39 protein-coding genes (1 of these 39 cut by a window edge) are annotated in these 48,594 nt (G+C 57.0%); 29 read left to right on the forward strand and 10 right to left on the reverse strand.

Annotated elements, in window-relative coordinates:
• The 8 genes from ACI5FR_RS24910 to ACI5FR_RS24945 form a co-directional block, all read left to right on the forward strand.
• Positions 1–116, forward strand: the end of a protein-coding gene (locus ACI5FR_RS24910; protein WP_405459426.1) for a tagaturonate reductase. It extends 1,396 nt beyond the left edge of the window; only the last 116 of its 1,512 coding nucleotides appear in the window; its start codon lies beyond the left edge, outside the window; it ends in the stop codon at positions 114–116.
• Between the two features lie 23 nt (positions 117–139).
• Complete coding sequence (locus ACI5FR_RS24915; RefSeq protein WP_405459427.1) at positions 140–1,648, forward strand: UxaA family hydrolase; 1,509 nt, start codon at positions 140–142, stop codon at positions 1,646–1,648.
• Between the two features lie 31 nt (positions 1,649–1,679).
• Complete coding sequence (locus tag ACI5FR_RS24920; RefSeq protein ID WP_405459428.1) at positions 1,680–2,699, forward strand: zinc-binding alcohol dehydrogenase family protein; 1,020 nt, start codon at positions 1,680–1,682, stop codon at positions 2,697–2,699.
• 149 nt (positions 2,700–2,848) lie between these two features.
• Complete coding sequence (locus ACI5FR_RS24925) at positions 2,849–5,149, forward strand: helix-turn-helix domain-containing protein (RefSeq protein ID WP_405459430.1); 2,301 nt, start codon at positions 2,849–2,851, stop codon at positions 5,147–5,149.
• Between the two features lie 171 nt (positions 5,150–5,320).
• Positions 5,321–7,840 carry a hypothetical protein gene (locus ACI5FR_RS24930; RefSeq protein ID WP_405459432.1) on the forward strand — a complete coding sequence of 840 codons (2,520 nt, stop codon included), beginning with the start codon at positions 5,321–5,323 and terminating at the stop codon, positions 7,838–7,840.
• 128 nt (positions 7,841–7,968) lie between these two features.
• Positions 7,969–9,540, forward strand: a complete 1,572-nt coding sequence (locus ACI5FR_RS24935; RefSeq protein WP_405459434.1) for a type 2 periplasmic-binding domain-containing protein — start codon at positions 7,969–7,971, stop codon at positions 9,538–9,540.
• Positions 9,541–9,627: 87 nt separating this feature from the next.
• The gene (locus ACI5FR_RS24940) at positions 9,628–10,527 is read left to right on the forward strand and encodes an ABC transporter permease (protein WP_405459436.1); all 900 of its coding nucleotides are present in this window, start codon (positions 9,628–9,630) and stop codon (positions 10,525–10,527) included.
• A 30-nt stretch (positions 10,528–10,557) separates the two neighbouring features.
• On the forward strand, positions 10,558–11,427 hold the full coding sequence (locus tag ACI5FR_RS24945) for a carbohydrate ABC transporter permease (RefSeq protein WP_405459438.1): 870 nt from the start codon (positions 10,558–10,560) through the stop codon (positions 11,425–11,427).
• 271 nt (positions 11,428–11,698) lie between these two features.
• Here ACI5FR_RS24945 and ACI5FR_RS24950 read toward each other — a convergent pair whose 3' ends face one another.
• Positions 11,699–13,174 carry a sensor histidine kinase gene (locus ACI5FR_RS24950; RefSeq protein ID WP_405459440.1) on the reverse strand — a complete coding sequence of 492 codons (1,476 nt, stop codon included), beginning with the start codon at positions 13,172–13,174 and terminating at the stop codon, positions 11,699–11,701.
• The gene (locus tag ACI5FR_RS24955; RefSeq protein ID WP_405459442.1) at positions 13,171–13,851 is read right to left on the reverse strand and encodes a response regulator transcription factor; all 681 of its coding nucleotides are present in this window, start codon (positions 13,849–13,851) and stop codon (positions 13,171–13,173) included. Before ACI5FR_RS24955 ends, ACI5FR_RS24950 begins: the two co-directional genes overlap by 4 nt.
• A gap of 243 nt (positions 13,852–14,094) precedes the next feature.
• Between ACI5FR_RS24955 and ACI5FR_RS24960 the strand changes: the two genes are divergently transcribed.
• The 4 genes from ACI5FR_RS24960 to ACI5FR_RS24975 are packed head-to-tail and all read left to right on the forward strand — an operon-like array spanning position 14,095 to position 19,899.
• A complete protein-coding gene (locus ACI5FR_RS24960; RefSeq protein WP_405459444.1) occupies positions 14,095–15,873 on the forward strand; it encodes an efflux RND transporter periplasmic adaptor subunit in 1,779 nt (592 codons plus the stop codon).
• 5 nt (positions 15,874–15,878) lie between these two features.
• Entirely contained in the window at positions 15,879–16,598 is a 720-nt protein-coding gene (locus tag ACI5FR_RS24965) for an ABC transporter ATP-binding protein (protein WP_405459445.1), read from the forward strand.
• Positions 16,595–17,776, forward strand: a complete 1,182-nt coding sequence (locus tag ACI5FR_RS24970; protein WP_405459448.1) for an ABC transporter permease — start codon at positions 16,595–16,597, stop codon at positions 17,774–17,776. The genes ACI5FR_RS24965 and ACI5FR_RS24970 overlap by 4 nt, the downstream gene beginning before the upstream one ends.
• A gap of 32 nt (positions 17,777–17,808) precedes the next feature.
• Entirely contained in the window at positions 17,809–19,899 is a 2,091-nt protein-coding gene (locus tag ACI5FR_RS24975) for a hypothetical protein (protein WP_405459450.1), read from the forward strand.
• Between the two features lie 93 nt (positions 19,900–19,992).
• Here ACI5FR_RS24975 and ACI5FR_RS24980 read toward each other — a convergent pair whose 3' ends face one another.
• Genes ACI5FR_RS24980 through ACI5FR_RS24995 form a run of 4 tightly spaced genes read right to left on the reverse strand, consistent with a single transcriptional unit; the run spans position 19,993 to position 24,014 of the window.
• Positions 19,993–21,090, reverse strand: coding sequence for a GerAB/ArcD/ProY family transporter (locus ACI5FR_RS24980; protein ID WP_405459452.1), 1,098 nt, complete (start codon positions 21,088–21,090; stop codon positions 19,993–19,995).
• Positions 21,077–21,358, reverse strand: coding sequence for a hypothetical protein (locus tag ACI5FR_RS24985; RefSeq protein WP_405459454.1), 282 nt, complete (start codon positions 21,356–21,358; stop codon positions 21,077–21,079). The genes ACI5FR_RS24980 and ACI5FR_RS24985 overlap by 14 nt, the downstream gene beginning before the upstream one ends.
• A gap of 11 nt (positions 21,359–21,369) precedes the next feature.
• A complete protein-coding gene (locus ACI5FR_RS24990; RefSeq protein WP_405459457.1) occupies positions 21,370–22,524 on the reverse strand; it encodes a Ger(x)C family spore germination protein in 1,155 nt (384 codons plus the stop codon).
• On the reverse strand, positions 22,521–24,014 hold the full coding sequence (locus ACI5FR_RS24995; RefSeq protein WP_405459460.1) for a spore germination protein: 1,494 nt from the start codon (positions 24,012–24,014) through the stop codon (positions 22,521–22,523). The genes ACI5FR_RS24990 and ACI5FR_RS24995 overlap by 4 nt, the downstream gene beginning before the upstream one ends.
• Before the next feature lie 199 nt (positions 24,015–24,213).
• Between ACI5FR_RS24995 and ACI5FR_RS25000 the strand changes: the two genes are divergently transcribed.
• The 15 genes from ACI5FR_RS25000 to ACI5FR_RS25070 all read left to right on the forward strand — a co-directional run bounded on the left by ACI5FR_RS25000 (position 24,214) and on the right by ACI5FR_RS25070 (position 41,974).
• Positions 24,214–25,164, forward strand: coding sequence for a hypothetical protein (locus tag ACI5FR_RS25000; protein ID WP_405459463.1), 951 nt, complete (start codon positions 24,214–24,216; stop codon positions 25,162–25,164).
• 189 nt (positions 25,165–25,353) lie between these two features.
• Positions 25,354–26,133, forward strand: a complete 780-nt coding sequence (locus ACI5FR_RS25005; protein ID WP_405459465.1) for a hypothetical protein — start codon at positions 25,354–25,356, stop codon at positions 26,131–26,133.
• 78 nt (positions 26,134–26,211) lie between these two features.
• Complete coding sequence (locus ACI5FR_RS25010) at positions 26,212–27,606, forward strand: MFS transporter (protein WP_405459468.1); 1,395 nt, start codon at positions 26,212–26,214, stop codon at positions 27,604–27,606.
• A 16-nt stretch (positions 27,607–27,622) separates the two neighbouring features.
• Positions 27,623–28,021, forward strand: coding sequence for an MmcQ/YjbR family DNA-binding protein (locus ACI5FR_RS25015; RefSeq protein WP_405459471.1), 399 nt, complete (start codon positions 27,623–27,625; stop codon positions 28,019–28,021).
• 75 nt (positions 28,022–28,096) lie between these two features.
• The gene (locus tag ACI5FR_RS25020; protein ID WP_405459473.1) at positions 28,097–29,470 is read left to right on the forward strand and encodes an extracellular solute-binding protein; all 1,374 of its coding nucleotides are present in this window, start codon (positions 28,097–28,099) and stop codon (positions 29,468–29,470) included.
• A 235-nt stretch (positions 29,471–29,705) separates the two neighbouring features.
• Positions 29,706–31,331, forward strand: coding sequence for a type 2 periplasmic-binding domain-containing protein (locus ACI5FR_RS25025; RefSeq protein ID WP_405459475.1), 1,626 nt, complete (start codon positions 29,706–29,708; stop codon positions 31,329–31,331).
• 148 nt (positions 31,332–31,479) lie between these two features.
• Positions 31,480–32,724 (forward strand): lysophospholipid transporter LplT, encoded by a 1,245-nt coding sequence (gene lplT, locus ACI5FR_RS25030; protein WP_405459513.1) that lies wholly within the window; start codon positions 31,480–31,482, stop codon positions 32,722–32,724.
• 131 nt (positions 32,725–32,855) lie between these two features.
• A complete protein-coding gene (locus tag ACI5FR_RS25035; protein WP_405459477.1) occupies positions 32,856–33,233 on the forward strand; it encodes an NUDIX hydrolase in 378 nt (125 codons plus the stop codon).
• A gap of 51 nt (positions 33,234–33,284) precedes the next feature.
• Positions 33,285–33,806 (forward strand): hypothetical protein, encoded by a 522-nt coding sequence (locus ACI5FR_RS25040; RefSeq protein ID WP_405459480.1) that lies wholly within the window; start codon positions 33,285–33,287, stop codon positions 33,804–33,806.
• A 577-nt stretch (positions 33,807–34,383) separates the two neighbouring features.
• Positions 34,384–36,078 (forward strand): S-layer homology domain-containing protein, encoded by a 1,695-nt coding sequence (locus ACI5FR_RS25045; RefSeq protein WP_405459482.1) that lies wholly within the window; start codon positions 34,384–34,386, stop codon positions 36,076–36,078.
• Positions 36,079–36,255: 177 nt separating this feature from the next.
• Positions 36,256–39,324 carry a heparinase II/III domain-containing protein gene (locus tag ACI5FR_RS25050; RefSeq protein ID WP_405459485.1) on the forward strand — a complete coding sequence of 1,023 codons (3,069 nt, stop codon included), beginning with the start codon at positions 36,256–36,258 and terminating at the stop codon, positions 39,322–39,324.
• Positions 39,325–39,409: 85 nt separating this feature from the next.
• Positions 39,410–40,279, forward strand: a complete 870-nt coding sequence (locus ACI5FR_RS25055) for a protein-glutamine gamma-glutamyltransferase (protein WP_405459486.1) — start codon at positions 39,410–39,412, stop codon at positions 40,277–40,279.
• A 156-nt stretch (positions 40,280–40,435) separates the two neighbouring features.
• The gene (locus ACI5FR_RS25060; RefSeq protein ID WP_405459489.1) at positions 40,436–41,335 is read left to right on the forward strand and encodes a class I SAM-dependent methyltransferase; all 900 of its coding nucleotides are present in this window, start codon (positions 40,436–40,438) and stop codon (positions 41,333–41,335) included.
• A complete protein-coding gene (locus tag ACI5FR_RS25065; protein WP_405459491.1) occupies positions 41,332–41,865 on the forward strand; it encodes a GNAT family N-acetyltransferase in 534 nt (177 codons plus the stop codon). The genes ACI5FR_RS25060 and ACI5FR_RS25065 overlap by 4 nt, the downstream gene beginning before the upstream one ends.
• A complete protein-coding gene (locus ACI5FR_RS25070) occupies positions 41,840–41,974 on the forward strand; it encodes a hypothetical protein (protein ID WP_405459493.1) in 135 nt (44 codons plus the stop codon). Before ACI5FR_RS25065 ends, ACI5FR_RS25070 begins: the two co-directional genes overlap by 26 nt.
• 26 nt (positions 41,975–42,000) lie before the next feature.
• Here ACI5FR_RS25070 and ACI5FR_RS25075 read toward each other — a convergent pair whose 3' ends face one another.
• Both ACI5FR_RS25075 and ACI5FR_RS25080 read right to left on the reverse strand, forming a co-directional pair.
• Entirely contained in the window at positions 42,001–43,347 is a 1,347-nt protein-coding gene (locus tag ACI5FR_RS25075) for an FtsW/RodA/SpoVE family cell cycle protein (protein WP_405459495.1), read from the reverse strand.
• Positions 43,347–43,682: a PadR family transcriptional regulator gene (locus tag ACI5FR_RS25080; protein ID WP_405459497.1), complete on the reverse strand. Its 336-nt coding sequence runs from the start codon at positions 43,680–43,682 to the stop codon at positions 43,347–43,349. The genes ACI5FR_RS25075 and ACI5FR_RS25080 overlap by 1 nt, the downstream gene beginning before the upstream one ends.
• Positions 43,683–43,868: 186 nt before the next feature.
• Between ACI5FR_RS25080 and ACI5FR_RS25085 the strand changes: the two genes are divergently transcribed.
• Complete coding sequence (locus tag ACI5FR_RS25085) at positions 43,869–45,149, forward strand: acyl-CoA thioester hydrolase/BAAT C-terminal domain-containing protein (RefSeq protein WP_405459500.1); 1,281 nt, start codon at positions 43,869–43,871, stop codon at positions 45,147–45,149.
• On the opposite strand, the gene ACI5FR_RS25090 is transcribed toward ACI5FR_RS25085, so the two are convergent.
• Positions 45,146–45,979 (reverse strand): phytanoyl-CoA dioxygenase family protein, encoded by an 834-nt coding sequence (locus tag ACI5FR_RS25090; RefSeq protein ID WP_405459502.1) that lies wholly within the window; start codon positions 45,977–45,979, stop codon positions 45,146–45,148. The genes ACI5FR_RS25085 and ACI5FR_RS25090 overlap by 4 nt on opposite strands.
• Positions 45,980–46,190: 211 nt before the next feature.
• On the opposite strand from ACI5FR_RS25090, the gene ACI5FR_RS25095 reads away from it, so the two are divergent.
• On the forward strand, positions 46,191–46,886 hold the full coding sequence (locus ACI5FR_RS25095; protein ID WP_405459505.1) for a DUF3105 domain-containing protein: 696 nt from the start codon (positions 46,191–46,193) through the stop codon (positions 46,884–46,886).
• A gap of 443 nt (positions 46,887–47,329) precedes the next feature.
• Here the strand turns inward: ACI5FR_RS25095 and ACI5FR_RS25100 are convergent, their stop codons facing one another.
• Positions 47,330–48,007 carry a DUF559 domain-containing protein gene (locus ACI5FR_RS25100; protein WP_405459507.1) on the reverse strand — a complete coding sequence of 226 codons (678 nt, stop codon included), beginning with the start codon at positions 48,005–48,007 and terminating at the stop codon, positions 47,330–47,332.
• Between the last annotated feature and the right edge of the window lie 587 nt (positions 48,008–48,594).

Genomic DNA, 48,594 nt, shown 5'->3' on the forward strand with positions numbered 1-48,594 from the left:
TGCTCGGGCTCACGGAGCTGTGGGGACGCGATCTGAACGAGCTGGCGGGATTGCGCGATGCGGTTCTCGCTCAGTGGGAAGTGCTGCACAGCAGCAACAGTAACGCTCGGAGCTAGAGAAAGGGGATCACGGGACAATCATGAACAATTGGGTAAGGTTAAGCGAGCGGGACCACGTCATTATCGCCCTGCAGCCGTTCGCGAAGGGCGATACGGTCAATGTGGACGGGGTGGAGCTCTCAATTCTGGACGATGTGCCGAAAGGGCATAAGATCTTAACTCGCCCGGTAGCGGCCGGAGAAGACGTGCTCAAGTTCGGCTATTCCATCGGCAAGGCGAAGGAGCCGATTGAGGCGGGCCGCTGGGTGCATACGCACAATCTTGGCACCGGCTTGGGCGCCATCCTCGAGTATACGTATGAGCCGGCTGCCGATTCGGCCGCAGCTGGAGTGCGCTTCGTTCCCGAAGATCTCACGCGGCAGACGTTCCAAGGCTACGTTCGGGAGAACGGCGAGGTTGGAATCCGCAACGAAATTTGGATCATCAATACGGTCGGCTGCATCAACAAGACGTGCGACATTTTGGCGCAGCGGGGTCAGGCCGCGTACGCAGGTCAAGTGGATGGGGTGTTTCATTTCTCCCATCCGTTCGGCTGCTCCCAGCTGGGCGATGACCTGAAGTACACCCAGCGCCTGCTCGCTTCTCTAGTGAATCATCCCAACGCCGCGGGAGTGCTGGTTGTAGGGCTCGGCTGCGAGAACAATCAGATCGATTCGTTCAAGCAGGCGATCGGAGAGTACGACGAGAACCGCGTGAAATTCATGCGGTCGCAGGATGTCGAGGACGAGCTGGAGACCGGTCTCGAGCTGATCGACGAGCTCGTCCAATATGCGCAGCGGTTCCGACGGGAGGCGGTTCCGGTCTCGAGGCTTAAGTTGGGGCTGAAGTGCGGCGGCTCGGACGGGCTGTCCGGCATCACGGCGAACCCGCTCGTCGGCACGGTGTCCGACCGGCTGATCGCAGCCGGAGGCACCGCCATTCTGACCGAGGTACCGGAGATGTTCGGCGCCGAGACGATTCTGATGAACCGAGCGGCCGATGAGCAAGTGTTCGGCGATATCGTGAACCTCATCAACGACTTCAAGCAATATTTCATCCGGCATAATCAGGAGATCTATGAGAATCCGTCCCCGGGCAACAAGGACGGCGGCATCAGCACGCTGGAGGAGAAGTCGCTCGGCTGCACGCAGAAGGGCGGTCACGCTACCGTCACGGACGTTCTTCCCTACGGGCACCGCGTCAGCCGGACCGGGCTGAATCTGCTGGAGGCGCCTGGCAACGACCTCGTCTCCGTGACGGCTCTGTCGGCGGCCGGGGCGCACATCGTGCTGTTCACGACCGGCCGCGGGACGCCGTTCGGCGGTCCGGTACCGACCGTGAAGCTGTCGACGAACAGCGAGCTCGCGGCGCGCAAGGCGAACTGGATCGACTACAACGCCGGCGCGCTGCTCGAGGACAAGTCGATGCCCGAGCTGACCGACGAGCTGTGGGCATACCTGATCCGGCTCGCGTCCGGCGAGGTGCAGACGAAGAACGAGCGCAACGGGTTCCGCGAGATCGCGATTTTCAAAGACGGCGTGATTCTTTAACTAATCCGAGGTCAATTTAGGAGGGATCGGGATGAAAGGCATTGTATGCGAACGCGTCGAGGAGCTCCGCTATGTAGAGCTGCCGGAACCGACGGCGCCCGGACCGGACGAGGTCGTCGTCCGCATTCGGCGCATCGGCATCTGCGGCACGGACCTGCACGCATACCGGGGCCGGCAGCCGTTCTTCACATACCCGCGCGTCCTCGGCCATGAGCTAGCCGGGACCGTGGAGACGATGGGCAGCGCCGTCTCCGGCTTGGCCGTCGGCGATACCGTCAGCATCGTCCCGTATCTCCACTGCGGGACGTGCATCGCCTGCCGTCGAGGCCGGACGAACTGCTGCGTCAGCCTGCAGGTGCTCGGCGTCCACGTCGACGGCGGCATGCGCGAGCGGCTCGTCGTGCCGGCGAGCCACGTGCTCCGCGCGGGCGGCCTGACGCTCGATCAGGCCGCCATGCTGGAGCCGCTCAGCATCGGCGCACACGCGGTGCGCCGATCGGGGCTCGCGGCCGGCGACGTCGCGCTCGTCATCGGCGCCGGGCCGATCGGCCTCGGCGTCATGGCGTTCGCCAAGCATCGCGGCGCCACCGTCATCGCGATGGACGTCAAGGATGAGCGGCTCGCTTATTGCCGCCGCTGGGCGCAGGCGGACTTCGCCTTGAACGCGGCGGAGCCGGAGGCGAAGGCGCAGCTCGAGGCAATGTCGGGCGGGGATCTTCCGACCGTCGTGTTCGACGCGACCGGCAACGCCCGGTCGATGGAGCAGGCGTTCGGCCTCGCCGCGCACGGCGGGACGCTCGTGCTTGTGGGACTCGTGAAGAGCGATCTCGCCTTCCACGACCCGGAGTTCCACAAGCGGGAGCTGACGCTGCTCGCCAGCCGGAACGCAACCCTCGAAGACTTCGCGCTCGTGCGGGAAGCCGTCGCGAGCGGCCGTATCGATGTGGACGGGTATATCACCCACCGGGCGCCGTTCGAGTCGATGATCGAGCGGTTCGACGAATGGCTGCGGCCGGAGTCTCAAGTCATTAAAGCTGTCGTAACACTCTAGCTCGCCGTCCCACCGGCAATATCAAGCCTTCCTTCGCCCGTACCAACGGATGGAGGAAGGCTTGATTGTATTTCTAGCCCCGTTTTGTATACGTATTCAAAAAATACAAGTATAATAGTGGTACTATTACGCGGAAGGAGCCGAATGCGATGTCTTCCCAGACGGTTAAGCGAATTCTGCGCATGTCGGGTGTTTCTTTCAAACGCAAGCTGCTGGTATACTCCCTCGTGCTGAGCATTTTCCCGGTGTTGACCGTAGGGTTGCTCTCCTCTTATATGGCGTCCCGCAGCCTGCAAGCGGAGGTGGACAAAAACCATCGCTACATGCTGAATCAGATGCAGGTGCAATTGAACCAATTTACGAACAGCCTGAATATGGCTTCGATCTATATTGCGACGAATTTGTCCGTGGAGCGGTCGGTCCAGTACGGACCAGGTATTGACAATTTGACCGAATCGCTGGAAATGAACGAGACGATCCGTCGCATCCGCAGCACGTCGCCCGTGAAGTATCATGTCTCCATTTTGTACAAGCGATTCAACAATTATATTTATTCCAATGAGTACGACCCGAATTCTTTTAGCCAACAGAAGCTTCCCAACATTCTCGACAAAATGAAGCCGGCCGCGAATCAGTCGTTTTTCGTCCCGGCCAACAGCTTCGACGATCAGCCGAATATGCTGCTGTTCCGCCCGATTCCGATCTCCTCGAATTATACCGAAGGGGTGCTGGTGCTGCAGGTAGCCCCGGAGAACATCTTGAAATTCGTCGGATCCGTCGAACGCGGTCAAGGCACGCGCATCTTGGTCGCCGATCAGACCGGCCGGATCGTCATCAGCTCGAAGCTCTCCGAGATGGGCCGGCCGCTGAACAGTGTCGTCCCCAGCGAAATGCTGGACGACGAGCGGGAAGACCGCCCCCAGACGATGGACGTGGGAGGCGAAGCTTTCAAGCTGTATACCCAAGTGTCGCCGGATACGAACTGGACCTATGTGGCGATGACCCCGATGAGCGAGCTGACGGAGCAGTCGGAACGGATCAAACTGGCGACGTGGATCGTGGTCGGCCTGCTCGCGCTCATCTGGACCCTGGTCGCGGCGATCGGCTCGAAGCGGATGTATTTTCCGATTCAGCGGCTCTCGGACAAGGTCATTCCGCTCGGTAAAGGCAAGTCCAAGCAAGACGGTCTCGCCGTGCTGGACGCCTATATGGTGCAGCTGGCCGACGCGAATCGCAAGCTGAACGACCGGCTGACCGAGCAATTCCCGTATTTGAAGCAGGGCGTGTTCCAGCAGCTGCTGAGAGGCGAGCTGTCCGAGCCGGAGCTGCGCCAGCTGGCCGACCGGATCAACATGCGGCTGCAGGGCTCACAGGTGTTCGTGTGTGTGGCGGAAGCGGACGATATTCCCGCGTTCCACCGGACGTATCAGGAGAACGATCGGGCCCTTATCCATTATGCTCTGTTCAAAATGATGGAGGAGACGTTCAACCGGTTCCCGGAATGTACGGGGTTCACGTCGAAGACAGGACAAGTCGTTCTGCTGATCGGGGCAGACGATGCGCGTCCGGAGCTGCGGGGCGAGCTGCGGCAATGCGCCGACGAGATGCGGGCGAACGTGCGGCAGTATTTCCGGTTCCCCGTCAGTGTCGCCATCAGTAACCCGCAGCCGAGCTATGCCACGATCGGCCGTGGTTATGAAGAAGCCGTCGCGCTGCTGAGCCACCGGCTCGTACTAGGCAACGAGATCACGATCGCCGCCGATCGGGCCGACGAGCAGCTGCTGCGGTCCAGCCGGCAAATGGTCGAGCGGCAGAAGCAAATCGTCTTCCACGTCGTCCACGGCAACCTGGAGCAATCCGGCGCGCAGCTCGCCCAGCTCGTAGCCGAGCTGCCGAAGGCGCAGCTGAAGCCGGAGACGGCGCGCGGCTTATTCTCCTACATGCTGGGCGAGCTCGATTATACGCTACAGCAAGCCGGCTGCGAGATTCAGCAAGTGACCGGCGAGGACGTGCACGAGCGGTTGTCCCGGATGCGCTCCCTGCCGGAGCTGGAGCAATGGTTGAATGAGGAGCTGTTCCCGGCGGTGAAGGCGCAGCTGCACAAGGAAGCGGTGTCGAAGCAGGCCCGGACGGTGAGCCAAGTCGTACAGTTCGTGCAAGATCGCATGCAGGACGATGTATCGCTTCAGCTCGTGGCCGATCATTTCCAGCTGTCGCTATCCTACCTAAGCCGGATTTTCAAAGAGGAGTCCGGTCGGACGTTCAGCGAGTTCGTGCTGGAGCTGAAGATGACGAAGGCGAAAGAATGGCTCGAGCATACCGACATGCCGATCAAAGAAATTGCCGAGCAGCTCGGGTATTCCAGCGTACAAAATTTCAACCGGACGTTCAAGCAATGGCACAGCGTGCCGCCGGGAGAGTTCCGCAAATGGAAGCGCGATGGCGCCTAAACGCTAGCAGGGCTATCGGCATAGATTTATCCTCATTTGCGCCGGGAGTTATCCTGATTTATCCTTGCCGGTCAAGGCGGTTCCCCAACAAGTGAACATTGAACGTCAGCCCTTGCCGAGGCAAACTGAATGTGCTAAGGAGTTCAATCCGATCTATAGGGGGATGAGCCTGTGAATAGTCAAGCAAGCGATCCATCATCGAACCGGATCCCGAACCCGCCTCGTACGCGGGCGATCCGTTGGGATCAGGTGCAGCAGGGTGAGCTGACGCGGCGCATGAACGCCGTGCTGCTCCGCTGGATCCGCTACGCGGACCAGCAGTTCGCGGAGTGGCCGGAGCGGCCGAATTGCGGCCATTTCTTCGGCGGCTCGTACTGGTATGGCCTGGAGACGTCATACACGGCCATGATCTACGCCGTCGCCGGCAAGCTGGGCGAGTACGATGCGGCGCTGACCGGACTGCCGCGGGAGACGGTGATCCGAAGGGCGATCCAAGCGCTCCGGTATTTGGCCTTCACGCACGATTCCGGCCCGGAGGAATGTGTACGGACGGAAGGGCGCAACCCTTTTTGCAGCAAGCAAAAATGGGGAGGCCGCGGCGAGAACTTCTTCCGTGCCAGCCAGACCGGCACGACGGTGAATGCGATCGGCCATGCGGCATGGCTGCTGTGGGACGAGTTGGACCCGGAGACGCGCCAGCTGGTGGAGAATGTGCTCGTCTACTACGCCGACCGTTGGTCCTTCGAAGAGGAGCCGCGGAACGGCGTATACGCCAATACGCAATGCGAGGAGAATGCCTGGACATCGTCCGGCCTTTATGCAGCTGTGGCGCTCTTCCCCGACCATCCGCGTCATCGGCAATGGCAGGAAGCGGCCGAACGATGGGCGATCAACAGCGTCACTACGGTGAAGGATCAGCTGCTGCGGGCACCGGACGTAACGGTTACGACGTTTCATCCGGATTTCACCGCGGAGAATCATGCTTTCGTACACCCTTCGTACATGTTCGCCGGCATTGCGCTGCGGGGCAATAGCGCCTTGTACTACAAAATGGCGGGAGAGCCGGTTCCGGAACAATTGACACTCAACAATTTGCCCATGTACGAGCAGACGATCAAGCGTTGGAGCTTGCTGGACGGCTACCCGATTCCGATCCAGGGGCAGGATTGGTGGTACAACCGGCAGCATGAGGCGCTGGTCGGCCACGCGATGATGAACGTCCTGCACGGCGACGCCGATGCCGCGCTGTTGGAGCGGCGCACCCTGGAGTATGTCGAACGCATTCAGGCGAGCAACACCCGAGGCTGTATGCTGGAGGAGAACGGCGAGGAATGCATCGTCGTCGCTAGCAGCTACCAGACGGCGGTCGATATGGAGTTCGCTTCCGCGCACAGTGTCGCGATCGCCTTCATGCTCCATGTATTCGGAGGCCCTGGAGCCGAGCCGGCCGAGCCGGAGTCGTTCGAGCGCCGCATGAGCGGAGTGCATCTCTATCCGTACGGAAGCTTTATCACCCATCGGACGGCGGACACGTTCTCCTCGTTCAGTTGGAGAAGCCATGTGATGGCCCTTACGCTGCCGAAGAAGGCGATGTGGAGCGTTACGCCGCTGTACGCGAGCTATACGGGCGAGGTCGAATTCGTCGGCCGTCCCCCCGGCCGGGCGCATAATGAATCGTTCGTTCTCGATACGCTGCAAGAAAGAATACAGGACCAAGCCGACGGCTTCGGCGCTACTGCCGAGCTGAGGCGGGGCGCAGGCGGCGAGGTGCTGCAGCGGATCGGCTTCGTGTCGCTGCCGGATGGCCGCAGTGTGTATGTGGAGCATGTCGGAATTACGCAACCGTGCGAAATTGCAAGGCTTTCGACGGGCGTCATCGGGATTCGGAACGAGCGCTACGCCGAGCTGCCCGATGAAGCTGCCGGCATCAAGACGATCCATACCCCGACCGGCTCCAAGCAGTATGAAGGCTTCTATGGCCGGTCTCCAAACGTCTACGAAGCCCTGGAATCGAATACTTGGGTGAATGTGAACGACGAAATCGGGTATGTCACGTTCGGTTCAGCCGGCATGGCTTACTTGAACCAGCACGAATACCCGAAATGGAAAGGCGTAGAGGACGTACTCACGCTAAACGAGCGCACCGGGCTTCGATGTGAGGCTCCGATGGAACTGCCGGCATTCGCCGTACTCACGCTGCCGAACCGCACGGCCCGGCAAACAGCCGATGCAGCGGCGGAGACGCATCTTCTGAGCGCGGATCACGACCGGCTCTTCGTCCTCGAGACGGACGGCAATCTGGTCATCGTCCATCACGGCCGCAGCCCGGCCCGCTTCACCGCGACCGGTAGCTGGCAGCGGGCCGGAGACGGAGCTGCGGTCGTGAAGCTGTATGAGGGACGCCAGCTTCTCGCCGCGCGGCAAGTGCGGCGGTTCGGGCGAGTCGAACCGGGTGAGGCGCGCTATAGCGTAAGCCGGGTGGAGCTGAGGCTCCCGGCGGAAGCCGCTGCCGCCTTGTCTGAGGCGCCCGGCGCCTTGGAAGCGATCGTGGCCGACGAGACCGTCGTGCTGCGCAACGACTCGAGGGTCCCCTTCACGCTCACCCTCCGCAACTTGTCGGACGGATCCATCGTGAACGTGCAGCTCGCACCCGGCACCGCCCAATCGCTCTGCGCAAGCGGCTTATCCTAAGTTGCACAGGCGTTTATCTTTATTTGTTGTAGGCGATCCCAACAAATGAGAATTGCCCGTAATGGCTAGCGGGCGGCACAATGACAGCAGGGGGATACCCGACCAACTAAATAGAGGAGAGTGTGTCGATGAGCAACACAAAGAAAGCGTTTGCTTCCGTGTTCGCCGTTACGCTGGTCAGTGCAACCGTTCTGGCGGGCTGCGGCGGCAAAGACCAGAATGCTGCGGACAACGGTGCGAGCCAAGGGCCCAAGAACCTGAGCATCCTGCTGTCCCACTCCAACGCCAAGTATGCAATGCAGGTGAAGGATGACGACAAGTATATCAAGGAATTGTCCCGTCTGTCCGGAACGAACCTGAAGTTCGAATTTCTGGGCCACGGCAACGACTTTACCCAGCAGCTCACCGTCCGATTCGCGTCGGCGGATTTGCCCGATATGGTGCGTACCGACAGCATTAACTCGACGATGCACCCGGGTGCGGTGGACCAAGGCGTATTTGAGGATTTGACTCCGCTGATCGAGAAATACGGACCGAACCTGAAGAAGAAAATTCCGGCGGAAGCCTGGAACAGTCCGAAGGTCAGCAAGGACGGCAAAATTTTCGGTATTCCGGCTTTGTCCGCGCTTCCAGCCTCCCGAGTTGTCTATATTCGTCAAGACTGGCTGGACAAGCTCGGCATGCAGCAGCCCAAGACGCTGGACGATTACTTGAAATTTTTCGAAGCGGTTAAGAAAGAAGATATGAACGGCAACGGCGACCCGAACGATGAATACGGGTTCTACGTTCGCGAGAACTTGATTTACTCGAACTTGTTCTTCAGCGAATTTGGCGCCGAGCCGAATACGTGGTATTTGAAGAACGGCAAGCTCGAGCCCGGTATGATTCAACCTGAGATGAAAGACGCGATCAAGTTCTGGAAGAATCTGTACGATAATGGCTACATCAACCCGAACCTGTTCACGAACAAAGCGGCGGACTGGGAAGCGGGCATCAAGCAAGGCAAAGGCGGCGTCTGGACCCATGACGTGACGAACTACAACACGAACTGGGGCATCCCGGAATTTTATGCGAACGAGAAGGGCGCCAAAGTCTCTATGATTCAAACGCCTCAAGGCGGGAAAGGCTCCGGTCTGTGGCCGGCCGGAGACCAAATTTACTTCGTCTGGGTCATGCCGGCTAAGAACAAAAACGCGGTAGAAGCGATCAAGTTCCTGAACTGGGCCTGGTCGGACGAAGCGGACGACTTCTTCGCCATGGGCATTAAGGATACGAACTACACGATTGAGAATGGCAAGCCGAAGTGGGATATGAACGCTCCGGCGAACAAAGATAACGATGCCAGCGTGTTCTATCAATTGTCTATCAACCCACGCGGCGATGGCCGGATGATGCCTCGTGTACTGGATGTAGCGCCGAACTCCGACGCGCTGAAAGCCGGTGTGGAAACGGCCAACAAGAACGTGATCAAGAACGATGCGCTGCATATGCCTACCTTGGAAAGCCTCAAGACGAAGCCGGAACTCGTGCCGGGTACGAATGCGGGTACGCTGTTCCTCGATATGTTCGCCAAAGTCGTCACCGGCAAGGAAGACGTAGATTCGGCCTTCGACAAGTTCGTGACCGAATGGAAGCGTCGCGGTGGAGAGGACATTATCAAAGAAGCAACGAACTGGTACAACAGCTTTCACAAGAAATAAGCTGGATTCGATTGGTAGACCGACGCCTCTGCCAGACCGGGAACGGTCGGGCGGAGGCCCTTACTTTCGATAGAGGGGAGCGGAATCATGCTCAACAAGATCAAGTCCAACGACGTGCTGCTGCTATGGTTGATTGCGCTGCCCGGTATTTTGCATTTTCTCCTGTTCCGCTATGTACCGATGCTGGGCAATTTGATCGCTTTTCAAGACTACAACATCTTCTCGGGCTTCACCGGCAGCCGATGGGTGGGGTTCAAGCATTTCGAGAATATGTTCACATACGCAGAGTTTTATAAAATTCTAGGCAATACGCTGCTCTTAAGCTTGTACTCGCTCGTCTTCGGATTCCCGGCGCCGCTCATTCTGGCCCTCTTGCTCAATGAGATCGGCAAAACGTGGTTCAAGCGCTGGGTGCAGACGCTGCTCTATTTACCCCATTTCCTATCTTGGGTCATTGTGGGAAGCATCTTCATCAATATGCTGTCGCAAGACGGCTTCCTCCATATGCTGCTTGGGTGGATGGGGGTGCCGAATAAAGATTACTTGACCCAGACGGAATATTTCCGCAGCATCATCGTCAGCATGGGCATCTGGAAGGAAATGGGCTGGGGGATGATCATTTACTTGGCGGCCCTTTCGGGGATTAACCCGAGTCTCTATGAAGCGGCGATGGTCGACGGAGCCGGACGGTTCCGCCAAATGTGGTCCATTACGCTGCCTTCTCTCGTCCCTGCGATCGTCGTGCTGTTCCTGCTGCGCGTCGGGCACGTCCTGGACTCCAACGTGGAGCAAGTGCTGATCATGCTGAATCCGCTCGTCCGCGATGTCGGTGAAGTGATCGACACATACGTGTACCGTGTGGGGCTGCTCAGCTCGCAGTTCAGTCTGACTACGGCCATCGGCATGTTCAAGTCGCTGGTCGGCCTCGTTCTGGTCGTCAGCCTGAACGCCCTGAGCCGCAAGACGACCGGGGAAAGCATCTACTGATGGATCTACTAGAGAAGGAGGGATGACCTCATGCCAGGCCGCAAAGGGATTCGGCTATTCCCAACATTCAATGCGCTGTTTTTCGTCATTCTGTGCTTGTCCATGATCGCGCCGATGATCCACCTAGCCGCAGTCTCGCTTAGCTCGCCGGTGTATGCCAACGCCAAGCTCGTCAGCTTCTGGCCGAAGGGCTTCAACGTGGAGGTATACCGCACCATCTTCGGCATGGGCAACATGTGGAACGCGTTGTGGAACAGCGTAATTATTACCGTCTTCGGCACCCTGATCGCCCTCGCGTTCACATCGACGCTGGCGTTCTCGCTGTCGCGTCCCAAGATGACCGGCCGCCGCTGGGTGCTCCGCGGCATTATCCTGACGTTCATCTTCTCGGCACCGCTCATCCCGAATTACTTGCTGATCCGGTCGCTCGGGATGGAGAATACGCTCTGGGTGCTCATGATTCCGGGCGCGCTTAATGCGTTCAATGTCATCATCATGAAAACATTCTTCCAGGGCATCTCGAGCGAGATGTTCGAGGCGTCCAAGATTGACGGCTGCACCGAGTTCGGCACGTTCTGGCGTATCGCCATCCCGCTGTCCGCTCCCGTGATCGCCACCATCGCATTGTTCCATGCCGTAGGGCAATGGAACTCGTACTTCAACGCGATCATCTTCATCCGCGACAAAAGCTTGCTCCCGCTTCAGGTGTTATTGCGCAACTTGATCATGGAGGAGCAGGCCAATCAGATGGCGTCTACGACCGAGCTTGCCACCTTGCTGACACCGGAGATGCTGAAGGCCGGCATCACACTGTTCGCCACCGTGCCGATCCTGATCGTGTACCCGTTCCTGCAAAAGTATTTCGTCAAGGGCGCGATGGTCGGGTCTTTGAAGGAGTAGCATAGTTTCAAAAAATGCAGGGTACAGAAAATAGGCCCATCGGTAGTCGTAAACTGCCAATGGGCCTTTTTAACTTCTTATGACCACTATCCCTTTCACTCAGTACGTCCAAAGAATCTTCAAACACCCCGACTACTCGTTGTTTCTCTTTTCCAAAATCCCTTAATCGCGCCAATCTGAGCGAAAGGGATAGTGGCCATAAGGAGCGGGAATACCCCAATTCCCTCGAACAAGCGTGGATTCAACTGCATAGAAAATACATAATTTACCATCAACCCGAAGTTTCCCAAGGAACACCCGGCAGCCAGACGCGAAACACCGAACCTTTCCCCGGCATCGTATCCACTCGAATCAACCCGCCGTGCAGGTCCACGATCGACTTCGTAATGGCGAGGCCGAGGCCGGCGCCTCCATATTTGCGCGCTCGAGACGTGTCCACCCGATAAAAGCGGTTGAACACGAGCGGCAGGTCCTCGGGAGGGATGCCCGGTCCGTTGTCTTCGACGAGCAGCTCAGCTCCTTTCCCGCTTGCTCGTACGGAGACGATAATCGAACCCTTTTCGGCATCCGTATGCTGTACGGCATTCTGAAACAAGTTTAAGATGACCTGCTTCATCTTGTCCGGGTCGAACAGGCAAGGGATTTCGGACTCCAGCTGGAACAACACTTCTCGGTCCCGTGCCAGGATTCGAAGCTGCGGCTCCATCTCCCGGACAAGTTCATCGAGCTTACCCGGCGTCATCCGGATCGTAGGGCTCCGGTCCAGCCGCGCCAGCAGCAGCAAGTCCCCCACCAATTTGTTGATTCGTTCCGACTCGCTCATCATGCTGTGCAGTGCCCGGTCCAATTGCTCCGGCTGTTGAGCGGCCCCTCGGAGCAGCACCTCGAGAAAGCCGTGAATCGTCGTAAGCGGCGTGCGCAGCTCATGGGAAGCATCCGCGATGAACCGGCGCATCATCTCGGTTGTCTCTTTCTCGGCTTGGAACGAAGACTCGAGACGCTCGAGCATGCCGTTGAAGGAACCGGATAGCCGGTCGATCTCGACCTGACCTTGCACCGCCGGGAACCGTTCGGCGAGATTGCCGGCATCGATCTGTTCGACGGTTCGCACCATCTTGGACAGCGGCACGAGCGTTCGTTTCAAAACCGGGAAGAAGGCCAGCAGCCCGACTAATAGCGCGAGAAGCGACAGGCCGGCGAATGTCATGCTTTGGCTGATCAGGATGGCCTTGAGCGGCTCGGTGCTCGTGCTTACTTGGATCAGTCCCCGACGGTTGCGGTCAATGAACGGCTGCAGCACTACGAGCTGCTCTTGACGGGAATTGTCTCGAATGATTTGGTAATCCTTGAAATTCTTCGTGCGCAGCTTCGCCAAGTAAGCTTCCGCCTCCAGCCTAGGGGCTGAAATCGAAGCCGTCTCGAGCAGCACGGTGTAGTTGCCGTTCTCATCGATAAACGCAAGTGTCAGCTCCCCCTGGAAAGGGGCAGGCGCCTCCCGGCGCCCAACACCGCCCGGACCGAATATTTCCCGTGGGACGGAGTTGGCTTGGGAACGCAAGCTTTCGGCTTTATTTTCAAATAAAAAGTGCTTGGTCACCACGTACTGTAAGAGGCCTACCAGCAACAAGATGACGGATAAGATCGCAAGCGACCGCGCGAGCAGCTGAAATCGGAGCGAATTCGGCAGTGCCAGACGCTTGAAGGAATTAAAGATACGGGACAGTCTAGACTTCCACTCTAGCTTCATGGCAAATCAACCCGGTATCCTGAGCCCCTCAATGTCCGGATGAGCCGATGCTCTTTGTCTCCCAGCTTATCCCGCAGCGAACGCACGTACACTTCCACGATATTGTCGTCTCCCGCGAAATCATACCCCCACACTTTATCGAGAATCATCGGTTTGCTGAGCACAAGCCCATGATTGATGACCATAAACTTGAGCAGCTCGTATTCGGTCGGCGAGAGCTCCAGCACGTGATTGTCCAGGCTGATCTCCTTGCGGCGGTCATCAATCCGGAACGGTCCATATGTGACCTCGCCGAGCAAATTCGGGAATTGGTTTCGCAGCCGGGCCTGAATACGGGCGAGCAGCTCGTCGAAGCTGAACGGCTTGATCATGTAATCGTCGGCGCCGGAATTCAACCCTTTGACCCGGTCGTCCACCTCTTCCTTGGCGGTCAGCATGATGACGGCCACGTTCTCCGTCTTCTTAATCGTGCGGCACACCTCGAAGCCGTCCATGCCCGGCATCATCACGTCCAGAATGGCGACATGCGGCTGAAACTCCTTGATTAACCCGATCGCGGTCATCCCGTCCTGCGCGGTCTGCACCTCGAAGCCCTCGTTCAATAATCCGATCTCGAGAAACTGCAAAATATGCGGCTCATCGTCGACGGCGACGATGCGGATTCCTTTTACCTTCATCCATTTATCACTCCTGATTCAAATGGTACCAGTGTTGGCTTTCCTTCCCCTTATTATCCGCGAGCCGGCAAGAGGCTGCAACCCGAAAAGGCGGCAATCAGCAAACTCTCAGCGGGCGCTCATGAATCGTTCAGCCCGCATTCAGGCGGCGCTCAGCCAGCGCCCTTATACTTCAGCTTGTAAAGCAGCTGCAGCCGAAGCAAAGCATGCACTTGCTTGGGCAAACACATAAGGAGGACCGGTATGCAACGGAAGCGCAAAATGGTGTGGACCGTACTCGCGGCGCTTCTTCTGGCGGGAGGCGGAGGGGGCGGCTACTGGGCGTTCGTAGCGAACAAGCCTCAGACGGCGGCAGCGGAGGCCGCCACGACGACCGCCGTCGCGAAGAAAGGAGAGATTCGGCAATCGGTCTCAGGGACGTCTCAGTTCCAAGCCCAGAGCGTGCAGAACATAACGACGCCGTCCAGCGGGACGATCAAGACGATGAACTTGACCCGCAGCCTGGCGGTGAAGCAAGGAGACGTGCTGTTCGAGATCGCCAATCCGACGCTGGATACGGACTTGAAGGACGCCCAATCGGCCCTGAATAAGCTGAACCGGGAACTGGCCGACCTGGTCGATCAGCAAAACCACTTGCGGGTAACGGCGCCTCTGACCGGCAAGCTAACCCTCGCGAACAACTTGGACGTCGGCTCGAATATCAGCGTGAACGGCAAGATCGGGACGATCGCGGACAATTCGTCATTGACCGTCAAGCTCGCCTTCCCGCTCGCGGAAGTCATGCAGCTGCAGAAGGGCGATCCCGTCGATTTGAGCGTATCCGGCTATGTGTTGACCAAGACCGGCACGGTGACGTCCCTCGGTACGCAACCGAAGGTCGATGCGTCAGGGAACAAATTGATTGACGTTCAACTGGACATTACGGGCGATGGTTCGCTGGATGCGGGCATGCAGGTGTCCGGCAGCGTCCAAGTAAACGGCATCGAAGTGAAATCGTCCGGAACGGCCGCACTGGAGTATGCGAAAACCGTGAACGTGATCGCCAAGGCGTCCGGTACGATTTCGGAATTGAAGGGGAAGACGGGCGACATTGTCCAAGCCGGAACGACCCTGGTGTCGATCGAGAACAAGACGCTTGCGGACAGCATTACCGACAAACAGGTGGACGTGGAGAAGCAAACGGCCGCGGTGGACAACGTGCAGGCGAAGATTAAAGAATTGACCGTTGTGGCTCCGTTCGACGGCGTGTTCTCTTCCGACTTCGCCGATCAAAAGAAGAACGTGTTGACGAGCTATCCCGTAGGAGCGAAGGTGGAGGCGGGCGTAACCCTCGGGGCGGTGGCGAATATGAGCGCCATGTCGCTTCCGATTCAGGTCGATGAGCTGGACCTGCCCTCGATCAAACCAGGCATGAAGGCGGAGGTTCGTGTGGATTCCCTGGGCGTACGGCCGTTCGAAGGGGAGGTCGCCTCAGTCTCTACGGTCGGAGTCACTACTAACGGGGTGACGTATTACGACGTGATGCTGACGGTGAAAAACCCGCAGGACCAGCTGAAGTATGGCATGACGGCTACGTCGGAGATTTTGATTCAGGACAAAAAGGATGCCCTGCTCGTCCCGATCCAGGCGATCAGCACTTCTCGAGGCGAATCGAGTGTGACGGTCGTCTCGGCGGACGGCAAGGAGGAGAAACGGCCGGTTAAGATCGGCATTCGCAGCAAGACTCAAGTGGAAATAACGGATGGCCTGAAGGAAGGAGAAACCGTCCTGCTGCCAGTTACGCAAAGACAAACAAACGGGACGCAACAGCAGATCGACCAGCTGAGGCAGCAGTTCCAGAACGGCAACTTCGGCGGCCTCCAAGGCCAAGGCGGATTCCCTGGCGGTGGTGCAGGAGGTGCCGGAGCGGGCGGCGGTGCAGGCGGTGCCGGAGGGGCAGGCGGCGCAGGAGCCGCAGGAGCCGGAGCGGGAGGAAACACAGGCGGCGGCGCGACTCGGGGAACGACCGGCAGAGGAGGCTGACCGCGATGAACATGATTGAGCTGAACAACATCAGCAAAGTGTATGGCCGGGGGTCGGCGCTCGTCCCGATCCTCCAGGAGGTGTCGCTCTCGATCGAAGCCGGCGAGTTCGTCGCCATCGTAGGCCCGAGCGGCTCGGGCAAATCGACGATGATGAATATGATCGGCCTGCTCGATACGCCTACGGAAGGCACGTACCTTCTCGACGGGGTTGCGACCGAGAAGCTGTCCGACAGTCAGCTGGCGCGGCTGCGGAATGAGAAGATCGGCTTCATCTTCCAGCAGTTCAATCTGCTGCCCCGTCTATCGGCGGTCGAGAACGTGGAGCTTCCGCTTATCTATGCCGGCATGGGCAAGCGCGACCGGCGGGAGAGGGCAGCCCATGTGCTGGAGTCGCTCGGGATGGGCGAACGTCTCGGCCACCGGCCGAGCCAGCTGTCCGGCGGCCAGCAGCAGCGCGTCGCGATCGCCCGCGCGCTGGCGGTGGCCCCGTCGCTCCTCCTCGCGGACGAGCCGACCGGCGCTCTGGATTCTCGCACCGGCATCGAGGTGCTGGAGCTCATCATGGAGCTGAACGAGCAGGGCAACACGATCGTCCTCATCACCCACGATCTGCATATCGCCGAGCATGCGAAGCGGATCGTGTCCATCCGCGACGGCCGCATCGCCGGAGATAAGCCGCATACGCCCCGCATCGCCCCGTCGGGTCAGGAGGTGCTCGTATGAGCCTCGTGGAGCTCCTCATCATGGCGTTGCGCACGATTACGGCGAAGCCGCTGCGCACGCTGCTGACGATGCTCGGCGTCATTATCGGCGTCGGCTCCGTCGTCACGTTGGTCGCGATCGGACAAGGTACGTCCGCGCAGATCGAGAAACAATATGAAGGGCTCGGCACGAATCTGATCGTGGCCAATCTGAACGGCAACGGCCGCGCGACGCAGATCAACTATGACAATCTGATGCAGCTCGAGATTTTGCCGGAGATCGATACGATCGCGCCTGTCGTGTCCAAGGCCGGGGCGACGGTGAAGGCCGAGCGCGAATCGGACACGTCCTTCTCGGTCATCGGGACGAACGACCGGTACATGTCGGTCATGAAGCTGAGCGTCGCGGAAGGACGGTTCCTCGTCCCGGCAGACCAGGACTTTCGCAATCAGGTCGCGGTCATCGGCAGCGAGGCGGCCAAGACGCTGTTCGGCTTGGGCAACCCGATCGGCCAAGAGCTCCACATAGACGGAGTCGTCTACGAAGTTGTCGGTGTACTTAAGGAGAAAGGGTCCAACACGAATGGGACTTCGGCTGACAGCTCGATCATCGTCCCGCTGTCGGCGGCGACGAGGGCGAGCAAGATGGGCAGCATCCGGACCGCCTACCTGGAAGCGCCGACAAAGGATGACGTCGCGACGGCCCAAGCGACGATCACCCAATATTTAACGTACCAGTTCAAAAACGAGAACGGTTTCCGCATCCAGAATCAGGACGAATTGATCAAAGCGAAGAAGGAAGCCTCGAGCACCCTTACGAATCAGCTGATCAGCGTGGCGTGCATCTCGCTGCTCGTAGGCGGCATCGGGATCATGAACATCATGCTCGTAACCGTCAGCGAGCGCACTAGGGAGATCGGCATCCGCAAGTCGATCGGAGCGAGACGCCTGCATATCCTGCTGCAGTTCCTCGCCGAGGCGATGGTGATCAGCGGACTTGGCGGGATACTCGGGCTCGCCTTGGGTGTGGGCGCGGCTTGGCTATGGCCGCTAATGAACCCAACTCAACCGACGGTCGTTTCGCTCAATATCGGCTTGTATGCACTCGGCTTCTCCGTGCTCGTCGGCATCGTGTTCGGGCTGTACCCGGCGAATCAGGCTTCGCGTCTCAAGCCGATCGACGCGCTTCGATTCGATTAATCCACCCATCATGAGAAGGAGGTCGTCACCCCTTGACCCCACAATTGAACCGCCCGGGGCGCAGGCGCTCGCGCCGCAACACGTTCCTGCTGCTCATCGCGTCCCTGCTCACCTTGGTGATCGCCGCTCCATTCGCGTACGCGTGGCCGGAAGGCGTCTACATCAATGGCTCCACCTACTTCACCTTGGAGCAGGTGTCGTATTCGACCGGGACCGACAGCGGCTTGCTCAAGTTCAACCTGCGGTTGCACAACGGCAGCAGCCAGGATGTGGACTTCAACTATTACGGGGCCCGCGTCACCGATTCGCAAGGCCGGAGCTTCACGGCTACACAAGTAGGCAAAGTCAACGCGCGTGTGCAGCCGGGCAAGGAGCAGACGTTCGCCTTCACTGCGAGGACAGCCAGCGGGCTGAAGGCCGGCGATATGAAGGTAACGCTATTCCAATGGGATTACAGCTTGCCGAATTACATGCGGGATCTAGGCGCACTATCGGTAGCAGCCGCGATCCAGGAAGCGGGTAATACCGCTACGTCAGAAACGACTGTGGATCTCTCGCTCGCGGATGCCTCGCTGAATACGGGTACGTCCGTGTCGTTCCGGCTGGAAGAGAGCTACATGGTGCATCAGACAAGCGGCTGGAATACGTACACGGACTTGACATTGACGAATTCGGGCAGTGCGTCGGTCAAACTTCCGGCCGGCTTGAAGTACAGGCTGACGAATGCGGAAGGGCAGCTGTTCGCCGCTACCGTCGTGCAGGGCGGCGATCAGCCGATCCTGCCGGGCGCGAGCCGCCAGCTGATCGTGCAGGCGGCCGTATCCGAGGAATCGCAAGCGAGCGCGTTCTGGAACCTCGACCTGTACAAGGAAGACGCCGGCAGCGAGACACTGCTCGGCTCATTGGGTCTCGCGAACAGTTCGCATGTGCTTCCCATCGGCACGGAGAAGCAGCTGTCCGGCACGGACGGTACGAAGCCGCTCGCTGCCGCGGTAGAGTCTTCTACGGTAACGAAGCAAGGCGATCAAGTGCTCGTGCAGGCTTCTGTACGCGTCAGCAATAAGAGCTCGAGGTTGGTTGCCCTTCCGGCCTATGGCGGGCAAGTGCAGTTGAAGTCCGTCGGGCTGTCCGCCGCCGCCGCAGTATCGGGCAGCACGCCCGCTTATTTGTCACCCAATGCCTCTACGATGCTCAGCTATTACGCGGTGATGCCGGCCGGCATTCCGGAAGACCAGCTCCAGTTCGTGCTTCTGGAGCCGACGGCGAAAGATGCCAATGGTACGGGGCAGACGTTGCCGGTTCTGATGACGGACTTGTCGAATGCCACCCCACAGCAGGGTGTCGTCGGGGCGGCCTATACAGTCGGCGAGCCATTGAAGCTGCAGCCGAGTCAACTGGTGAACGATCACCTCGATACGGCGCTGATGGATTTCCGCCTCTACGAGAACGTAGCGAACGGCTACAAGACGGCGGTGGCGAAATTCAAACTGACCAATACGGGAACCTCGACCATTGCGATGCCGGAATGGAGCACGGAGCTCATCGGCGAGGACGGCCTCGTCTACTCCGGCAGCGTCATAAAGCCCGGCTCCCAAGAAGTCGCTCCGAATACGAGCTACATGCTCACCTTCACCTATTTGGTGCCGAACGCTACGGAAGGACAGACGTATACGATCCATTTGTACGACGGCAAGACGGCAGCTCCGGTCAAGCTGACGCTCGGCGCTTTCAAGACCGCTCTCCTGGCGGACGAGGAAGACCGGCACTACAGCCTGTACCCGTATGGGGCGATCATCAACGATTTCAGCTTGTTCTACGCGTTCTTGAATAAAACCTACACCTTCCAGTTCCGGGTCGACCTCGACTTGGTCAAGAAGGAGCAGCTTTTGGTTGACGCAGCAACTTCCACGCTGCAGTTCGACCTGGTCGACGCGGACGGCAATCCCGTCGCTACACAGACACTCGCCTTCAATGCGATCAAGAACGGCTCGACATCGATCAAGTTCACGAACGATCAACTGAGCGAGTTCAGCAATGTGTACCATATTCTCGTGTACGATGTGATCGAGAACGGCACGGGCTCCTTGAGACGCTTGCTGGCCGATCTGAAGGCGGAAAACTAGAAAAAGAGAGCTGTACCAATCAGAGGAGATTCACATATGAGGTGGGAGAAGGGAGCGCGAGCTCCCTTTTTCCATGGATGTAAGCCACTGACTTTATTCGGATTTGGCAGACCGCTTGATGAATTGTGCGGCAACCGCCACGAAGATAAGCGTCAAGCTCACCGTGAACGTCACCAGCGGCCAAGTCAAGAGCACCTCTCCGAATTCCGCTTCATTCTGAACGAGGACAAGCGACAAGACGAACCCGAGCAAGGCCAGAGGATACACGAGCAGGCCGTCCTCCTTCAGCTTCAGCAGCCGCGTAAGGGCCGTATTCAACGCGAACAGTGTGATCGTTGCCTTCATGTAGGAACCGGCCATCATCGACATGCCGATAATGGATTCTCCACGCTCGATGATTTCTTGAATGCTGATCTGCCGGGAAAGCACGAACAACGGATATTGATATTCGTTGGTTATCGGCCCCAGCGTCATAATGGTACATCCGGAAATCATCGCAATGATCAGCCAATTGAGCAGAAAGGCGAGCACGATCGGCTTGCTCCCGGTCTCCCCCTGTTTCGGCCGCATATAAGCGAATAGGAATGTGAAGACCAGGAAGTCTCCGTAAATGAAACCGCCGGTCTCATAAACGCTATGGAATACCGGCTTGATGCCATTGGGCAGTATCGGAAGCAGGTAGTTCAAATGGTAATTCTTCAGAGCTAATAACAGCACGAGGACGATGACGCCGACTAGAAGGAAGCTCATCATTGTGAACATGCGAGCCATGACAACCACTCCGGCCCGTACGGTCAGAGCGGAGACCAGGGCGATGAGCCCGTTGAAAACATAAACCGGCGTATCGCGCATCATGGTCGTTGTAAAGAAGGCTCCGATCGAGAAATAAATATAACCTTGCAGCAAAATCATAAACAGGACGAACGGGACCATTAAGAGGACCGTCAAGGTATAGCCTATCGTTTCGATCCCGCCTTCGATCACCGATTGTCCGTGAAACCGCCGGCGGATATAGAGCATGACGCTTAGTTGCAGGCTTCCGTAGAGCCCGGCCACGAGCCAGGCGATCCAGAACGCGTTCCCCGATTGCGCCATAAGGGTGGACGGAATGAACAGAATTGTGGAGCCCGTTGTGCTGACGAGCAGCAGGGCGGCCGTTTGCTGCGGGGATATGGTATCATATGCTCCCACTCGAATCCCCCGCTTTCTCGTTCTCAGGTTCTTTTGCTTTGAGTACGGCGTCAATAGCGGAAGCGGGCTTCAGAAAAACGAGGGAGACCGCGTGATTCAAGTTCGGCAACGGCCGCATCAAGACGAAGCTGGACGCGGTATACATGGCATACAGGATGACTACGATGTAGCACGTTCGGGCAATGGCGGTACCGCGTCTAAGCCTCTTCCAGTCAGAAATCACTACTATGGCGAGCGCGAGCAAACTAATTAGAAGTCTTACTCCCATTGTTCTCTCTCCTAACTGCCGTAAGGCTTGGGCTTCGTGATTCCCGTGTTCGTCATGCGAATATCGATCTTGTAGTCGAAGGTCGCTTCCGATAGCCGTTTTCCCCAAGTGCTCTTCCATTTCCGCCACACATCCGGATGCTGGCGGTACACGGCATCGCCGATATTGAGCAAATCCAATTGCCGGCTCTGCATCAGGGCTATCGTTTTGCGGAACTCCTGCTCCAGCATATCGGTAATCTCTTGCTTGACCCGGGCTTCATCGCTTACACTGCGGACTGTCGAGCACTGCAGCTCTCCATAACCGCCTGTCAAGATTACATGGAGCTTGACCGCCACCGTCTCTTTTTGAATCTTGATCTTGGCGGAGCTGACGACGTTCACATGCTCGAAAGTGTCTTTCCGGTTGGCCGGATCTCCTTCGCATGGGAATGCCAGAACCCCGCGTTCATATTCATTCCGCAGCATCAAGACATATTTGGCGCTTTCCGCCGGAAGCTCCGGTTTGATCATGGAATAATTTTTGAATACGGCAACTCCATTCATCGTCACCGGTTCACTCTCTCCCCGGGCCGGCACCATATAGGGCAGCAGGGCGATCCCGGTCTGATTTTTTAGGGCGATTGCGGTTTGAAGCAAATTCAACTCCCTCGTCATCCCATTGAACCGTTTGGACGATTGGATGATTTCGCGAAGCTGCTGCCCGATTGTACTCTCGATATAAGGCTTGCGATTCAAATACTCGCCGGCCGGTCCCTTCGTAATCGCGACCAGTGCGGTTTCGGTAGGCTCGTGATCCCGCAGAAAGTAATCGATGATCCCCTTTATTTTTTGATGGGTAGCCATCTCATCGCTGATTAGAATGATGCGTATATGCCCCCACTGGGCCGTACGGCCGAGTTCATTGGAGATGTTCGAAATCGCAACGGAGATGTTGTCGCCCTCCGTACGAATGTTGAAGCTTTCCGTAGGTCTCCGCGTCCCTTCCAACCCGCCGCCTCCGCCCGGCTTGTAGAAGTGGGTCGTTAACCGAACCCGGTTATGCTCCGCCGGATCGATCGCTACGGCCTGTACGAATGCCCATTGCGTCAGCTCGTATTTATTCCAGCACCCGGTCAAGCTGAGCAGAGCGCCAATGGTGAAAATCCAGGATGCCCATCGGTTCATCGGACGCCCCCCGGTCGTTGCCGGGATTTCCGCAGCATCGATCGAATCGGGGCGCGTACCAACAACTCGTTCACCATTCGTCTGAAGTCGAGAGGCGCGAAACCGGTCAAATACGCTTGAGAGAGCGACTTCAGCTTAGTCAGATGCAGCAAAAGGAGGAAATAGGCGATCATGAGGCCGAAACCGCCCAATGTAGCCGCCATGATCATCAGCGGGAACCTAAGGACACGCAAGGCGATGGCCAAGTTGTACTGAGGCATGGCGAAGGATGCGATCCCCGTCAACGCCACGATGATGACCATGATCGGGGAGGCAATCTTGGCTTGGATGGCCGCTTGCCCGATTACGAGGGCCCCCACTATGCTCACGGCCGAACCGATCGGCCGGGGAAGCCGGATCCCCGCTTCCCGGAGCAGCTCGAAGAAAAATTCCATCAGCAGGGCTTCGACGAACGCAGGAAACGGAATTTTCTCCCTCGTATCCAGAATCGCCAGCAGCAATACCGTAGGAATAAGCTCCGTATGGAATGTCGACAGTGCGATATACAGACTGGGCAGCGTAATGGCCATGACGAAGGCGATTAAGCGCAGCCAGCGGATGAGCGTCGAGAAGACCGTTCGCTGGTAGAAGTCCTCGCTGGTGGAGAAAAAGTCGATGAACAGACCTGGGCAGATCATGACCGTAGGTGATCCCTGAACAAACATGATGATCTTGCCCGTCAACAGAGCCGAAGTCACTACATCAGGCCGTTCCGTATAGCGGACCTGCGGGAATGGTGAATAAACCGACGGCTCGACCCATTCCTCCAGATAAGTCGTGTCTAGAATATCCTTATCCTCAATGGAGCTTAACCGCTTTTCGAACAGATTCAAATCATCCGGGCACACTATATCGCTTATATAGCCATAAACAATTTCGCGGCGGCAATTCGGTCCGGCGTTCAACAGCTTGAACTTGAGCCTCGGCGTCTTGATCAAGGCGCGAATCAGGCCTATATTCGTCTTCAAATCCTCGATCGTGCTGTTGTGAGGACCGAACACGACCGGCTCCATCGTCGGCTCCGAGACGCTTCTCGTCTCAACGCCCGGCATCTCGCAGCTGATCGCATGGTCCCAGCCGTCGATCAGGATAATGATGTGGCCGTCGGTCAAATTTCGGACCACCTGATCGACCGAGTCCAGAATCTGGACGGTATGGGAGGACACGCCGGAGGAATCGAAAAATCGGGAAATTTTGTCGGGCGTTAAATCGGCATCCAAGGCACCCTTAAGCGGCGACAAATCTTGAAACAGCGCCTGTGTATATGTGGTTCGATAGTTTTGCGACAGTGTATTAAGCAGGAACCCGCATGCCGAATACTCCAGATCGGGACCATAGCTCCACTCTTTCACGGTGAAATCATGGCAATCGGCGAAGATTTCTTCAAGACGCGCGCGGGCTTCCCGTACGTTTGGCGAGATGGGTTCAGGGGCTGAGTGAGTAGTGGACATAGCATGGGATTCCTTTCCATCCAAGTGCTTTTAGTATTCCTTAACATGGAAATCTTATGCCCAATGCAGCTTGCACAACTTTCAGCTAACTCTCAGCTGACATTTATCCTCTCTTCAGGTAGAGTTAAGGTAGATTTCATCTTGCGGGGATAAACTGCGCTTACGAGGAAAAATAATCCAAACCCTAGGAGAGATGGTCATGAAGATGATCAACAAAAAAGTACTTACGACGACGATTGCGGCAACGGTATTGTTAGGCGGCGGAGCGATCGGGCTGCTGCAGTCCGATGCCTTCGCCGACGAGCCGACGGCAACGGCGACGCCTTCGAAACCGGCCGATTCCGATACCGCGAAGAAGGAGAAAGCTCTGCATGAACGGCATCTAACAGAGTTCAAGACCAAGTTCAACTTCAAGGAAGGCAACTTGTTGAAGGAAACCGCCACCATCCTGGGTCTGGATGAAAAGGCGCTTGTCGAAAAGCTGAAAGCCGGCCAGACGCTGTCGGAAATCGCCCAGGCCGCAGGCGTGAGCGAAGCGGATCTGCTGCAAAAGCTGACCGACGCTGCAACGAAGAAGCTCGACGAAGCGGTAGCGGCCGGTAAGCTCACGCAAGAGCAAGCGGATAAGATGAAGGCCGACCTCTCCGCCAAGCTGAAGGAAGGCATTACGACCAAAGGCATCCCATTCGGCCCGGGGCCGGGTATGGGCGGTCCGGGTCATCCCGGGAAGCCTGGATTCGATCATGGCTTCGGCTTCGGGCGTGGCGGGATGGGCTTCGGCGTGTTCGGCAACGAGGAGCAGCTCGCTACGATTCTCGGCATGACGAAGGAAGAGCTAAAGGCAGCTCGTGACGCCGGCAAGTCGCTCGCCGAGATCGCGCAAGAAAAAGGCATCACGGAAGAAGCGCTGATCGGCAAGCTGAAGGACGCGATGACCGACGGGCTGAAAAAGTTCGTGGAGAGCAAGCCGCAGTCGAAGCCCGAGCTGAAAGAGAAAGCGCAGGAGTTAAAGGAGAAGGCTCAGGATCTGAAGCAGAAGCTTCAGCAGCGCCGCGATTCCAAAGACGGGCAGCCGCAGCAATCGCCCCAACCGGCGCCGCAGCAGCAAAAATGGAAGCCTTCCGCTTCTACGTCCGTCAGCAACACCTAATTGAATAATGGTTTCCCCGCGCCGTGAGCCTATTGAGCTTGCGGCGTTTTTGTATGCCTGATTTTCCATTCTCAGCAAACTCTCAGCTGGGCTTCATGTGCTTTTCATGTTCGTTTAAGCTCGGATTCAGACTGCCTGGTTATACTGCAATTGTAAGACGATCCCTACATAAAAAGGAGAGATTCTCTAATGAAAATGCTTAGCAAAAAAATGCTTACGACCACTTTGGCGGCTTCCGTCATCCTAGGGGGAGGCATTGCCGGCCTGCTGCAATCCAAAGCTTTCGCCGATGACACAACGTCTACCGATACGTCCACACCTGCAGTAGAACAGAAAGGCGAGTTCAAGCACATCAAAGACGAATTCCGTAAGCAGGGAATGGGCGACTTCCGTATCGATGAGGACGTGCTAGCTTCTGCTATTGGCATCACCAAAGAGGATCTGAGTTCGCAACTGAAGGCCGGCAAGTCAGTAGTCGATATTGCCAACGCAAACGGTACAAGCCCGGAAAGCCTTACCATAACCGTACGATCCGTTATTACTTCGCGGATTGACAATGCCGTGAGCAACGGCAAACTCTCGACGGTTCAAGCGGATGCCGCGCGGGCCAAGCTGGAAAACCAACTGTCCCAACTTGCATCGGGTACTATTGAATTCGGCAAAGACCCAGGGAAAGGCGACAAAGGACGCGGAGGCAAATTCGGCTTGTTCGGAAATGAGGAGCAGCTCACTACAATTCTGGGTGTGACCAAGGAAGAGCTCAAAACCGCGCTGCAGTCGGGCCAATCGCTGGCCGAAATCGCCCAGAGCAAAGGGATCTCCGAAGACGACCTGATCGCCAAGCTCAAAGACGGCATGACCGACAGCCTGAAAAAAATGGTGCAAGCCAAACGCCAGCCGCATGAAAAAGCGCAAGACGGCACCGCGTCCGAAACGCCGGCCGCATCCACGGAGGAAACGAATTCTTAATCAAAAGCCTGTAACTTGAGAACCGCTCATCCTGAGCGGTTCTTTCTGTGGTACAATCATCCGGGAGAGGTGAGAAGATTGTCATCGCAGAACGGAAACAAATGGGGAATCTTGCAAATCATCAATATGGGTACTTTGATCTCCACACTCGATGTGGGCATCGTGAACGTTTCGCTGCCCATTATGGCGGAGCAGTTCGATGTATCGCTAGCACGCATCGGGTGGGTGTCCACCATCTACTTGCTCACGATGGTCGTGCTGCTGCCGTTCCTCGGCAAGCTCTCGGACCGCATGGAGCGGCGGAAGGTGTACAGCGCCGGCTTCCTCGTGTTCGGCGTCGGGTCGCTCGCGATCGCTATATCGCAAGGCTTCGTCGCGCTGCTGCTGGCCCGGTGCCTCCAGGGGGTGGGCGCGACGATGATCATGGCGAACAGCCAGGCGATGGTGCGCCAAGTGTTCCCGGATCACGAGCGCGGCCGGGCGCTCGGCATCAACGCGGTCGTCATCTCGATCGGCACGTTGTCGGGACCGGCGCTAGGCGGGCTGTTGCTCGAGTTCATCGACTGGACGTGGCTGTTCTGGATCAACGTGCCGATCGCGCTGACCGCCTCCGCGCTGGGCATCCGTTGGTTCCCGCGGGGGAAGAGCGAGTCGGCCCGGACGCCGTTCGACTTCGCGGGCGCCTTCCTGCTGGGCGCCGGCGCGTGTCTGCTCATGCTGGCCGCCGAATCCGCGCGGCAGCCGTCCGGTTATTCCGCGGCCACCTGGGTGGAAGGAGGCGCGGGTATCCTCCTCTTGGTCGCGCTGTGGTTGCAGGGGCGCCGGATCGACTACGGCATCATAGACAGGGAGCTGTTCAGCAGGCGAACCGTCTGGCAAGGCAACTTGAGCTCGCTCCTGATCAATTTGGCGCAGACCGCTACCCTTATTCCGATTACGTTCTACTTGCATACCCAGCTCGGTTACAGCGCTTGGGCGACAGGAGCGCTGCTCATCCTGCAGCCGCTCGCGATGGGAATCGTCGCCCCGTTCGCCGGCTGGTTCCGCGACAAGTACAGCGGCACGTTCCCCATCGCAGCGGGAGCGCTCTGCTGCGGCGTATCGATGCTCTTCGTCGTGCTGCTCCCTACGGTAGGAGCGCTTGCATTCAGCCTGCAGCTGGCGCTGTTCGGCATCGGCATGGGCTTGTTCCATGCGACGAACAATGCCGAGGTTATGAGCGCCGCTCCCGCATCGAAGAGCAGCCTGGCGGGGAGCCTGCTGGCACTCGTCCGCTATCTGGGACAGATCGCGGGAATCGGCATGGCGACGCTCATGGTCGGCACGATGGGAGCGACCGGCGATACGGCGGATAGCTTCGGCGTCCCGCTGCGCATCTTGTTCGGTCTCTGCGGTCTGGTCTGTCTGGCTGTCGCCTGGTCGGGACGGAAGGCCGCGAAGCCATCTGCCGTAAGTCAATCTGCCAAGGGTTAAGTAAGGAGGAATCGCGATGAGTCATGTGGATGTGATCATGTCCAAGGAAGGCAGACGCATGCTGGAGAACGTCCGTAGAATCGTCAAGAAGCTGCCGGAGGTTGAGGAAGTGATCGACGGCTTCGGCCACACCGTGATCCGCGTACGCAACAAATCGTTCATTTTCCTCGGCGGGAGCCTGGAGAGCGGCCCGGTGATCTCGATCAAAGCAACGAAAGAAATGCAGCAGTTCCTGATTGGGCAACAGCAAGGGACCTTCTGGAAGACGCCCTACATCGGCCAGCACGGCTGGGTGTCGACCTATGCGGCGGCACCGGACAGCTGGACCGAACTGGAGCCCCTCATCGTAGAAGGCTATTGTCTGGCAGCTCCCAAAAGCTTGGTCAAGGAAGTAAGAACAATGTATGAACAATGATGGATGATTTTTCGAGAACAGTATGGTATAACTAGCGTATTAGCCTCATTACGCCGGTTCAAAGGAAGATTGAGATTGAATAGACCTGATCGTGTGACCTTCCATAAGAGGTTGGAGGAAATGCTGGCCGAGCTGAAAGCCGATATCGTGTCCGGAGCGCTCGGGCCTGGAGATTTGCTGCCGCCGGAGCTCGAGCTGACGAAGCGCTTCCGGCTGAGCCGCAATTCAATCCGTCACGCGCTCGAGGTGCTGCGCCAGGACGGATACATCGAGAAAGTGCCGAATGTCGGCAGCCGGGTGCTCGAGATGGAGAAACCGATTCTCGTGAACGTCAAGTTCGGCGTATACCGGTCTGTTCTGCGCGATATGGCGCTAGAGACGCTGATCGAGGCGTACAACAAAACCAAGCCTCACGTACACATCCAGCTTGTGCTCCTGCCCTCGGAGGACTACTGCGATACGGTTCAGTCCTATATGGATCATGACATGCTGGATCTGCTCACCGTCAACAACAAGCATTTCCTCTTGTTTCAAGAGCGGGGCATGCTTGGCGACTTGTTCCAGCCGCTCGAGCCCAATCCGGACGCCTATCCGTTTTTGACGCAGATGTTCATGGAAGAGGAGCGGCTGTTCGTGCAGCCGCTCACGTTCTCGCCCGTCGTTTTGTGCTACAACAAGAAGCATTTCGCGGAAGCAGGCTTGGCGGAGCCGGACAGCAGCTGGAAGTGGGATCAATTGGTCCGTGCGGCCAAACGGCTGTCCCAGGACAAGGCACGCTTCGGATTTTACTATTTCGTTCTGTCGGAAAACCGGTGGTCGGTCTTCCTGCTCCAGAACGGCGTCCGCATGGAACGGAACGAAGACGGGGCGCTGAAGCTCGATCAGCCCGATCTTATCCGCGGCTTGGAGTTTGCACGCGAGCTGCTCTACAGCCAGACGGACGCGCCGGTATTCCTGTTGGACAGCGAGAACGATGCCGAGCTGCTGTTCAAAGAAGAGAAGGCGTCGATGATCATGACGACGTACTACAACCTGAACCTGCTGCACGACTGCGACTTTCCGTTCGACATCGCTCCGCTCCCGTATGCCGGCCAATTCAAGACGCTGCTGCTGAATATCGGAGCCGCGGTGAATAAGCGCTCCAAGGTCAAGGACGAGGCACTCGCCTTCCTGCAATACTTGTCTGGCGAAACCGGGCAGAGGCTGCTGGGCCGGCATGCGTACAGCCTGCCCAGCTCCAAGACCGCAGCAGAAGCGGAGAGCGATCGTCATACGCAGCATGTGTCGCGGTTCAAGCTGTTTCGCGAAATCATCCCGAGCTTCGAGACGTATGAGGCGCTGAACATGCGGCCCTCCGAATTCGACCTGTTCCGCAGGGAGCTGAAGCTGTATTGGGCCAAGCTGGAGTCGCTGGAGCAGTTCCGGCAGCGGATTCAGCCATTATTGTAAACAAGTTGTCCATCCGAAGGGGAGCGGTACGGCGCCGCTTCTTTTTTTTGTCGTTGACAGCGGTTTCATTTATCGTTTATGATTCAAATAGACAATATATGAACAATATGTGGCCAACCCATCTAAGCTAATTCTCCTCGTACGATTGGCGGTTGGAGGTGATCGCGACCTATTCATCATTAGCATGCATGAACGGGCAATCTCGAGCTTGATCAAATTATGGGAGGTCATCGTTTTGAACAGATGGAAGCCATTGACATGCCTCAGCCTGGTCTCGGTGCTTGTCTTCGCCGGCTGCAGCAGCTCTACGGACGGAGCGAAACCGACCGCCACGAACGCCCCGACGACCAGCACCGCCAGCCCTGCTGCGTCACAAGCCCCCCAACGGGAGAAACTAACCCTTAGCTTTATGACCGCCGTACCTACCAATACGTCCAGTTTGCCTGCGGGGGACAAAGATTTCATCCGCAAGGCGATTGAAGAGAAATTCAATGTCGAGATCAAAATGGACTACAGCGTGATGGGCGAAGAATTCTCGACTAAGCTCAATGTAAAGCTGAGTACGGGCGACGCACCGGATATGTTCCACGCCGAAGGGGCCAAGACGACCAAATATATTCTCGACGGCGCCGTCGCGGATCTATCCAAGTATGTAACGCCTCAGACGATGCCGAATTATTTCAAATGGGTGACCCCCGAAGAGCTTAAGCGCTACGAAGTTCAGAACAAATTTATGCGGGCTCCGGTACCGTTCGAGCGAAATCAATACCATGCTTATTATGTGCGGAAGGATTGGCTGGATAAGCTGGGGCTGAAGGTGCCGACGAATTACGACGAAATGATCAACGTTATGAAGGCGTTCACATTCAACGATCCCGACGGCAACGGCAAAAACGACACGTACGGTTTCACCACCTCCGGCAGCGGGCAGAATGTGTCCCGGGAATTCCCGGAATGGTTCAAGCACGGCTTCGGCGCCGGTCTGCTGATTGACAAGGACAACAACTTTATCGATACGGGCTCGAACCAGCGAACCGGCAAAATCATTGACGACATCCGCAAGACGCTCGATCTGAAAGTCGTCGATCCCGACTGGTTCCTGAACAAAGCCGGCGAGCATCTGAACAAGGTCCAGCAAGGGAAAGTCGGGATTTTCTACAGCGGCAGCCGGGATATCGCGTTCGATAACTCGGGCGCAAGCATACTGAAAAAGACGAGAGAGGTTACGGGCAACCCGAAGGCGGATTTCGTCGCATTCCACATCGCAGGAGATACGCCGGTATCGTACGCTACGCTCCCGGGCTTGCCTTTCCTGATCAATGCCAAGACGCCGGAAAACAAAATCAAGCGTATTATGGAAATTTTCGATTGGCTCGCTTCTCCGGAAGGCTTCCTGCTCGCGAATTACGGGAAGGAGGGCGTTCACTACAAGAAGGAAGGCAACAAAATTACGCTCATTCCGGATGCCTTCAAGAAAGACATTGTCGATAACGGCAATTTCACGGATGTATGGGGCAGCGTGTTCAGCTTCGGGGTGAAGGACCCGTCTGCGATCGGCCTGCAATTCATTGACCCGCGCGAGACGGACCATGACCGGGCCATACTGGACGTATTCAAAAAGAACAAGTACTACGTGCTGGGTACGAATGTCGCTCCACCGGCCGGACTCGACTTGGGTGCGTTCCGCAAGCAAATGAACCTGTACTTGGCAAAAGTGCTGTTCGAGGAAAAGGATGCAAGCAACTGGCCGAAGTATTCGCAAGAAATTTATACGACCTACAAAGGCAAGGAGATCTTCGACGGGTATGCCGAACAAGCCTCTACGGCGCTGCAGAAGAAGATCACGTTCAAGATGGACTAAAGTAAGCTTTGACGTATGCCGAAATGGCCTTCATCCTCGGGGATGGAGGCCTTTTTGTGGGTTTTAGTTGGCTTGCCCCCACAGGAAATGGTAATCTAGAGCAGTGGAATAGAGAGAGAAGAGGGAGAGGAAGCGATACGGGTTGTCGATGTCGAAGCTGCGCCAATGGTTATCTCCGCTGAATGCCGTGGTGTTGACCCAATTTCTTAGTTCGTTTTCGGACAATTTGAACTTTTTCTTGATCGTAGGTATGGTTAAACGGCAAGGCGTGGCGAATCCGGAAGGGACCGTCGCTTACATCCAAATCGCTTTCCTATGCGCGTACGTGCTTCTCGCGCCGATCGTCGGGGCGTTCGCCGACAAGAAGGCGAAGGCGCATGTGCTGCTGCTCGGCAATATCCTGAAGGCAGCCGGCATCGCCCTGCTGCTGCTTGGGGTGTCGCCGGTACTCTGCTACTTGCTCGTCGGGATCGGGGCGGTCGTCTACTCGCCGGGCAAGTACGGCATTTTGTCCGAGCTTACGACGACGGAGAGCGAGCTGCTGCGGGCGAATGCCAAGGTGGAGGGCTCGACCATTCTTGCCATTCTGCTGGGAACGGTATGCGGAGGGCTGCTCGCGCAAAACTCGGACCTGCCCGCCATTCTCGTCTGCCTAGCCGTGTATGTGCTCTCGATTGTCATGACGTTCCTCGTGCCCGCACGAGCGGGCGACGCGTCTATCCGATACGGGCGCGCGGCGCTGCAGTTTTTTCAGGATTGCAAGGTGCTCCTGACCAACCCGCGCGGCCGGTTCTCGCTCATCGGCACCGGCGCATTCTGGCTGACGGCCGCGGTGCTGCGGATCGCTCTCATCGCCTGGCTGCCGATCAACCTCGGCATCACGGATACCGATCAGCAGTCGCTCATAATCGGCGTAACCGCGATGGGCGTCGTGGCCAGCGCCTTCGTCACCCCGCGCTGGGTGCCGGAAGGGCGGCTGCACCGGGCGTTCTTCTTCGGCGTGCTGATGCTCGCAACTGTGATGATAGCCACGTTCACGTACTACTTGTGGCTGACGGTTACGCTGCTCTTCTTCACCGGCTTGTTCGGTGGGACGTTCGTCATTCCGCTCAACACGATGCTGCAGGAGGAAGGCAAGTGGAGCGTCGGCTCCGGCAAGACGATCGCCGTACAAAACTTTTCAGAAAACGTGTTGACGGTCACCGGGCTCACGATCTACCTGATGATGACGGAGGCCGGAGTGTCCGTGAATTGGTCGGTCATCGGGATCGGCGTCGTGCTGATGCTCTTCATCGCCTACTTGGCGACACAGCTCGGAGCGATTAAGCGGGCCGCGATCGAATTCGAGCGGAGCCACGGGCATCAGGAACGATTGGAACGCAAAAATGCTTAAGTTGAACGACCGTTCGGAAATTGTCCGGACGGTCTTTTCATTTAGAGGATTTCAAGGCCGGATCGCGAATACAAAAAACGACACCGTTCGCGGTTCTCCCCTATCTCCATTTAGAAAGAAGATGATTCACTTTGAGTAAGCCTACGTACGGGATTTCCGAAGCCATTGTGATCCAGGACAATCGAGTGCTGATGGTGAAACAGCGTGTCAAGCGGGGAGACGTCGTCTGGAACTTCCCAGGAGGCGGCATTGAGCCGGGGGAGACGCCTGAGGAGGCTTGCATTCGCGAACTGAAAGAAGAAACCGGTTACACGATTCGTGTCCTTCGACTCCTGCAGGAACGGGTAGGCAAATATACATATATGGCGGAAATCATCGGCGGGGAGCTGCGGTGCGATCCGGGGGTTGCGGGGAATGAGGATTTAATGGGCGCAGCCTGGGTCGGTCTGGACGAGACGGATCGATTCGATTCCATAACCCGCCCGATTCTCCAGTTGATACGAGCATAATGGAGACGGGGCATCGTCTCTACCTTACGACAGAGAGGTGGCTGGTCGGCATTGTTCCTGATTGAGGCGGTTCAGCAGTTCATCGAAGCATTCAGCACCTACTTCTCTTATATGTTGTTGTTCCTCATCTCGGTTCCGATCGCGATCGTCCGGTCGTATCAGACCTTGTTCAGGGAACGGTTAACCAAGTGGTGGCAATTCGCTCTGGAAGTCGTGGTAGAGGCGGTGAGGCTCGTCCAATACGTCATCGTGCTGGCTAAGGGAACGGATATTGCCCTAAGCAGCCTGCTGGAATCAGGATCGGCCTGGGGCGAGATGTTTGCGGGCATCCGCATGCTCCGCCAGTCGGAAGCGATCTGGGAATTTATCGGTTTCTTGATTATTTTCTTGCTCTATAATGCGGTATTGAAGGCGGTATTCAGGCAATCGTTCGTGGCCGCCCTAATGAGCAAGTTTTCCTGGTCCCGCTTCGAGGCCCCTGCGATGCAAGCCGCCGCTCTCATCGCCATCAAGAACTTGTTCCTGATCCCCGTCAGCGTCATTTATATTTTTCAGATCTTGCATTTCATCTAATCCGTGACGTTCAATCAAATGTGTACGGCCGTCTCAACCGCATCCACTGCGAGAGGGACGGTTTTTTTTGTCGAAATGGGCTTTTGAGCCTGCCGGGTGATTTTGTCGAACCGGGACATTGCGAAAAAGCGGATTTTTGATAAACCGGAGTCGAAATGGAGGATCCTGGAATTCCAAACCCCTTGCGGGACGTGCGCTCTCGGCGGTTTCAGACCGGCGTCTATCTATCAATAATTCTTATTAGACCTCGAAATCTACCTCCGACCAAAGTCTCAATTAAATTTTACCGCGCAACTTCACCCCTTAAACTTTCGTCCAATGTTATAGATATTTTAATGAAAACATCTGTTTTTGCGTGGTTCATGAGCAAGTGATGGGGGTAATTACGCTATATTGCCTGATTGTTGAATAGAAATTCTTTCGAAAGTTACAAGATGTAACATTTCTAGGGGATTATCAAAATTCACCATATTATTTGTCATCGATACCCATAAAATACCACCGTATAACGAATGTTTATAATTATGTGCCTGGCTTTTGGAATGCATTTTTAATGGGAAAGGAGGTGAGAGAAAGAATGAACAAAGCAAATTCTCCCGACGCGAATGCGAAAAAACATGAATCTCCCCTGGAAAGGAGCTGGTTCAGCTTGCTGAACAAAGCGATGTTAAGAAAGACGTCTACCTTGCTCGCTGCGGTGATGATCATTTCGATGCTCGTCCCCGTCCTCGCATTCGCTGGACAAGCCTGGTTTAAGGATGTGAAGTTCAACTGGGATGGGACCGTAACCGGCGAAGTGTATTTCGATTCCAAGCCGGCAGTAACGGAAAGCGTCTATCTGAATGTGTACTCGAATAACAACTTATTTTACAAGCACTCGGTAAGTACGGTGACGTACAACACCTATAGCAATGGGCATTATTACTACAAGTTCGACTTCTCCGTCACGGAAACTACATATAAAGAGATTACTCTACAAACACTCGTGAACGACGAGGAGTGGGGCGATCCTTTAACAGTGCCTAGGGGCTCCGCTCCCCCGTCAACCGGATGTCCGCCTTACTGCGGTGGCTGGGGTGGAGGTGGCGGCGGTGGTTCAACCACACCGGGCAGCACGATTGACGTGACGAACGGCACCGTCGACAGCGACACGCTGAAGAAGTCGTTAGCCGACCACACCAACGTAACGCTGAACGTCAAAGGCGACAGTGTGCAAATCCCGGCTTCCGCCCTGATCGATGCGATCAAGAAGGAAGGCGCGACGATTACGATCGTGGGAGTGAACGGTACATACATCCTCCCGCTGTCGGTTCTGGACCTCGATGCACTGGCCAAGGAGCTCGGCGTCGACGTAAAGGATCTGAAGATTAACGTGAAGATCTCTCTGGTAACGGGAACGGTAGCCAGCGACATCGCCAAAGCGATCGATGATCTGGATGCCGATTCGGTCACAGACCCGGTTGAGTTCACCCTAACCGCCGAAGGTAATGGCAAGACGGTGAACATCGACTCGTTCGGCGACACGTACGTATCCCGCTTGCTGACGCTGAAGAGCAAGCCGACGAAACCGGCAACCGGCGTCGTGTATGACCCGGTCAGCCACAAGATCAGCTTCGTCCCAAGCACCACGTCCGAGAAGGACGGGAAGACGATCGCCGAGATCAAGCGGAACTCGAACAGCATCTATACGGTGATTGAGCTCGACAAAACGTTCGATGACGTTCAAGGCCACTGGTCGCAATCCTATGTGGATATGCTCGCCAGCAAGCTGATCGTCGACGGTGTAACCGACACGAAGTTCGAGCCGGACCGCAGCATTACGCGCGCGGAATTCGCCGCCTTGCTCGTGCGCTCGCTTGGCATCACTACGGTGACGGGAGCGACGTACTTCAATGACGTGCCGAAGGGCGAATGGTACACCGACATAGTAGCCGCAGCCGCTCAATCCAAGCTGATCGAGGGCTACGAAGACGGCACGTTCCGTCCGAACAACTCGATTACGCGTGAAGAACTCGCCGCGATGGTCGTTCGCGCCCTCCGCTATGCGGGTGTGAACGTCGAAGTGGATTCTGCCAAACAAGCTCAGCTGCTGTCGGCCTGGAGCGATTCGAACCGAATCATCTGGGGACATAAAGAGGTCGCAGCCGCACTGGAGGCCGGTATCGTGAACGGGATGACCGACACGACGCTAGGCACCGATCAGAACGCGACCCGCGCCCAATCGGCGACGATGCTGAAGCGGTTTTTGCAAAAAGCGAATTTCATCAACTAACCCTTGAAGGAATCGCGATAGAGCCATAAACGAGGAACTTGCCCAGGTTGGCTTCGGCTGACAGGGGCAAGTTTTTTTATGCGGGCTATTTCGTTTTGTTGTAGACAGGGGCGGCGGCAAGGATCATAATGAGGGGAGATACAGGTTCAATACAAGGTTGATCTAGGAGGCGCGTGCATGGAGCATGTGAAGCGAAGATCCACGTATTACACGGAAGCGAAGGTCAGGGCGGCAAGAGCCAATGTGCAGAAGTACGATTGGGCGGGTGCAGCGCGCGATAAGGCTGTTGCTTATGCGGAGCGGATCGTAGAGAAGGGGATGGATTACGTCTGGGAGCTCGTACCCTCTCAGCAGCTGCCGCGCAGCTATCAAACGAACCAAATCCTCGGCAATCTCAGTCCGCTGTCCGACGCGCCGCCGAGCGATAACCCGCTGAATAAGCTGGGCAACTATCCGTGGAAAGCCGATCCGCTGAGCGTGCCATGGAAGCTGACCGACCCGACAAGCGGGTATTCGTTCCCGACGAACGATTTTGGCGCCTACTACCGAAGCGGCTTGGATGCAAAAGGGGAATTCGATCCGGGCCTCGCGGACCGCACGCTTCTCGTCAATACGCTGTATCCGGAAAAAGGGGAGCAGTGGGGCGTCGATGACGGCTTCGGCTGGGTGGATCCGGTGAGCGGCTATCGGTATACGTTCATTGCGTATTACACGCATTGGTTCCTCTGGTTCGGGGCGGAGGCGATCATTCTCCGCAGCCTTATCGCCTTGCGGGATGCTTACCTGTTTACAGGGGAGGCCAAGTATGCCCGGTTCGGAGCGGTCCTGCTCGACCGTCTCGCCGATATTTATCCGACCATGGACGTTTCCCGTCATGATGCCAAAGTGTACTTGAACTCGCATGGAGGCTCGGGCCGGGGCAAGACGGTAGGCTGCATCTGGGAGACGAGTACCGCGAAGACCCTCGTCAGTGCCTATGACGCGTTCTTCCCAGCCCTCGAGGATCCGGAGCTGATCCGCTTCTTGCAGCAGAAGAGTGAACGGTACGGACTGTCCCCGAAGTTTTCGGCTTCGCTGATCGCGGCCAACATGGAGAACGGCCTGCTCCGCGAGACGTACGAAGGGTTCCGCGCGGCGGACATCCGCGGGAACAACGGCTTCCATCAGAGTGCGCTCGCCTTCGCAGCCGTCGTGCTTGACTCGGACCCGGAGACGAAGCAGTGGCTCGACTTCACGTTCCAGGCCGGCGGCTACGAGCGCAATCCGGACCGGCTGACAGGCGGCAACGTGTGGAACACCCTCGTTAACGATGTGGACCGGGACGGTCACGGCGATGAGGCGGCCCCCGGGTACAATCGGCTCTGGCTCAGCACATACCTCCAAGTCGCCGACGTGCTGGAAGGGTACGACCGGTACCCGGATGCGGATCTGTACGAGCATGTGAAGTTTCGCAAAATGTTCCATAGCGTCTACCCCGTCACGATGTTGGGACGCGACACGGCGCAGATCGGGGACACCGGCAAGACCGGCAACCCGGGCACGCTTTTGAATCTGGAGGAATCGGTGCTCGCGTTCCGAAAGTACGGCGATCCGGTGTTCGCGCAGATCGCCTATACGCTTAACGGGAACAGCGCGTCCGGCTTGCACAGCTCGATCTTCACCGACGAACCGGAGCGGATTGCGGCCGACATTGAGCAGGCGGTGGCGCTACATGGGCGTTTCGAGCTCGGCGGCACGAACTTGACCGGCTACGGCTTTGCAGCGCTGCGCGACGGTGAGGCGGCCGCAGGCACGCTCCGCGACGTGTGGCTGTATTACGGCCGCAACGGCGGCCATGGCCATCGGGATACGCTGAACATCGGCCTGCATGCGTACGGACTCGATTTGCTCCCTGATCTCGGGTATCCCGAGCAGGCGAATGCGATGGACCGGCACCGCAAGGAGTGGGTGCTGAACGTCATCAGCCATAACACCGTCCTCGTAGACCGGGAGAAGACGAAGCTGCACGTCGTTGGCCGGCCGAATCATTACGACTCCGGCGGGCTCGTCCAGCTCATCGATGTGGAAGCCCCGCATGTGTATCCGCAGACCGACCAGTATCGGCGTACGACGGCAATGATCCGCGTCGATGCCGAGCGGTTCTATGCCGTCGACTTGTTCCGGGTGCGCGGCGGAACGGAGCACCACTTCAGCTTCCATAGCGCGGAAGGGACGGTCGCGACGGAAGGACTGACGCTTGAGGCTCAGAACGGAGGCACGTATGCGGGACCCGATATCGCCTTCGGGGTCAAGCCGGAGTGGGACGGCGACAATGCGCCCGCGGCGGAGTACAACGGGTCCGGCTTCCACTGGTTGAGGAACGTGGAACGGGCAATCGGACCGGAGGGCCCGTTCAGCGTCGATTGGAACGTCCGCGACACGTGGGACGTATACGGCCGCGGGTCCGGAGCCGACACCGATGTACATCTGCGGCTCACGATGCTGAACGCGGTCGACGAGGTCGCCCTCGCCGACGGGGTGCCGCCCCGGAACAAGCTGGGCAACCCGGCCGAGCTTCGCTATATGATTGCTCATCGCGACGGACGAGGGAAGTCGCTGGACAGCTTGTTCGTGTCCGTCCTGGAGCCGTATCGCGTTGATCGGCACATTCGCTCCATCGAGACGGTTTCGGTCACAACGGACGGCATGCCTGTGCCGGAGCAAGAAGCCCGCGCGATCCGGGTGCAGCTCGCAAACGGTCGAACGGATTATATTGTATACGCCCGGAACCAGGAAGCCGGCTATATGGTGGACGGCCGGATCGCGTTCAGCGGCTTTTTCGGCCTGTATGCCGAGCAGGATGGACGGGTCGTGCACCGTTATGTTCATGACGGTACGGTGATTGGTCCGGCCCATGATAGTCGGGCAACAGGTCCGGGGCGGGTGGAAGGGGCTGTCGTCGATTTTACGAAGGAGATGTCCGCGCACAACTATGTCGACGTCCGCTTCGACACAACCGTTACCAGTCTCGAGCCCCTTCAGCGGGCGATGATCTACATCGAGCATGCTGAGAACCGCAATGCGGTCTACACGATCCGGGGCGCCGAAGCGCTGGAAGATGCCGGCACATACCGCCTCGATCTCGGCGATGTGACGCTTATCCACCGGTACAAGAACAATGCGGACCCGGCGGAAGGCTATGTGTACGACGTTGCCGCCGGTGCCAAGTTCTACATTCCTTTGTCGCCATCTTTCACTTCCGTGTGATCTAGCCGCATCAGTAGCCGAATGCGGGCGGGTGTCATACTATGGGTAGTAGCACCACTACACCGCATGGAAGGCTGGTTGTACGATGATCCTTATTGCCGGAGCCCCGGCTCCGATCGATACTTCATCCCTGTCGGTAACGGAGAAAGTGATATTGGAGGAGAAGCAGCGTTCTCCGGTTACGTATCAATATGCTTCACCTGAAGAGCTTCTGTTCGAGCTCCGGCTTCGAACCGCGACGGTGCGGGCGGCGCTTGACCTGGGCCGGAGCGGGGCCGTCTTCGCCACATTGCGCAAATCGAAGGCGAACCCGAAGTACTGGATCCGCACGCCGATGGGCGGCTTCCAGCAACGGCCGGGTGTTGCTTCCTCGGACGCGATTCGCGATATTTTCATCAATGGCCGCATGTACGGGTTCGAATGCGCCTCGGCGGTCGTCATCATTATTTACAAAGGGGTTCTCGATATGCTCGGCGACGCCATATTCAGCCGACATTTCAACAACCTGCTCCTCATGACTACGAACGCCGACCGGAATTTGGGGCTAAGGACGATTAAAACGAGTACGGAGATGTACCCCGGGGATGTGCTCTATTTCAGTAACCCGGACTACAACCGGGAGACGCCCGAGTGGAGCGGAGAGAATGTCATTCTGGTCGGACCGAACGCGTACTTCGGTCACGGGATCGGCGTCAAGCCGGGGGAGGGCATTATAGCTGACCTGAACCGGCTTCGCCGCCGTTGGGCGCTTCGCTCCGCTTACCTGATGGACCAGACGACGTTCCCGAATTTCAGCTATCTGTACAATTTGTCGATCAGCAATCCGGCGGCGTCGTTCTATCACCGGTCCGATGCGAAACCGCTCGCTGCTGCTGCGGGTGCGGAGGGCGCAGCCGGTCCAGTCATTCGGATTCGTGCGCAGGCGAGCCCGGATTCGGCCGTTCCTTTCTCGTAATACCCGCCTCTGCCTAAGCCGTATGCTCTTGAGGGAGCATGCGGCTATTTTCTTATCGATGCACCGGAAAAATCGTTATACCGAATTTTCACCTGTACAGGTATTGCAACTCTGATGTATGTTCGTAGCACTGAGGCTGAGAACGGGGGATGGACATTGGAGACACCGCATTGGGACGATAAAATCGGGTATTTGGAAAAAACGCGCGGGCTATTGTTCAATTCGGACTACTGGTCCTTTCTGGTGGGTCACGTATGGAGGCTGGGCGGAAGACCGATCGAGGTGGTGGATTTCGGCTGCGGGTACGGGGATGTCGGACTAAAGCTTCTTCCCCTGCTGGCCGAAGGCTCCCGCTACATTGGGATTGATAAAGGTCCGCTGCTGATCGAGAAGGCGAGGGAGCGGTTTGGCGGGCTGCCTTATCGATCCGAGTTCCAACTAGCCGATCTGGACGAGCTGCAGGGACAGAGCGAAGCCGACGTTGCCATTTGCCAGGCGGTGCTGCTCCATATGCCGGAACCGCTGAACGTGCTGCGCACGATGATGAGCTTCGTCAAACCGGGAGGACTGGTAATCTGCATCGAGCCGCACTGGAATTCAAGCATGGCGAATTTGTACTATGAGGGTTTGGAACCGACGAATACATTCGCCTTAGGTATTTTACAAAAGCTCTATCACCTCGATAAAACCCGTACCGGCAAAGACGGCAATATCGGCGTTAAGTTATCTGTGTACATGAGCGGGATAGGACTGGTTGGGGTGGAGTGCCGAGTAAGCGACCGGGTCAACTACTTGCATTCCCGTTTGCCGGATGGGGATCGGGCGGACTTGTATGCCTCCTTATCCGAGGACGGCCTCGGCCGGGTGGTCGCGGATAAAGAGTTGTACGTGTCCGGCCTTGTGGAGCGTGGGTTAACGCTGGAGGAGGCGGAGCAGCTGTACCGCTCGGAGAAAAGCATGACCGAGTATTTTCGGGTGCAAGGGGTGTCCCTTTCCGCTTTGTTTGCCCCGACGATGATGATTACATACGGCACGGTGCCGGAGTCGAGAGGATGAGGCAAATGGGAAACATGACGCTTGAGCTTGCGGCGTTCGAGGAGAAAACGGTGATGCGGCAGCTGTTGTCGTTGTACAAATATGATTTTACCGACTACTTGCCTGACGATATTAATGAGCACGGCCTGTTCGAATACAAATACTTGGACCATTACTGGACCGAAACAGGCCGGTTTCCGTTCTTCCTTAGAGTGGACGGCCGGCTGGCTGGACTTGCATTGGTGAGACGGTTCGAGAGCGGGGATCAACCATACGCTTATGACATGGCTGAATTTTTCGTTATGCGCAAGTATCGCCGAAGCGGGCTGGGGCGCTCAGCAGCCGTTGAGCTGTTCGATCGATTTCCTGGGCGATGGACCGTGCGGCAAGTGGAAACGAATGTACCCTCCCAAGCGTTCTGGCGGAACGTGATTCGCAGTTATACGGGAGGGAGCTATGAGGAGATTCGGAGGGAGGATTGGGACGGACCGATCCAAACCTTCGTCAGCGGAGGGAGGAGTGCCGATGGAGCTGATCCGGCGCGGACTTAGCTTTCCTGAAGACCGGGAAGTCGTGTTGGACTTCCACTGCGAGGTCAATTATGCATGCGACAGCGAGTGGGCGAGGAGGACCGATTATGCCGTCTATAGGCAAAAATGACGATCCACCTCGCAACCCGAACCGTGCTAACGGCTCGCACGTCTAGGAACTGGCGGTGCTGAACGGATCATATCCTTGCGCCGATAAATGCTCATCATGAGGCCGAGCGCCGCCATTTCCGCTACGGTGTTCACCCCGCCGAATCCTAGGAGCGGCAACTGGATCGTCATGAGGGGCACCCATCCGAGCGTCATCGCCATCGACCAGGCGAACTTCATGCCCAGCCAAGCGCCGAATCCGGTCAGGATGGTTTGGCCGTAAGGGTCCGCTACCAGCTTGGCCGCCCGGGCGATGCGTTGCAGCAGCAAGGCTGCCGCGAGGAAGACCGCGATTCCGCCCAACCAGCCGAAGACGGCGATGAGATACGGGTACAGCATGTCCGAGTGGAGGCCCGGCAGCCGGGAAGCGGCCTGTACTCCGATTCCATGCCCCAACCATCCAGCCTCGCGGATGATTGAGAGCGATTGGACGATCATATACCCCGCCCCTTGCGAATCGGCATAAGGGTCGACGTAGCTACTCCATCGCATCTGCAGATACGAGTTATCTCGTAGCAGGAAGATCGAGCCTAGCAGCCCCAACATATGCACGATAGGAATTCCGATACGAACCGCTCGGGAGACGTAAATCCTGGCGAACAGCAGGTAGGCGACCGCTACGTACATCAAATTGCTAATGAAGTCCGGAGCCAAAAGGGTGATGAAGAACGGCGGCAGCACATAAGAGATCCACAGCTTCCACCAGGCCATAGAAGTGCCGTGCCGAACCAAGATCCCGCTAAGGGCGACGATCAGTACATATGGGCTTAGCGCGATGATATCCAGCCTCAGGCCGAACATATCCAGATACCGCCGGGAGCCGTTGACCTCGAGTCCCGTCAAGCAAGTAACCAGCATCAGCGCGATCATCCCCCAGAAGATCGGGACGGAGTAACGCGATAGCTTGCGGTAATCGATCCATCGGATCGCCAGGAGCATGAACAATCCCAAGCCCCAATAGATCGCCTTTTTCTCGAAAAGGTGGAACGGGTACAAGTGGGACAGAGCCATCTGGGACCGATCGGCCGAATACATCAGCACGAGCGAAAATCCGATGATCAGCCCGAGCAGCATGACCAGGCTCCAATCGGTCTTCGGGCGGTGGATCCGATTCAGGCGCGCTCCGGCTTCCGCTGGATCGCCCATGTGCTGCACGGCCTTGCGCAGGGCGTCTTCGCGCTCGATCTCGGGTGAATGGGCCATCATCTCGTCTGCCAGCTCCTCCACATGCCCGGCCAGCTCTTCCCTGATGTCCCTGTGCAGCTCCACGGCTTTGATCCTCGCGCACACGTCGCGTATGTATTGTTGCACAAGGGGATGAATATCCCTGACCATTAGACCGCCCCTCCTTCGCCCAGCACTTGATTCACGGCCCGGCTGAAGCGGGTCCACTCCTGCTTTTTCTCCCCGAGCTTACGCCGCCCAAGCTCCGTAATGACGTAATACTTCCGCTTGCGGCCTTCGACCTCGCTCCAGTACGTCTCCACCTCACGGTCCGACTCCAAAGCATGCAAAATCGGATACAGCGTCCCCTCCTTCATCAGGAACAGCCCGCTCGACAGCCGTTCGAGTTCTTTCGCGATTTCGTATCCATACATCGGTTTGCGGTCGAGCAGACTGAGGATCAGGATCACGGTGCTTCCTTTCATCAGCTCTTTGTTCACACGCATATGATTCAGCTCCTTTCTAGGGGTGATCTTTCACACCAAAGACACATTGAATTCAGATGCATCGTATATCTATGTATAAGAGTACAAGATTGTTCACCCGATTGCAATCCTTGACTTCGTGAGCTGCTTCCTCCTACTGAAGGAGAAATATGGTACGATGAAGGAAGTACGGGAGGAGGAAACCGATTGATTGGGCAACCCCGCATTAGCGTCACTCCGAATCCGGCGATGCTGGACGAGCCGGCCGACATACGTATCAGCGGTGCCCCTGCGAATGCTTGGATTACGGTCCGGGCTGCCGTTCGGGACAACTGGGGTACGGATTGGGAATCGTTCGGGGAATTTTGGGTAGATTCGCGAGGAGAATGCCGCGTCGCGGTACAGATTCCCCGGGAAGGTACATACCGCTGCGCGGATCCGATGGGGCTCATCTGGTCGATGGTGCGCAAGGGAACCGATCCAGCCCATCGCACTCCGTTCGCACCGCTGCAGACGAAGCTTAATGTGCTCGTCAACGGGGAGAAGGTTGCCGAGACAGTCTGGACCCGCTGGATGATCGCGCCACATGTGGTACGCACTCCCGTTAGGGAAAACGGACTCGTCGGAACCTTTTTCGTACCGGACTCTGGCGGTCCCTATCCCGCTATCGTCGTGCTGGGCGGTTCGGAAGGAGGGTTGAGGGAGAATAACGCGGCGCTGCTCGCCGCGCATGGGTTCGCGGCGCTGGCGCTCGCTTACTTCAAGGCAGGGGCACTGCCGCAGCAGTTGATGCATATTCCCTTGGAGTACATTCATTCCGGTATCCGATGGCTGCAGGCCCAGCCGAATGTCGCGGCAGCTAAATTAGGGATCGTGGGTACGTCCAGAGGCGGAGAGTTGGCGCTATTGTGCGCCAGCCTGTTCCCGGAGATCCGGGCGGTAGTAGGGCTCGTTCCGAGTCATGTTGTGAACGGAGGCCTCGGACAAGCACCTAGCGGGGAAAGACCGTTCGCATGGACCTGGAAAGGGGCCGGGATCCCCTACATGGACTCTCCGGCGCCGCTGGAAGTCAGGCAGGAACTGAAACGGCAGAGGGAAGCGGGAGAGCCGCTGCAGTACAGGCCGTATTTTCTAAGCCAACTCGTGGATGAGGCTAGGGTGGATGAAGTGAAGATTCCGGTTCACGATATTCAAGGCCCCGTGCTTCTCGTCTCCGGGGGCGATGACCGGATGTGGCCCTCCTCCATTTATTGCGAACGGATCATCGAGCAGCTGGCCCGACACAACCATCCGTATGAGAGGATGCACCTGCTCTATCCGGAGGCCGGGCACTTGATTTATGCCCCATACGGTCCCATGACCGACCGGGGCAACGAATACGTCATGGGCGGTACCCCGGAAGTCGATGCGAAGGCGCAGGCTGATGCGTGGCCGGAGATCGTAGCCTTCTTGACCCGGTCGCTCGGCGAACCGACGCTCGCGCGCTAACATTCCGCTTGCGTCATCTCGTTTGTAAACGCCAGCTTATACTGCTCGGGCGTCATCTTCACCGCCGATAACGGCGCGTAGTGGAATTGTAGTGCTCGACGACGCTGGTTCGACAAGTTCGGCGGCGTGCCGTGATGGAGCAGACCGGAGAAGATCATCAGCCCGCCGGGCTTGAGCGGAACGGTCTCGTCGCGCGGGATGTCGACTGAGGCGTCGCATAGCTGCCAGTCGCGTACCGAGTAATGCGGGACCGGTCCTTCGCGGTGCGAGCCCGGTATGACATGCATGCATCCGTTCTCGTGTGTCGCTTCATCGAGGGCGATCCAGACGCCGGCCACCATTCTTGTGAAAGAAAAGTTCGGATACGCCATGTCCTGGTGCCACGGCTTCTCGATCCCGGCGTCCGGGGACGGCGGCTTGAGCAGCGCCTGGTCTTCGCAGAAACGCGCATCCTCGCCGAAAATTCGGTTCAGAATGCCCAGAACGGCAGGATGGTAGCAGATGCGATGCAAGGCCGGACAATGATCAATGAACTTGTGCAGCTTGCGCACGACGAATTCCCGCTCCTCCGGCGTGCTCCATTGGGCATCGCGCATGAGCTGAATTTTGGGTCCGACGATCCGGCCATGAATGACATCGGTGATGTCCTGAAGCGCATCTCGCACTTCCTCAGGCGTGAGGACCTGTTCGATCGCGACATAACCGAGCTCCTTGTACTTCCTCAGAGAATCGTCGGTGAAGTCCTCGGGCTTGCTCAGGCGGTGGGGTGCGATTTTATCGAATCGGTACAGCTGTTCCTTGATTAAAACCGGATCCGCGGCGGGCTTCATAGGTCGCTGCCTCCTCATTGAGTTGATAGCTCTATCGTACTGGAACCGAACCCGGCATGGAATGGAACAGCTTGCTCCGGGATGTTGTGAACCGTATATTTCGGTGATCTCTGCAATGGATGTGGCGGCATTTACTAGCTGCTATACATTGATAAGATACATATGAAAAGTTATAATGCTAGAAGAGTCCAATAGGGGGAGGCCGCTAATTTTGACACTTACGTACGTCATAGCCGGAGTGGTCGTGCTGTTAGCGAGTATCGGCGGTTACATCTACGCCTCGTCGGTGAGCAAGCAGAATACGAGCCGGTTGAAGAAGGAACAGAAAGCTCAGCTTCACCAGAAAACCAAGGTGATTCAACGCATAGGGCATGCGCTGCTCGCGGTATCGATTCTATTATTTTTGGCGGCCCTGATGCAAAATGCGAGAAAATACAGCATCGAGAACTTGAACTATAAAGCCGCGATTGAAGTGACGCAAGATCGCAATTACGGCGAAGGCCATACCGATAGTCCGGTGAACTATGAAATGAAATTTCCGACTTCCGGCCAGCACAGTCCACACGATCTGAAATACGGCTTCTATGAGGAAAAGCCGCAGACCGAGAAGCTCGTCCATAATATGGAGCACGGCGATATTCTTATTTATTACCGGACGGATTTACCCGAGGAGCAGCTCAAGATCGTGAAGCGCTTGACCAAGTTCGAGAAGGCGGGCTCCGGCGTTTTGGCCGTCCCGAGCAACGATGTTCCGGCCGAGGCGGGCGTATGGGTGACGGCGTGGACCAAGACGCTTCAACTGAAGGCGTTCGACGAAAAGCAGATCGGCACGTTCATCTATGAGAATATAAATCGGGGTCCTGAAGTGATCCCGCCTGAGACTCGTCGAGGCGGCGGGACGATGTAAGGGAGGAGGCAGCCGAAAGGCTGTCTTTTTTGTTGTATAAGATAAGGAAAACCCCAGTTCAACTGGGTCCAGTAAAGCTTATAACTAGGAATAGTCATACCTTGAATAAGATGGGAGCCGGTCTGCCAACCGCTACCATGAATTCAGGAGGACAAGGGAACAGAGCCGTCTAGCACATACGAAATGGTGCTGCAATATCAAATCATAGTCGAGGTAGAAGCGTGCCCTTTTGCATTTCAAGCAGCTTGAGGAGCAGGCGCAGCGCACTCTGTCAGTCGTCAGAGTGCGCTTTGCTTTTGCGGGGGCTGTGATGGAGGGGAATGAAAGCGGTGGGATATGATGAGGAGCGTTTAAGTCTATAAGGTTGGGATGCGTAGAAACTTGTTGTACTTGGAAGGTGAGGCTTTGGGGAATATTAGTTAAGTTGGCTTTCCAGGTATGCGTTATTGCTGTGATTCGGCTAAGGATTGAACCAGCGTGTAGGAGCGAATACGCTTAACAGATGCATGCGGGGCGAACAGTCCTTCATCCACGAAACGGCGCATCCACTGGACGGCAGACGCCCGGCTAATCTCGAATGCGCCTGCCACTTGGGAAGGCGTTAGTCGACCCGAATTCCGACTCGCCATATCGATAACGTAATTTCGCCGGAGCGACCAATGGTCTACCTCTTTGGCCGTTATTCTTCCGTGCGTAAGGGACCACCAATGACCGATGGCCTGCTTGATTTGGCGTTCGCACACTTGGGGAGTTTTCTCCACCTGATTCGCAGAAAATCTCAGCACGATCCAGCCTGCCAGGACAAGATCATTCTGACGGGCGAGATGATCGTCGAACTCTGCCGGGGATATGTTCCGTGCATGAGTTGTGAAACCGTCGATTTCGATCAGCAGTTTGATTCCATGCAGAATATAGACGAAATCAATGAATCGCTGTCCCCCCTTAAAGTCCCGAAACGGATACTCCGCACGAAGCCCCTCGAAATTGAACTGAAACCCAGGTCCCCATACTTGCCTAAGAAAGAGCACCTCAACCTCCCCCAGCTTGCTGCGGTATGACCCGAGTCGCGTGGCTTCCCGCTCGAATTGCTCGATAAAAGCCCGCAGGTTCGGATGGTCCATCTATTGCATCTCCTCCATTCGTCGTTATGCCCAGTGAGAAAACAAAAAACACCCCAAACAGACGTTAGTCTGTTTACAGGGTGTTCTTCACTCCGGCATACTATAACCTTAGTACACCAAAATTGAGCGAAAATCACAAACAGGTTGTGGGATCGTCGCGAGAAATGGGTCCATGGAATGAACTTGTTAGGCAAAGTTTACAAATAAGCATAGTACCTTAACATGATTCCGCTGTTTACGGCAACAAATGATCGGATTGTAAGGCTATCTTCGGCTAAAAGTAAACCGCGCTTTAGTATTAACCGAAGATTGGCTTACAAAAAGGTGCGGACGGCCGAAAAGGTGCTCAGATAGTATATTTACCCTAACAATTTGTAAACTTTGGTTTACAAGGCGGTGCGGACGGCGGGAAAGGTGCCCAGATTGTAAATTCACCCATACAAAAGTGTAAACTTCGGTCTACAGGGCGGCGCGGATGGCCGGAAAGTTGCCCGGATAGTAAATCTATCCGTTACTACTTAGGTAGCGCAAGATTAAAAGTGGAAATGCCCTCGATAGGCTAGCTGAAGGGAAGCAATAATCGGTCG

Source organism: Paenibacillus sp. HJGM_3, assembly GCF_045062745.1.
GTDB lineage: Bacteria > Bacillota > Bacilli > Paenibacillales > NBRC-103111 > Paenibacillus_AA.

Excerpts from the sequence above, each read along its gene's own strand:
- ACI5FR_RS24965 (WP_405459445.1), top strand. The coding sequence starts at position 15,879 with ATGAACATGATTGAGCTGAACAACATCAGCAAAGTGTATGGCCGGGGG.
- ACI5FR_RS24970 (WP_405459448.1), top strand. The coding sequence starts at position 16,595 with ATGAGCCTCGTGGAGCTCCTCATCATGGCGTTGCGCACGATTACGGCG.
- ACI5FR_RS25075 (WP_405459495.1), bottom strand. The coding sequence starts at position 43,347 with ATGGTCAGGGATATTCATCCCCTTGTGCAACAATACATACGCGACGTG.
- ACI5FR_RS25090 (WP_405459502.1), bottom strand. The coding sequence starts at position 45,979 with ATGAAGCCCGCCGCGGATCCGGTTTTAATCAAGGAACAGCTGTACCGA.
- ACI5FR_RS24960 (WP_405459444.1), top strand. The coding sequence starts at position 14,095 with ATGCAACGGAAGCGCAAAATGGTGTGGACCGTACTCGCGGCGCTTCTT.
- ACI5FR_RS25055 (WP_405459486.1), top strand. The coding sequence starts at position 39,410 with ATGATCCTTATTGCCGGAGCCCCGGCTCCGATCGATACTTCATCCCTG.
- ACI5FR_RS25100 (WP_405459507.1), bottom strand. The coding sequence starts at position 48,007 with ATGGACCATCCGAACCTGCGGGCTTTTATCGAGCAATTCGAGCGGGAA.
- ACI5FR_RS24925 (WP_405459430.1), top strand. The coding sequence starts at position 2,849 with ATGTCTTCCCAGACGGTTAAGCGAATTCTGCGCATGTCGGGTGTTTCT.
- ACI5FR_RS24995 (WP_405459460.1), bottom strand. The coding sequence starts at position 24,014 with ATGTCCACTACTCACTCAGCCCCTGAACCCATCTCGCCAAACGTACGG.
- ACI5FR_RS24940 (WP_405459436.1), top strand. The coding sequence starts at position 9,628 with ATGCTCAACAAGATCAAGTCCAACGACGTGCTGCTGCTATGGTTGATT.
- ACI5FR_RS25050 (WP_405459485.1), top strand. The coding sequence starts at position 36,256 with ATGGAGCATGTGAAGCGAAGATCCACGTATTACACGGAAGCGAAGGTC.
- ACI5FR_RS25065 (WP_405459491.1), top strand. The coding sequence starts at position 41,332 with ATGAGGCAAATGGGAAACATGACGCTTGAGCTTGCGGCGTTCGAGGAG.
- ACI5FR_RS24920 (WP_405459428.1), top strand. The coding sequence starts at position 1,680 with ATGAAAGGCATTGTATGCGAACGCGTCGAGGAGCTCCGCTATGTAGAG.
- ACI5FR_RS25070 (WP_405459493.1), top strand. The coding sequence starts at position 41,840 with ATGGAGCTGATCCGGCGCGGACTTAGCTTTCCTGAAGACCGGGAAGTC.
- ACI5FR_RS24985 (WP_405459454.1), bottom strand. The coding sequence starts at position 21,358 with ATGGGAGTAAGACTTCTAATTAGTTTGCTCGCGCTCGCCATAGTAGTG.
- ACI5FR_RS24990 (WP_405459457.1), bottom strand. The coding sequence starts at position 22,524 with ATGAACCGATGGGCATCCTGGATTTTCACCATTGGCGCTCTGCTCAGC.
- ACI5FR_RS25000 (WP_405459463.1), top strand. The coding sequence starts at position 24,214 with ATGAAGATGATCAACAAAAAAGTACTTACGACGACGATTGCGGCAACG.
- ACI5FR_RS25045 (WP_405459482.1), top strand. The coding sequence starts at position 34,384 with ATGAACAAAGCAAATTCTCCCGACGCGAATGCGAAAAAACATGAATCT.
- ACI5FR_RS24955 (WP_405459442.1), bottom strand. The coding sequence starts at position 13,851 with ATGAAGGTAAAAGGAATCCGCATCGTCGCCGTCGACGATGAGCCGCAT.
- ACI5FR_RS24950 (WP_405459440.1), bottom strand. The coding sequence starts at position 13,174 with ATGAAGCTAGAGTGGAAGTCTAGACTGTCCCGTATCTTTAATTCCTTC.
- ACI5FR_RS25005 (WP_405459465.1), top strand. The coding sequence starts at position 25,354 with ATGAAAATGCTTAGCAAAAAAATGCTTACGACCACTTTGGCGGCTTCC.
- ACI5FR_RS24915 (WP_405459427.1), top strand. The coding sequence starts at position 140 with ATGAACAATTGGGTAAGGTTAAGCGAGCGGGACCACGTCATTATCGCC.
- ACI5FR_RS25080 (WP_405459497.1), bottom strand. The coding sequence starts at position 43,682 with ATGCGTGTGAACAAAGAGCTGATGAAAGGAAGCACCGTGATCCTGATC.
- ACI5FR_RS24945 (WP_405459438.1), top strand. The coding sequence starts at position 10,558 with ATGCCAGGCCGCAAAGGGATTCGGCTATTCCCAACATTCAATGCGCTG.
- ACI5FR_RS25015 (WP_405459471.1), top strand. The coding sequence starts at position 27,623 with ATGAGTCATGTGGATGTGATCATGTCCAAGGAAGGCAGACGCATGCTG.
- lplT (WP_405459513.1), top strand. The coding sequence starts at position 31,480 with ATGTCGAAGCTGCGCCAATGGTTATCTCCGCTGAATGCCGTGGTGTTG.
- ACI5FR_RS24935 (WP_405459434.1), top strand. The coding sequence starts at position 7,969 with ATGAGCAACACAAAGAAAGCGTTTGCTTCCGTGTTCGCCGTTACGCTG.